31 protein-coding genes and 12 pseudogenes are annotated in these 52,241 nt (G+C 58.0%); 10 read left to right on the top strand and 33 right to left on the bottom strand.

Annotation, left to right across the window (positions count from 1 at the left end; translation table 11 throughout):
- Positions 1–119 precede the first annotated feature (119 nt).
- Positions 120–398 carry a hypothetical protein gene (locus QQL28_RS42025; protein ID WP_284275235.1) on the top strand — a complete coding sequence of 93 codons (279 nt, stop codon included), beginning with the start codon at positions 120–122 and terminating at the stop codon, positions 396–398.
- Between the two features lie 1,081 nt (positions 399–1,479).
- Here QQL28_RS42025 and QQL28_RS42020 read toward each other — a convergent pair.
- Entirely contained in the window at positions 1,480–2,205 is a 726-nt protein-coding gene (locus tag QQL28_RS42020; RefSeq protein WP_284275234.1) for a hypothetical protein, read from the bottom strand.
- 984 nt (positions 2,206–3,189) lie between these two features.
- Here QQL28_RS42020 and QQL28_RS42015 point away from each other — a divergent pair.
- Both QQL28_RS42015 and QQL28_RS42010 read left to right on the top strand, forming a co-directional pair.
- The gene (locus QQL28_RS42015; RefSeq protein ID WP_284275232.1) at positions 3,190–4,626 is read left to right on the top strand and encodes a M20/M25/M40 family metallo-hydrolase; all 1,437 of its coding nucleotides are present in this window, start codon (positions 3,190–3,192) and stop codon (positions 4,624–4,626) included.
- 131 nt (positions 4,627–4,757) lie between these two features.
- Positions 4,758–5,796: pseudogene (locus tag QQL28_RS42010) on the top strand (IS256 family transposase); the annotation flags it as partial.
- Between the two features lie 488 nt (positions 5,797–6,284).
- Here the strand turns inward: QQL28_RS42010 and QQL28_RS42005 are convergent.
- The 8 genes and pseudogenes from QQL28_RS42005 to QQL28_RS41970 form a co-directional block, all read right to left on the bottom strand.
- Complete coding sequence (locus QQL28_RS42005) at positions 6,285–7,892, bottom strand: AMP-binding protein (RefSeq protein WP_284275230.1); 1,608 nt, start codon at positions 7,890–7,892, stop codon at positions 6,285–6,287.
- 802 nt (positions 7,893–8,694) lie between these two features.
- Positions 8,695–8,892: a hypothetical protein gene (locus QQL28_RS42000; protein WP_284275228.1), complete on the bottom strand. Its 198-nt coding sequence runs from the start codon at positions 8,890–8,892 to the stop codon at positions 8,695–8,697.
- Between the two features lie 244 nt (positions 8,893–9,136).
- Complete coding sequence (gene tnpB, locus QQL28_RS41995) at positions 9,137–9,811, bottom strand: IS66 family insertion sequence element accessory protein TnpB (RefSeq protein ID WP_284275227.1); 675 nt, start codon at positions 9,809–9,811, stop codon at positions 9,137–9,139.
- A 171-nt stretch (positions 9,812–9,982) separates the two neighbouring features.
- Entirely contained in the window at positions 9,983–10,993 is a 1,011-nt protein-coding gene (locus QQL28_RS41990; RefSeq protein WP_284275226.1) for a succinylglutamate desuccinylase/aspartoacylase family protein, read from the bottom strand.
- A gap of 1,110 nt (positions 10,994–12,103) precedes the next feature.
- On the bottom strand, positions 12,104–12,499 hold the full coding sequence (locus tag QQL28_RS41985) for a hypothetical protein (protein ID WP_284275220.1): 396 nt from the start codon (positions 12,497–12,499) through the stop codon (positions 12,104–12,106).
- A gap of 32 nt (positions 12,500–12,531) precedes the next feature.
- Positions 12,532–13,413, bottom strand: a pseudogene (gene panC, locus QQL28_RS41980) (pantoate--beta-alanine ligase).
- A gap of 13 nt (positions 13,414–13,426) precedes the next feature.
- On the bottom strand, positions 13,427–14,290 hold the full coding sequence (panB, locus tag QQL28_RS41975; RefSeq protein WP_284275239.1) for a 3-methyl-2-oxobutanoate hydroxymethyltransferase: 864 nt from the start codon (positions 14,288–14,290) through the stop codon (positions 13,427–13,429).
- Positions 14,291–14,458: 168 nt separating this feature from the next.
- Entirely contained in the window at positions 14,459–15,277 is an 819-nt protein-coding gene (locus QQL28_RS41970; protein WP_284275218.1) for an HpcH/HpaI aldolase/citrate lyase family protein, read from the bottom strand.
- Positions 15,278–16,460: 1,183 nt separating this feature from the next.
- Here QQL28_RS41970 and QQL28_RS41965 point away from each other — a divergent pair.
- Positions 16,461–18,143: an MFS transporter gene (locus QQL28_RS41965; protein WP_284275217.1), complete on the top strand. Its 1,683-nt coding sequence runs from the start codon at positions 16,461–16,463 to the stop codon at positions 18,141–18,143.
- Between the two features lie 663 nt (positions 18,144–18,806).
- Here the strand turns inward: QQL28_RS41965 and QQL28_RS41960 are convergent.
- The 5 genes and pseudogenes from QQL28_RS41960 to bioB form a co-directional block, all read right to left on the bottom strand.
- Positions 18,807–20,089: pseudogene (locus tag QQL28_RS41960) on the bottom strand (adenosylmethionine--8-amino-7-oxononanoate transaminase).
- Positions 20,087–20,718, bottom strand: a pseudogene (gene bioD, locus QQL28_RS41955) (dethiobiotin synthase); the annotation flags it as partial. The pseudogenes QQL28_RS41960 and bioD, both read right to left, overlap by 3 nt.
- Entirely contained in the window at positions 20,715–21,869 is a 1,155-nt protein-coding gene (locus QQL28_RS41950) for an 8-amino-7-oxononanoate synthase (protein WP_284275216.1), read from the bottom strand. The gene QQL28_RS41950 and the pseudogene bioD, both read right to left, overlap by 4 nt.
- An 18-nt stretch (positions 21,870–21,887) precedes the next feature.
- Positions 21,888–22,300: pseudogene (gene panD / locus QQL28_RS41945) on the bottom strand (aspartate 1-decarboxylase).
- 52 nt (positions 22,301–22,352) lie between these two features.
- Positions 22,353–23,211, bottom strand: a pseudogene (bioB, locus tag QQL28_RS41940) (biotin synthase BioB); the annotation flags it as partial.
- Positions 23,212–23,355: 144 nt separating this feature from the next.
- Between bioB and QQL28_RS41935 the strand changes: the two are divergent.
- The 4 genes and pseudogenes from QQL28_RS41935 to QQL28_RS46400 all read left to right on the top strand — a co-directional run.
- Positions 23,356–23,661 carry a Dabb family protein gene (locus QQL28_RS41935; protein ID WP_284275213.1) on the top strand — a complete coding sequence of 102 codons (306 nt, stop codon included), beginning with the start codon at positions 23,356–23,358 and terminating at the stop codon, positions 23,659–23,661.
- A gap of 101 nt (positions 23,662–23,762) precedes the next feature.
- A pseudogene (pabB, locus tag QQL28_RS41930) lies at positions 23,763–25,156 on the top strand (aminodeoxychorismate synthase component I).
- Positions 25,153–25,730 (top strand): annotated as a pseudogene (locus QQL28_RS41925) (anthranilate synthase component II); the annotation flags it as partial. The pseudogenes pabB and QQL28_RS41925, both read left to right, overlap by 4 nt.
- Before the next feature lie 338 nt (positions 25,731–26,068).
- A pseudogene (locus QQL28_RS46400) lies at positions 26,069–26,333 on the top strand (IS256 family transposase); the annotation flags it as partial.
- 22 nt (positions 26,334–26,355) lie between these two features.
- On the opposite strand, the pseudogene QQL28_RS41915 reads toward QQL28_RS46400, so the two are convergent.
- Positions 26,356–26,576, bottom strand: a pseudogene (locus QQL28_RS41915) (IS256 family transposase); the annotation flags it as partial.
- Between the two features lie 264 nt (positions 26,577–26,840).
- On the opposite strand from QQL28_RS41915, the pseudogene QQL28_RS41910 reads away from it, so the two are divergent.
- Positions 26,841–27,945, top strand: a pseudogene (locus QQL28_RS41910) (ISNCY family transposase).
- A 626-nt stretch (positions 27,946–28,571) separates the two neighbouring features.
- Here QQL28_RS41910 and QQL28_RS41905 read toward each other — a convergent pair.
- From QQL28_RS41905 to QQL28_RS41865, 9 genes are all read right to left on the bottom strand, one after another.
- On the bottom strand, positions 28,572–30,689 hold the full coding sequence (locus QQL28_RS41905; RefSeq protein ID WP_284275209.1) for a prolyl oligopeptidase family serine peptidase: 2,118 nt from the start codon (positions 30,687–30,689) through the stop codon (positions 28,572–28,574).
- Positions 30,690–31,051: 362 nt separating this feature from the next.
- Positions 31,052–32,161, bottom strand: coding sequence for an ABC transporter ATP-binding protein (locus QQL28_RS41900; RefSeq protein WP_284275206.1), 1,110 nt, complete (start codon positions 32,159–32,161; stop codon positions 31,052–31,054).
- 12 nt (positions 32,162–32,173) lie between these two features.
- Positions 32,174–32,974: an ABC transporter permease gene (locus QQL28_RS41895; RefSeq protein WP_284275204.1), complete on the bottom strand. Its 801-nt coding sequence runs from the start codon at positions 32,972–32,974 to the stop codon at positions 32,174–32,176.
- On the bottom strand, positions 32,964–33,887 hold the full coding sequence (locus QQL28_RS41890) for an ABC transporter permease (protein WP_284275202.1): 924 nt from the start codon (positions 33,885–33,887) through the stop codon (positions 32,964–32,966). The genes QQL28_RS41895 and QQL28_RS41890 overlap by 11 nt, the downstream gene beginning before the upstream one ends.
- Positions 33,888–33,938: 51 nt before the next feature.
- Positions 33,939–34,991 (bottom strand): extracellular solute-binding protein, encoded by a 1,053-nt coding sequence (locus QQL28_RS41885; RefSeq protein ID WP_284275200.1) that lies wholly within the window; start codon positions 34,989–34,991, stop codon positions 33,939–33,941.
- Positions 34,992–36,792: 1,801 nt separating this feature from the next.
- Positions 36,793–37,971: a M24 family metallopeptidase gene (locus tag QQL28_RS41880; protein ID WP_284275199.1), complete on the bottom strand. Its 1,179-nt coding sequence runs from the start codon at positions 37,969–37,971 to the stop codon at positions 36,793–36,795.
- Between the two features lie 852 nt (positions 37,972–38,823).
- A complete protein-coding gene (locus QQL28_RS41875; protein WP_284275197.1) occupies positions 38,824–39,645 on the bottom strand; it encodes an ABC transporter substrate-binding protein in 822 nt (273 codons plus the stop codon).
- Between the two features lie 264 nt (positions 39,646–39,909).
- On the bottom strand, positions 39,910–40,119 hold the full coding sequence (locus tag QQL28_RS41870; RefSeq protein WP_284275196.1) for a hypothetical protein: 210 nt from the start codon (positions 40,117–40,119) through the stop codon (positions 39,910–39,912).
- 75 nt (positions 40,120–40,194) lie between these two features.
- Positions 40,195–41,361 (bottom strand): M20 aminoacylase family protein, encoded by a 1,167-nt coding sequence (locus QQL28_RS41865; RefSeq protein WP_284275194.1) that lies wholly within the window; start codon positions 41,359–41,361, stop codon positions 40,195–40,197.
- 757 nt (positions 41,362–42,118) lie between these two features.
- Between QQL28_RS41865 and QQL28_RS41860 the strand changes: the two genes are divergently transcribed.
- On the top strand, positions 42,119–43,036 hold the full coding sequence (locus tag QQL28_RS41860) for a DMT family transporter (RefSeq protein ID WP_284275237.1): 918 nt from the start codon (positions 42,119–42,121) through the stop codon (positions 43,034–43,036).
- Here QQL28_RS41860 and QQL28_RS46395 read toward each other — a convergent pair.
- The 9 genes and pseudogenes from QQL28_RS46395 to QQL28_RS41820 form a co-directional block, all read right to left on the bottom strand.
- Positions 42,973–43,248, bottom strand: a complete 276-nt coding sequence (locus QQL28_RS46395) for a cupin domain-containing protein (protein WP_431309724.1) — start codon at positions 43,246–43,248, stop codon at positions 42,973–42,975. The two genes, QQL28_RS41860 and QQL28_RS46395, sit on opposite strands and share 64 nt — an antisense overlap.
- Positions 43,249–43,280: 32 nt before the next feature.
- Positions 43,281–43,427: a hypothetical protein gene (locus QQL28_RS41855; RefSeq protein WP_284275191.1), complete on the bottom strand. Its 147-nt coding sequence runs from the start codon at positions 43,425–43,427 to the stop codon at positions 43,281–43,283.
- A 72-nt stretch (positions 43,428–43,499) separates the two neighbouring features.
- Positions 43,500–44,435, bottom strand: a complete 936-nt coding sequence (locus QQL28_RS41850; protein ID WP_284275189.1) for an electron transfer flavoprotein subunit alpha/FixB family protein — start codon at positions 44,433–44,435, stop codon at positions 43,500–43,502.
- Entirely contained in the window at positions 44,435–45,184 is a 750-nt protein-coding gene (locus QQL28_RS41845; protein ID WP_284275186.1) for an electron transfer flavoprotein subunit beta/FixA family protein, read from the bottom strand. Before QQL28_RS41845 ends, QQL28_RS41850 begins: the two co-directional genes overlap by 1 nt.
- A 128-nt stretch (positions 45,185–45,312) precedes the next feature.
- Complete coding sequence (gene purU / locus QQL28_RS41840; protein WP_284275184.1) at positions 45,313–46,176, bottom strand: formyltetrahydrofolate deformylase; 864 nt, start codon at positions 46,174–46,176, stop codon at positions 45,313–45,315.
- A 57-nt stretch (positions 46,177–46,233) separates the two neighbouring features.
- Positions 46,234–48,741: a GcvT family protein gene (locus QQL28_RS41835; RefSeq protein WP_284275182.1), complete on the bottom strand. Its 2,508-nt coding sequence runs from the start codon at positions 48,739–48,741 to the stop codon at positions 46,234–46,236.
- A 636-nt stretch (positions 48,742–49,377) separates the two neighbouring features.
- A pseudogene (locus tag QQL28_RS41830) lies at positions 49,378–49,816 on the bottom strand (isocitrate/isopropylmalate family dehydrogenase); the annotation flags it as partial.
- A 324-nt stretch (positions 49,817–50,140) separates the two neighbouring features.
- Positions 50,141–51,097 (bottom strand): bifunctional methylenetetrahydrofolate dehydrogenase/methenyltetrahydrofolate cyclohydrolase FolD, encoded by a 957-nt coding sequence (folD, locus tag QQL28_RS41825; RefSeq protein WP_284275180.1) that lies wholly within the window; start codon positions 51,095–51,097, stop codon positions 50,141–50,143.
- A gap of 585 nt (positions 51,098–51,682) precedes the next feature.
- Entirely contained in the window at positions 51,683–51,856 is a 174-nt protein-coding gene (locus QQL28_RS41820; RefSeq protein WP_284275179.1) for a biotin/lipoyl-containing protein, read from the bottom strand.
- Positions 51,857–52,241: the final 385 nt, after the last annotated feature.

Here is a 52,241-nt window from a genome sequence, read left to right as displayed (position 1 = left end):
CGGGTGGCTGTCAAGGATGACAAAGGTGATCCGGATGAAGCGCTTCTTGAAATTTGCTTCCGTAAGCTTCGAATTCTGCCGCCGATCGGCAAGCAGATGTGAGCTGGCGCGTCTTCTGGATGACGATGCTCAATCGCTCCACGCCGAATGCGCCGCCGCAAACGGCGCTGACGGATCCCGAAATAAAGCTTCTCGATCATTTGGTGAAGGATCGGGGCGCCAACCGCGCTCAACGAACCACGATCTCCCACTACGTCGTCAAGATCGCGCGGCTCGGGGGATACCTGGCACGGGCCAACGATCCACCTCCAGGAAATATCGTGATCTGGCGCGGACTATCGCGGCTCACCGACCTCGAATCGGGGGCCGCGCTCGGGGCTAAAATTATGGGTAATTGAAAGTCTCCTCGGAGGCTTACCAATGCGCGAGGGGCGTGTCTTATTGTTCAACAGGCCGTCGCGGCTCTCCTGCAAGAAATCTTTCTGCGAGCGCCGCGCTCAACAAGACGATCACCACGCGCCAGACTTCGTAATACCCGCGTTGCGATCCCGCATGAGCGCCTCCAGCCCGAGGCGCATGTGTAACAGTTATGGAAAGCGGGTGCGCATGCACAAGACTCGCATGCAATCGGCTTCCAAGGAATTCCGAGCTGCAGATGGCTATGCCTGCCTGCTACCCTGTTCGAGCCGAAAATTGGCGGGACTTTTTGTCGTTCGCCGGTCAACCCAAAGTCGCCGATGAACCTCGCTTTAGGACTCTCGCCGACCGCGCCCAGCATATGGACGAGCTGTACCAGTACGTGGAACGCTGTACCGGAGGACAACGGCTGAATGCTGGCGCAATCGCGTCAGATGTTCTTGATATGCCACTCTGCGAAGCGCAGAAACCACGCGCAGCTTCAAAGCAGCATCTCCGAAGATACCTTTCGCCAAGAACGTGGCGTTGCGCCCCATGACCGCGACTACTAGCCAGATTTCCGGTGCGGACTTGTCCAGGGGCTCCGAGTATCGACCTAAGGATGGCCCGTCGGCCGTTTGCTCGATTACTTGAGAGATGCCTGCCCCCTCAACGTCTAAGGCGAAGTGGCGATTAATGCGGCTGGCAAACGTACGATTCGGCGCGGACAAGCGGGAAATGACTTAAAAGACAATCTTTCGAACGAGCTATCATGCCTGCGATTTGATAAAATTTCGAGCTGGAAAAGTCGGCATGCCGACGGCGCTGAAACTCTCGCCGTGGGTTGCGCCTGTTCACATTGACCCGCTCATCCGTTTCGAACGTTGCGCAAATCGAAGGACTTGCCTCCGCAAAGCCGGCGAAGTCGAGATGGCGGTAAACAAGCGCTGACTGCATAGACATTCTCGGAGTACGCAAGCAACTGCAGGCCGAATAGATAGGGTCTCCCGACGCGTTGGCGCCACCGAACGTCGCGCATTAGTGGAACGTTGCCGTGGGCCGGTTGCATCTGACCGACTCTGGCTACTTAAGCGCAGCTTTGGCGAAATGGATGAGGTCCAGAACCGGGAGGGAAGTGATGCTTCGGATCGTCTCCCGAAAGTCAGGCACGATCATGCATTCGATCACCAGAATGCCGACATCCTTAAGAACGCCACGGTCGGCGAACGCCTCAGCTAGCCGGTCGGCGAACTGCTGTGCCATCCGCTCTTTGGTCCAACCGCCCGGCTTTTGGTAAGCGGATAGGCAGGTCCACGACTTACTCCATTCCGTGAGGTCGCCCACATTCAGGAAGCGGAAGCGCTCCGAACCGGGATGATCTTCCAGTAGTGACACGAGCGGCTCCGCGTCCCAGGTGATAATGCCGACTGGCTTATTGGTCATCCGCAGAGCAAGGCTCAGGAACTCAAGTCCGCTGGTCAGCGTGGCAGTCGATGTTCGACCATACAGATGTTTTCGGGATGCCCACATGTAGCCGCAGCCGCCAATGATCAGCTGAACCTGTGCATCTAGTCGGGCGGCCGCGTCGAGGATGCCGCTAACGGCTTCGGGTGTCGGCACCTTATTTGCCCCGCTGTCGGCGCCTTTCGCGATCACGCTCTGGAGCGGCAGATGCCGCCAGAGCGATGGATCTCCGATCGAGAACGGCATTAGGTCGTTTCGCTCGATGAGTTCCGCTGACGACCCCTCCATCGCGTGCGCGGAATCTAGTTGAATGATTCCTAGCACCGGCTCCTTATTCGTTCCCATGTCTGTCCCTCTTCTTCAGCGTCAAGGCGCGCGAGAGCATAACTGTATATCCACACTAGCATCTAGAAAAGATCATTCTCGCCGCCGAGTCCGGTCACCGTCGAAAAGATCTTTTCTTTAAGCGTAGCGACGCTTCCCTCATTCAGCAGCGATACGGGTGCCGTGGATGCTCGCTGCACTTAAACTCCGCACCAAATCCACTTCTGTTGCTCGTTGAATTCCGATTGAGCTTAGATTTACTTCGTTAGAGGCAAGCTGACCTTAGATCGCATAATGGTGGAGGTTATCATCTCCAGCAAGAACTCGGCGATGTTCTAGATCCCGCTGGATTCGTGCGATGCAAGCGAGAACATTTGCCTCAACCTCCTAACTCTCAGCGGCTCTTGGCGAGGCATTACATTTCGCCACAAACGTACCGCCTTCGACACCGCCCTAACCATCCTAGCCAATCTGTTCGTCCAAGCACGTCTGGGGGCTAACTCACGGTGAAGCTTTCAAATGCTGCTCGCAGTCAACTGTGTGCCGGAACGGGCAGAAGTGATCTGAGTCTCGACGGTTAATATAGCTTCGTCGCGCGGATTCTCGGCGTAAAATCCGGATCCGCGAGTTTCCGTGCACATGCGCTCATGACTTTCGCCGGAAAACTGAGCGTTTTGTCCTTCGCGAGCCAAATGCGTGGCGTCGGCAAAAAGCTCATCGCTAGAGCGGAACGGCGGTGGGAGGAACGCCTAGCCCCGCCGAGTTGCGTATATTCCTCGGAAGCACCGCCGGTATGTGATCCACTCCCCCGGAAAGCTTTGTGCTTCGGCTTGGGCGCGCGATAATAGGGCGCAGTTCGTCAAAAAACATCGTTTTCCACCTGGCAGGCGCAGAGTTTCGACGAACAACGGCTTCGAATGTGTGCTTTCGGCTCGTGATCGACCTATTATGCACGAAACTCACCAAAGTTTCTGAATATTGTTCCGGGAAGTGGAGTCGCTGCCCATGAGTGCGAATACCGCCCAGTTCGGGGGTGCGGAATTGTCTCGGGTGTTCGAGCATATCGAGTCGAACAAAGGTCAGTTCGTCAGCCGTTTGCTCGATTACCTCAGGCACCCCAGTATCAGCGCCGAGAACATCGGCATGAACGAGGTCTCCGAACTTCTCGTGAGTATGCTGACAGGCTTGGGGTTCGAAGCACGCAGGATCCCGACGTCCGGATATCCAGTGGTGATGGGCCGTTGGGAGCGCACTCCTGGAGCACCGACGGTCTTGCTCTACGGCCACTATGACGTCCAGCCTGCGGATCCCCTGGAAGGTTGGATAAGCCCGCCATTTGACCCGACGATCCGAGATGGCCGCGTTTACGCACGGGGCGCCGGAGACAACAAGGGTCAACACTTTGCGCAGATCTTAGCCATCGAGTCACATCTGGCGGTATATGGTAGATTGCCGTGCAACGTGCTGATCCTACTGGAGGGCGAAGAAGAGATCGGAAGTCCCCACATTGCGGATTTCATTATGGCTAACCGCAATCAGCTCAATGCAGACTTGGTCGTAACAGCCGATGGCCCGCTGCACGAGTCGGGTAGTCCAATCATTACATATGGTGTTCGTGGTATCGTTTCCTTCGAGTTGTGGGCCCGGGCCGCCAATCGCGACGTTCATTCCGGCAACTTTGGCGGCATCGTCCCAAACCCTATCTGGACGCTGGTTCACTTACTGGCAACGATGAAGAATGCAGATGGGGAGATTACAATCAACGGATTCTACGACAACGTGGTCGCGCCAACAAATCTCGAGCGCATCGCCGCAGCACGGTTGCCGCAAGATGCTGAAGAAGTTAAGCGGGCTCTCGGCCTCGCAAAACTCGACAGTCCCGCCGATAGACCTTTAGCTGACAGACTAATGTTCTATCCGACACTGACGATTAACGGAATCCACGGAGGCTATGGCGGCCCCGGACCGAAGACGGTCTTACCGCACGAGGCCTTCGTCAAATGCGATGCCCGCCTTGTGGACCAGCAGAGCCCTGATGAGATCCTTAGCAAGATCGAGCTTCACGTAAAGAAACATGCTCCAGAGGTCGAGGTAGTCCGTACCGAGTCCACGCCACCGTCAAAGACGCCACTAGATGCGCCATTTTCAGAAGTTGTTCAGGCTGCAGTGCGTACTGCGCACGGCGTAGAGCCTCTCATCTTTCCAGCACTCGGAGGAACCTTGCCGGATTACGTCTTCACGAAGATCCTTGGCCGCCCCTCCTTTGTGGTGCCCTATGCCAACGCCGATGAAGCCAATCACGCGCCGAACGAGAATATCAAAATCGACTGCTTCATTAATGGAGTTCGCACTGGAGCGGCTCTCCTGGACGCCTTGGGCAGGTTTGGCTCAAGTGGACCTCCTCACTCTAGCCGTGAATTGGGAAAGCGTACCCAAACGTGATCAGCCAACGCCCACGCGGCCCCCACAAGTCACAGGGCGAGGTACTCGCCTTCCTGGAGACGCGCCTAATCGCGGGCTTTCGCACTCAGGAACTGGCTCGATCTGCGCCGAGTTCGGCATCGAGGTTCATCCCGGGACGGCTTGGCTATCGCTCCGGGTACTATCCCCGCTCGCTGATTACCCGGGTCGGCAAGATCGAGCTGAAAGTGCCGCAGGACCGGCAGGGGCGGTTCTCGACCGAGCTGTTCGAGCGCTGCCAGCGCTCAGAGAAGGCGCTGGTTGCGGCCTTTGCCGAGATGTACGTGCAAGGCGTCTCGACGCGGAAGGTCAAGCAGGTCACCGAGGAACTGGTGGGCCATGCCTTCTCGGCTTCGGCGATCAGCGCGATCAACAAACGGCTGGATGGGTCGCTGAAAGCGCTCTGCGAGCGCAAACTCAAGGAACCGTTCCCCTATCTGATCCTGGATGCGCGCTATGAGCGGGTGCGCGAGGACGGTATCATCGCGAGCCAGGCGGTGCTGATCGCGATCGGCGTCGACTGGGAAGGCCGGCGCCAGGTGCTCGCGGTCGAGCTCGCGAACCGGGAGAGCCGGTCGAGCTGGAAGGAGTTTTTGGAAGCCCTGAAGGCCCGCGGCCTGCATGGTGTCGAGTTTGTCGTCTCCGACAATCATCCCGGCTTGAAGAAGGCGATCGCCGAAGTCCTCGCCGGCGTGTTCTGGCAGCGCTGTTATGTGCACTTCCTGCGCAACGCGCCCGACTATGTGCCACGCAAGGTCGATGACAATTGCCTGCGAGCTGCGCTGGATGTACGACCGGCGCGATCTTGGCGAGGTGCGGCGCGATCTGGCGGCGTGGCTTGCCAAATGGGGCGGCAAATACCCCAAACTCACCGGCTGGGTCGAGGACAACATCGAGGAGACCTTGACCTACCTCCGTCTGCCGCTGGTGCACCGCAAGCACATGAAGTCGACCAACATGCTGGAGCGCCTCAACGAGGAGATCAGACGGCGCACCTACGTGGTGCGAATCTTCCCTAACGCCGAGAGCTGCCTAAGGCTGGTGCGGGCGCTGACCGTCGAGCGCCACGAGGCCTGGCTCGAGGACCATCGCTATCTGAACATGGATCTATTGAAGGAGCACAAGAAGGAGACGCTGCGTCAGGCGGCCTGACGGTGCTCAGGTCCACCAAAGGGATGGACGCCACCCCTCGCCGCCGCCGTCGCTCGCCAGCGCAGCGCTTGGGGCGAGCAAGCGACGGCGGCTCCGAGGGGATGGCTTGGCCGGACCCCATGATCAATTTTGCTGAACTTGACGCACAGAACTCGCCAAGCGAGTGTACCAGCTGATAAGAAGAGCGGCTTGTTGCTGGTCGGGCAGACAGGACGCCGCATCCGGCGAGCTCATGACGAAACGATCATGACAAGCCGCTTCAACGAGCGTAGGTGCTCAGATGCTCTTACCTGCTGGAATGGCAAGATCGTTCGGGTTGCCTTTGCCCCGGACGTTATGACCGCGAGATCACCAGCTGGGTGGGCGCTTCGTCGCAAAGTCACGATGGCACTGGCGCTCTCTGTTGGCCAGAAAACGGCTGCTGCAAACACGTGGGACACATCTCCTATGTCGATCTTATTGATCTGCCATCGCGTCTTCAAATCGCTCTAATTCGGAACCGCACAACTTTCACTGGAGAACGCGGATGAAAACGCCTCTTTGAGCTCGTTCTTCTGAATTTTTCCCATTGCATTTCTCGGAAGCGACGGCACAACAACAATCTTTTTTGGAATTTTGTACTTAGCAAGGCGCGAACTCAGATCCGCGATGACAGACTTCGCTTCGAATACTTCCTTTTCCTTAAGCTCGACAACCGCAATTACGCCTTCGCCAAAATCAGGGTGAGGCACTCCAATCACTGCGCAATCTCGCACTGCACTGAAGCTGACGAGACAGGCTTCCACTTCTCGCGGATAGACGTTGTATCCGCCTGTGATGATCAAGTCCTTATTGCGGCCGACGATCCAAATGCGGTCATGGCTGTCGATTCGCACTAAATCGCCTGATTTGAAGTATCCTTCGCGCGTGAATTCCGCAGCCGTTTTCTCAGGCAAATTCCAGTAGCCTTTAAAGACGTTAGGCCCTTTCACAACCAGCTCGCCCACTTCATCGACAGGAGCGAGCCCACCATCCTTGCGGAGAGCCACGATTGAGACGCCCGGCAATGCATACCCGACTGAGCCAGCAACTCTCTCCCCAGAAAGCGGATTGGACGTGATGACGGTCGTCTCTGTCATGCCGTATCTTTCTAAGATAGAGTGACCCGTTCGCGCCCTGAACTCCTCGAATGTCTCGGCCGACAGCGGAGCTGACCCGGAGATAAAAACACGAACGTTCTCGCAGAGCGCTTTGCTGAGCCGCTCGCTGGCAAGTAAGCGGCTGTAGAGTGTGGGGACACCCATAAAGATAGTTGCCCGCGGCAGGAGCGAAAGGACTTGCTCCGGGTCGAAGCGCGATAAGAACACCATGCTAGCCCGCGCGGCCAGCATAGTGTTGGCTGCGATGAAGAGGCCGTGCGCATGGAATGTAGGTAATGCATGCAACAAAGTGTCTCGTCGCGTCACGCCCCAGAAATCAGCCAAGGTCTCGGCACAGAACTCAAGGTTGCCATGAGTAATCATGGCGCCCTTCGGCCGTCCGGTCGTGCCAGACGTGTACAATATCGCGGCGAGGTCGTCGGAATCCCGATACACGAGTTGAACATTTCGAGTATTATTGGCGGCTTGCATCAAAGTGCCCGAGCCATCGCTTGCCATCGTGAAGCATGCGACGTTCGGCACTTCCATCGGCTCCGACGACACCAGCACTAGAGGGCTCGCGTCAGATAGAATGAGCTCGACTTCCGCTTGCGTGTAGGCTGTATTCATTGGAAGCCAAACTGCGCCTACTCTTAAGGTAGCTAGATATAGGCAAAACGAGTGAACAGATTTGTCGATCTTCGCACCCACACGATCTCCAGGCTGAACGCCGATATTAAGTAATGCGCTGGCAATATTGCTGATAAGAGTATCCAGCTTCGGTCGAGTCCAGGAGAAACCACGTTCATCGATGATGACGGGCGTGTTAGCATCGAAATCTTCGGGCAGGAGCCGCCGATAAACGTTCTCTCGCATGATCTTCAAATGATCCTTCTGTTCGGGATTCAGGCGGTGATGCTTTGCGCGCATGCCGTTTTCGATGGAGAGACACACACCGATAGGCCATCTCAGTTTCATCAGCTGTCCTCGCGCTGGATTGGGACAAGTGATAACGCCTTAGTACCGTTGCACGGACCCACTGCTTGCAAAGCGACGATGGGTGTACCGTCGACTGCGGATCATCGAGCAGATCCTCCAACTCTTCTGTCGAGGGTCGGAGCAGAGGGTCAGCGGCTCGATGAGCGAGCCCCGACTACTAACAAGCAAAATAGTCCTGAAAACATCGAAATGTCAGACTTTGCGCCGCTTCGCGGCATCTTTGGTCAATCCTGGGTCGAACTACGGCACACACATTCGTATTGAGCAATCCGCCGTGTCACGCGCAATCCCTCAAATGGCTATCAACGACCGCTTGAGCGATGCACTCAACTTTGAGCCGCCTCGCTGCTGACGCACAGGTTATTTGACCGCCGGTATTGGTTAAAGAGCGCAGCTGGAGCGTCGGCGGACTCGAATGTTTGCGCAGGTACCATAGGACTTCGTTATTGAGAGCCACCACTCACCACCAATCCCGGGGCTTGCAAATGAACATTGAGGCCCTGCCTGGCTTCCCCGTGCTTGACCTAAGCCGCATCCGCGGCTGCCCCTTTGCGTACGCCAGCCTGCCGATTTGGATACTAACGTGATTAGGCTCGATGCGTTGGCGGCCCACCGCCAGGTGCTGACTTTCCGAACCCGCATCGCCAAGGTATGAGCCTCAACCTCAAGGACGCGAGAGGGTTGATGTATTGATCTATTCAAGCGGTAAGCGAGGAAGGCCCACGTGATCGTGGAGACGTCTGGCGTCCGGCCAAACTCGGCATCGCCTATGCGCCCACAGTCAATCCACACTTGGCAAAAGGCGCAGCGCGCCTAGATATAACCTCGGCTCGTAACCAGCGTAAGCGTGGTTTTGCTCTACCTTCTCGCGACGCGTGAGATAGGCGAGGCTCACGGTTTCTTTAAGGCGATCTGCTTGTCGCTGCGTGAGCGTGCCGTAACGCGTGTCCAACATCTTCACGATCTTCGTCAGCTCCACGGTCCGCGCGTCCGGACCGCGTCGAGATCGGCATTCGCCGCCGTCAGTGTTGTGATCTCAGAGGCGATGCGGCTGTTCTCGGCGTCGAGTGCCGCCCGCTCTTCACCAAGGCGAACATCAGCGAATGGGCTTCGGCAGGATCGCCGAAAGCTCTGTAACGCGCATCGTCATCGCCGGCATTACAGCAGAGTCGCCGCCAATCCCCAAACTTTTTAGCCGCGCTGATTCAATTCGCCGCAGGTCGTCAGCCCGCCGGTTCCGGGCGCTTCACAGCGACTGACGCACCTTCGTCCAGTCCAGCCCGTCGATCAGCGCGAGCAACTGCGCCTGGTTTAGCTGCACCCGGGTCGGCGCAGTCTTCGGCCAGCACACACACCCAGTTGCCGTCCCACCAAACCGCCTTAATCCGATCCGCTCTTTTCGAACTGAACACGGACAGCGCGCCGCTGAATGGATCGGGCTCACCATCTCGCACCAGCGCCATCAAGCCGGTCGCTCTCTTGCGGAAGTCGACCGGCGCGCTAGCTACGTAAATCTGAGCGCCCGCCGGGATCAGCCTCCGAACCGCCCGGATTACGGCAGCAAGCCGCTCAGGCTCCACATCGCTGCTGCCGACAGGGACCACAACATCGCCGATCAAGATTTCCACCATGTCGCCCGTTACTGCATCAAATTGCGCGAGCCGCTTGGCCTCGCGCTGCAAAAACCGGCGCGACGAGTCCGAGGCCAGCGCCTTGCGTCGCCATGCAAACAAATGCGATGGATCGAGCCCGTGAGACCGCGCGATCACCGACGCGTTCGCCCTGGCAAGAACGTTCCCTTCGATCCGTTCCTTCGCCTCCAGCCACCAGGTACGGTAGCTCCGCCTCGGACTGCCCCTAAGCCGCTCGGGCGTGGCCGTGTCCTTGGAATCACTCATTACCATTCGGACCGCGCGTGCTGCGGCAATTGCTGTCTGCGCACGCAAGATCAATGGGATCGAGAAAGTCTTTCAACCGAGGCCTAGCTGATAAGATCACGTCAATAGATTTATCATGTTCCATTTCCTCCTTTTGATTACTGGAAAGAGCGGTCCGCAATCGCAAGGAGATTAACCGCCATAGATTTTCAGAGATTGCGGTCGCGCAAGGAGCGCCACCACTTCGTTGACGTCGACATGCGCTCCTGATCGAATGGCGCAGACGATGGATGTGGTAGACGCGCGGAGATCAATGGAATTAGCCGACAAAGAATCCATTGGATGCAGGATACCTATGAGGTCTCCCTGCTTCACTTCATCCAACACCGAGCAGCGAGGTTCGAAGATGCCCCGAGCAGGCGATTTCAGCTCGTCGGACGACCGCGTTTCAAGCGTCTGGTTTGACTTATGTTGACGGAAGGCCGGACGTTCGGCTTTTCCCTCGACGAGTCCAAGCGCGATGAGTGCGTTGTGTACTCCAACTTCGTAGATCGCGAGAGCTTCTGAGCCGACGGTGCCGCCGCCGAGTTCAGCGCAAACGAATACCTTGCCCTGGCTGTGGGCCAACATATCGAACATCCCAGATGTATCGTGGTGTTCCCAGACCAATGTCATGGGAAATTTGAATGCTTCAGCCATTCTGACGGTCTTGGCCATGAGATCGGCATCAGCGATGGGATGCGTCGTGCTCGACGGTGGCAAATCCCAGTTTGGTCCGAAGCTGTGCAGATCAAATACTATATCTGCCATTGGCAACAATAGGCGGGAAACAGCATCGGCAATGCGTTCGGTTACCGAACCGTCGGCGCGGCCCGGAAACACTCGGTTGAGATTTAACCCGTCGACCACAGTATTGCGACTCCATGCTTGCACGGCCGGTGGATTGAGCACCGGTACGACGATGACCCTTCCACAAGTCTGCGCTTCGGGCAGCCAGTCAATGAGCCGCCGGGCTACGATTGGCCCTTCCAGTTCATTGCCATGACAGCCTCCAGTGATAAGAAGACGGGGTCCCTCCCCCTTATTGAGGCTGAAGACCGGGAGCGGAAGAGCTTCGCAGTCAGCACCTTTTGGGACAACAAGGTGCCCCTTGCTCATGCCAGGCTGGTCGATATCAAACGTAAGGTGTGGTGTTTCGCTCACTGGTCGGCCTCCATTAGTACAGTGTTTACGAGAGTAGTCGCCGGCCTGCGCCTGTTTCCGCTTGCGGCGGCGCATGCCCGACGTTGTTTAGCTTCAATCCCTTGGCTAGCGTCGTTCCAAGGAAAGGCCCTTAATGAAAGACCTGCGTGCGAAGCTTCCTAAGCTCTCCTTCAAAGTGTGCTCGGAACTTTGTGTGAGGTGTCGAGCCAGTTGCAACCTGCGAACCATTTGTGGTCGGCCTTCCCGGCGAGCCGTGAAGCGGTCTACGCATTTCTTGGAGCAAAGGGCAGTCCGCCACGAGTAGTGGCGGATCAGCCCGAACCTTCCGCCGCAGACGGCACAGCACTTTCCTGTACCATGGAGGGAATTATGAGAGCTGTTTCGCATTCTCGCCTCCTGTTGATGCCATGCGGATAGCCGCCGCGTATCTTCGCGGCGCCGCACCTTGCGCGCACGTCGGTGCGGCGTCGACAGTCTAAGTCCCACTGCATGAACGAACCGGCGCAATAGTTGATTCTGATGTGCGCCTGCTGGTCGAAGCGGCGCGCTCTATCGCGTGCCTCGCTTGCCAGATCTTGATGATTACTTGTGCCGATATTGCAATGCTAGTTAATGCAATGATTCGCGCTTTATCGCTGTAATCCTGCGCCCATCTCGGATCAGTCAATGAAATTCGACCCATCAGGCCGCGGCTGCGCATAGCTCCGATCGCCAGTAGTAATCTATGAGACCGTCTTCTCGCTCGGATGGGCGGGATGGACGGGGTAGGGCCAAAATATTTAGAGAGCGGGCGAGAATGTTGACGTGCCTTTCTAAGCTGCTTGAATCCCGCGCAGGAAGCGGTCTCGCTGACACTTTAGCTGTAGCTGTGAGCTTGCGTTGCCAGCAGTTCGGCAGACATCACCATCTACATCAATCTCGCGTCGCGACAGGAGCAGCACATGAAATATGCGATTGGACTACTCCTTGCCGGGTTACTCGTCGGTCCAGCACTGGCTCAAAAAACTCACCGAGAACCTATGCTGATTGAGCAGATACGGCCCGGCGTGACCTACGAGGATTGTGTCACCCGGTGCCAAAGGTGTGGATGCGGCAAGAATCCGCACTGCATCAAGAATTTCTGCACCGGTTATCCCCATCGAAAGCCCGGCGCGGCACCGTTGCCAGTGGTCGGTCCACAGTACTCATAGGCCCGTCAAGGCTGGGAGCCTCGTTCATCGGCGAATGCCGCCTCTTGGCCCGCCGAGATTGATCGATGGGCTGTTCGTAATGCCCCTGTGAACCGGCAAGACTGATCGCAGCCTCTTGCATTGAAGCAATGGTGTCCAATTCTATCGCAGCCAGATCTATGTCGTCGTTTTGATGACTGTTGCCATGCTGGTCATGCGTCTCGCCGACGATATGCTCGTCCTTCTTGCCGCCGAGGATCGCCTCGATGCCAATCTCATTGGACCATTCGACTCGGCTGCCTCTACGGTGGAGGAGTGCGCCGGCATCCGCTCGCACGTCAGTATCTCTGCCCGGTCGTCGAGCCAACTTTATTCCGCTACGGCCTTCAACGACGCCGGAGCGTCCGCTTCCGGGCTAAGGATCACATTGTCGATCAGCCGAGTCCCGCCGACGTAGCCCGCCACGCAAAGAGCCGCGGGACGCCTGAGGGGATTCGCGGCGTGCTTCAGAGTGTCAACATCGACGAGTTCCAAATACTGCAGCAGATCGAGCTGATCCAAATGACGCCTGGCAATTGCTACCAGAGTGTCGACGTCGCGCTCGCCTGCTCGGAATTCGCCTTCTGCAGCGAACAGAGCGCGGCTAATGGCAACAGCGTGCTGGCGCTGTTCGCCGTTTAGATATCGATTGCGACTGCTCATCGCGAGACCGTCCGGTTCTCGAACAGTTGGCATCGTGACGATCTCGACCGGAAAGTTAAGATCCGTCGCCATGCGACGCACGACAGCGCGTTGCTGAAAGTCCTTCTGTCCGAAGAACACGACATCTGGCTGTACCATGTTGAACAGCTTGCACACGACCGTCGCCACACCGCGAAAGTGCCCCGGCCTGAAGGCTCCGCACAACGGCTTTGCGAGTTCGCCTGGTTCGACAAAGGTCTCAAAGCCTTCCGGATAAACCTCCCGGGGATCCGGAGCAAAGACGATCGAGACACCCGCATCTCGGCACAGCCTTTCATCGCGAAGAAAATCGCGCGGATACGTGCTGAGATCCTCATTCGGCCCAAACTGAGTGGGATTCACAAATATACTTACGACCGTAGCGTCGCTTTGCGCCCGGCTTGCCTCGACCAGCGCCACATGACCGTCGTGCAGGTCACCCATCTTCGGGACGAACCCGATGCGCTTGCCAGCCTTGCGAGCTTTTGCGAGAGCCTAACGAAGCCCGGCGACCGTTGAAGTCGATTCCATGTAGAGTCCCACGTCAGGCTGAATTCGAACGCGTCCAGTTTGAGATCTGTTCTTCCAGGCTTTTGGGAAGCCGATATGATTCTTGTTGTGTCGGGAAGGTACCCTTGCGAACGTCCTCGGCCCAGCGTGACAGCGCATCCTGCAATAACTTAAAACCCTCCACATAGGCGCGAACGAATCTGGGACGACGACCTTCTGTCGACCCAAGCACGTCATGGAATACCAGGACTAGACCCGAGCACTCCGGTCCCGCACCGATCCCAATTGTCGGTATCGTCAGGGACTCGGTCGCTTGTGCACCGAGTTCTGCGGGGATGCCCTCCAAGACCAGCGCGAAGCATCCTGCGTCCTGGAGTCTGTGCGCATCATCGAGCAGGCGTAACGCGGTGTCGGCTCTCTGGCCCTGTACCTTGAATCCACCCATGACATTGACGCTCTGCGGAGTCAGGCCGAGATGGCCCATGACCGGAATTTCGCAGTCGACCAAGGCCCGGACTGTCTCGACACGATTGGCACGACCCTCCAGTTTCACGGCGGCGGCGCCACGTTGCAGGAAATCGCCCGCGTTGCGTATCGTCTCCTTGATACCGAGCTGAAAGCTAAGAAAGGGCATATCGGCAACGAGCAAGGCCCGGGGTCGTGTGCGCACGACAGCCTCGAGGTGATGTTTCATCATCGCCATGCTCACCGGCAAAGTGTCTTCGAATCCGAGGCAGACGTTTCCGACGCTATCACCGATGAGTATGATGTCCACTGTGGGATTGGCGATACGTGCTGTAACGGCATCGTAAGCGGTGGTCATTACGATACAACGCCCTTCCTCCTTCCATCGCTGCAGAACCGGAATCGTGACGCGTTCGATGGGGGGGCTCCGCAGTGTGGCTCATGCAAGATTCCGATCTATCCAGTATGGCGCGATGACACAAATGAGGAAGCTGGCACAATGTGCCGGGTTCGAGCTAGCTGCCCGCGCAGGGCCCCTCGGGAGAACCTCTGAAACTGCGCTGATCTCATTAACTGGCGCCGCCATCAAACGCCTCAGTTTTCAGCGGAGCGGCGTAGCTTGCGCTCTGGCAAGAATGGAGCGAGCACGAATTCGGACCGGGGCATCGACCATGGCGCCATCGACTGCAACTGCGCCCTCACCCGTTCTAAGCACCTTCTGTGCCCAGGCGATTTCTCTTTCGTTGGGTCGGAAACCTGCGAAAATCGACCCAATCTGGCGCGGATGGATCGCGAGTTTTCCGCCAAATCCGAGATCGCGGGCATAGCGGGCGTCTTCCCTCGCAAGGTCATCGTTATCGACCGAGGTCGTGACACCATCAAGTGGAGGCACTTTTCCTGCGAGCCGGGAGGCAAGAACCAGACTGCATCGCGCCGAAAGCAAGGCTTCACGGGTGTGGCAGCAACCCAGTTCAGCGCAGAAATCGATGGAGCCGAAAGCTAGCCGCACTATTCCCGGGAACGCGGCAATTTCGAAGGCGTCTCTGAGCCCGCGAGCTGTCTCGATGAGCCCAATTATCGGTAAGCGCCGCCGTAAATCGGCAGCCAACCGCAACAGCGGTTTACCTATTTCAGCCTTGGGCAGAACAACTCCGTTAATGGGAAGCGAAGAGACAAGCGCCACGTCGTCGCTATGCCACGGGGTACCCGTGGCATTGATACGCACGAGCACAGGATGATCCGACAGACCGAGGAAAAGGTGAAGCGATCTACGCGCTTCTTGTTTTGCCTCCGGCGCAACGGCATCCTCCAGGTCCAGAATGACGGCGTCCGCGCCCGAAGCAGCGGCTTTCTTGAACCGCTCAGGCCGGTTTGCCGGGACAAAGAGCGGCGCAATAAAATCGAGCTCGGAAGTCTGCATCAATCCACTTTCGCTCTCGGGAACTCAAGTTGCCGGACGAACCACAGACCAGTGGTCCATGGTCAAAAACGCGGGCACCAGCCATGAACCTTACCAGTCCCCTGAGGGACCGCCCCGCCCGCCATCGGCAACGCCGACTCTTCGGCGCGATCCCTCTGAGTGGAGGCCGGTCCGCCTGAAGGCCACAACGCTCCTGGATCGTTGCGCCAGCACCCTCAATTTTTGATCGGGAAAAGGCGCTTGCGGCTTATCGGGGGCTAGATTTCGCGATGGCTCACAGCTGAATAAGCGTCCGATGATCATTTGAGTGGGCCTGCATAGAAGCCCTTGTAATCGGAGAAGCGCCTCGATTGTCCTCGAACCACGCCAAGGTGGCGCAGGAGTTCAGCGATTTTAGGCGTTTTACGCAAGATTCCAGCCAAACTGGCAACGAGCTTGGCCCCGAGAACTCAGTCGGCTTCCCTCGACAGCCGAGGAACCGAAGAACCTCGCGGCGTCCGCTTCGAGATATTCGTGTTCAGGCCTGCCAAACCTTTCAGAGAACAGAGAGGCGGCGGCTTGCCCAGCATACCTGCGCAGAGTGCGTTTTTTCATCGCTCATTTCGTGTAAAGCGTTAAAAACCGCAGTGAGGATGCTGTAGTCTGAGCGGCTGTCGAACCTTGAATGTCGTTTTCAGATCGTTTCGAGGTAGCCGTCCACGAATATGCATTCAATTAAATACGTACCCTCCCAGTCTGACGAAACCATGCAAATCACAAGAACTCGGCGGAGCTTCATCCGCGTCCGGTTGACTCATCAGCTCGCTTGCCGCAGCCGAGCGTAGCAAGATGCATTTTCACCCGATACCGCGCACGGCATCAAATTCGAGGTCAAGATTCGGCGAGAAGAATATTCCGCAGTTGCCGCGGTCGAGCGCGTGCCACATCGGGGTGAAGCTGCTGGTATGTCGCAGGAACTGACGAGGCAACGGGCCCGGTCGTTGACGCTCATGCTTAAAGCACGAAAGTCGGATCCCCTCGCACGAGGTTACAAAGATAACCCCACAGCGATACGTCACAGCGAGGGCGGATCTCGTAAGGTTTTCACTCTGGAGCGGCACAAATCAGATGGGGCGTACCCATTCACCAGCAGGCGGTTCTCGGATCAACTCTTCAATCTGTCGGAGGTAGGGCAGTAACCGAGATGACCGATTCTCCCAAGTCCTCGACGTTCAGTGCTGAAGGCATCACCGCGCCGCTCCGCCACCTCATCTTCCGGCGCATCTGGCTCGCGAGCCTGCTTTCGAATTTGGGCGCCCTAATTCGGAGCGTCGGCGCGGCGTGGGCGATGACTCAGATGACGTCGTCGGCCGACAAAGTCGCGCTAGTCCAGACCGCGTTGATGCTGCCCGTCATGCTGATCTCTATGCCGGCCGGCGCAATCGCCGACATGTTTGACCGGCGCGTTGTGATGCTCGTCTCCCTCGGCATCTCGCTCGCTGGCGCGACCGCGCTGACGGCGCTTGTCTGGCTCAGGCTGGTCACGCCGGACTTGTTGCTGATGCTGTGTTTCGTGATCGGCAGCGGCGTCGCCTTGATAGATCCTGCCTGGCAATCCTCTGTGAGTGAGCAGGTGCCGGCTGAAACACTGCCAGCAGCCGTCGCGCTGAACAGCATCAGCTACAATATCGCGCGCAGTGTGGGACCGGCAATCGGAGGCATTGTGGTTGCGACCGCAGGCGCAGTAGCTTCGTTCGCCTTGAACGCGTTGCTATACCTGCCACTCATTATTGCGCTATCCTTGTGGAAGCGAATTTCCGAACCTTCGCATCTGCCCCCTGAAAAGCTAAATCGTGCTATCATTTCGGGGGTCCGCTACATCGCTAATTCGCCCTCGATCAAAATCGTTCTGATCCGCTCCGTGATTACTGGCGTTATCGGTGGCGCCATCATTGCACTGATGCCGCTAGTCGCACGCGATCTCCTCCGCGGCGACGCGCAAACGTATGGAATTACGCTCAGCGCGTTTGGTCTAGGCGCGGTGATCGGGGCGCTCAATATACCCGAAGTGCGGAAGCGCATGAGCGGCGAGGCAGCAATCCGCGCCTGCGCACTGTCGATGGGTGGGGCGCTTGCCGCGGTGGCTTTGAGCCGCGATCTGATTTTGACATCGGCTGCTCTTGTCCTCGCGGGGGCCGTGTGGATGACGGCGTGGGCCCTGTTCAACATTGGCGTGCAGCTGTCGGCGCCGCGATGGGTGGCGGGACGCTCGCTCGCGGCCTACCAAGCGGCGAGCTCAGGCGGGATTGCTGTCGGTAGCTGGGGCTGGGGTCGTCTGACCGATGCCGCCGGCGTCGACTCGGCACTTTTGGTATCGGCCGTCCTGATGTTGATTTCTCCGCTATTGGGTCTCTGGCTTCGTATGCCGCGCATCAACGCGCGAAATGAGGACGCCCAGGCGCTCGCGCGTCCTGACGTTCGGCTTGCGCTAACTGATCGCAGTGGACCACTTGTGCTAGAAATCGAATATCGCGTGCCACAAGAGAATGCGCGCGCCTTTCACAATGTCATGCAAGATGTGCAGCTGTTCCGGAAAAGGAACGGCGCGTATGGCTGGTCGATCGCACGCGATATCGCCGATCCTGAACTGTGGACCGAGCGCTACCATTGCCCGACATGGCTTGATTATCTACGTCAGCGCAACCGCTCGACCCACTCCGAGCGCGCGCTGGATCGGCATGCGGCGTCCTTCCACGTCGGTCCGGAGCCCGTGCGTGTCCGTCGCATGCTAGAGCGCCCGTTCGGATCCGTGCGGTGGAAGGATGAAGTGCCCGACCGAGCCGCCAACGAAGTTTTGCTCGGTGACCATACGGGGACTCGAACATAGTAGCAGTTGTCGCTGAGATCCGCGCCAATCGCGATCCGGTGACTGGCAATCGCGCGGCAAGAGTCTGCTTGACACCGCGCGCGATCCTGATTGGCAATGCGCTCCAAGCCAGCCGAGCGCGACATCAGCCGCACGGCCGATCGAAACCATTCGTCTGCAATCCAGCGACCAGCGCGTGTTGGACCTCGCCTCGACCAAGATCGGCACGGGCGCCCCCACGGTGGAAGCGACCCAGCTCGGCGCAGAATCGACATTCGGCATCGGGCCGGCAGCGATTTTCCTCTGGCTTAAGAGTCTGTTCTCATGTGCTTGCCAACGATTTCGATGCCTCGGACGAGGCCGCCCCCCGGATGTCGCCGTATCCCCAGTATTTGGGTAGACACAGGGACGAGAATTTACGCGATCATATCGCACGAAGGTGGGATGCCGGCGATACAGGTGTGCCTAACACTTGTAGTGGATTATCCCTGATTGTGCTTATATCGGTCACCCGATCGTGGCGACGGCCGCAAACAAGGTGATCGAGATTCTGGCAGATCCAGAGTAATGGGAGGTGCGGGCGAGCACCTCCAACTCGGTCTCGTCGAGGGGCTAGGCCGCCCGCCATTTTCGAAGAGAACCATCGCGTTAGCCACCTGAATGACCAAAGTTCAGTCCCAGCTGCTAAGCTGCGGAACCGCAGAATCCGCCGAAGGCATCGGCAGCATCTCGGATGCCGGCATAGATTTCATCAATGTCTGCTGCCATTACGCAATAAGGCGGCATCACGTAGATCGTATTCCCGAGTGGTCGTAACAGCAGATTTCGATCTTTAAAGAACGACTGAAGCTTTGGACCTATGCCAGCGAGATAGCCTGCATCGCTCGCTTTGAGGTCGAGCGCCGTGACAGTGCCGGTCCGACGGACGTTTTCAAAACGCGCGTCCGCGCGGAATGGCTCAATTGCATTCTCTTGCATAGCTGCGACCGACATCATGCGGCAACGCGTTTCCGGATCCTTCCAGAGCTCCAGGTTCGCCTTTGCGGCGGCACAGGCCACCGGGTTTGCCGTATATGAGCTGGAATGAAAGAAAGTACGCGTTCGATCACTTGAATAGTGAGCCTCAAAAATGTCTGCACGGCAAAGTGTCACAGCGAGCGGAAGCGCTCCTCCTGTGATTCCCTTGGAATAGCAGACGATATCGGGCGTGATGTTCGCCTGCTCGCTCGCGAACAAGGTTCCGGTGCGGCCCCAGCCCGTCATGATTTCATCAGCAATGAAAAGGACATCAGCGACCTCGCAGATCCGCTTCATCTCTCTGAGCACCCAAGTTGGGTACATCAGCATGCCACCGGCCCCCAATATCAGGGGTTCCACGATAAAGGCCGCCGGACGCTCGTTCCGACATGCAGATGCGAGCGCATTGAGCGTTCCCGCTCTCGACCTTTTACGGGGAACGGGATGGAGGTAACGAACAGCAATGGACCGTACGCTGCGTTGAAGACGCCGCGGGCACCAACCGACATCGCTCCAACAGTGTCGCCGTGATAAGAATGTTGCATCACCACAATGTGCGTTCGTTCTTTGCCGTTGTGATGCCAATAACCGAGCGCCATCTTTATGGCGACTTCCACGCTAGCTGAGCCGCTGTCGGAAAAAAATACATGATCAAGGCCGCGCGGTGCGAGTCTGAGAAGGCGTGCTGCAACGTCCTCAGCGGGATCGTGGGTATAGCCGGCAAAAATGATCTGGTCGAGCTTGCCTGCCTGTTCCTGAATGGCGCATACAATCGGCGGATGGCAATGCCCGTGGGTCACGACCCACCAGGATGAGATTGCGTCGATGATACGGCGACCATCTGCTGTGTGGAGATACGCGCCATCGCCACGCACGACCTTGCTCATTTTGCCTTCAGGCGCGTGCCGTGTAAATGGATGCCAGATCGGCGAGGTCTTTCGTTGCGTCATGGTTTGAAATCGTGCTGGAGGGAATGCGGATTTGAACGCAGCCCTGAGCGTTCTCGATGTGAGCGGAGAGAGCAATGGCAATCGCCCCAACCAGCGCACCCCTCCCATCTCGCAAACTGCATTCTCAGTTTCGGCATATTGATCGCCGATGAATGCAACTCCGAGGATGGGAATCTGGCGCCTGCGCAGCGCTTCTATCGACAACAGCGAATGATTGATCGTGCCCAACTCCGTGCTCGCGCAAAGCACGACTGGAAGCCGCCATCGCTCGAAGATGTCTACGTAGAGTGTGCTGCCATCTAGCGGCACCATGAGCCCACCGGCGCCCTCGATCACGAGCGGCCGGTCCCCGAGGTCCGGGACGTTGAGCGAATCGACGTCGATGCGAATTCCGTCAAGCTCGGCGGCATGATGGGGCGAAGCGGGCGTTCGAAGGCGATATATCTCCGGCACGATGCGATCAGGCGAGAGACGCCGAGCTTTGCGACTAGCTGGCTATCAGTCTCTTCATCAAGCCCAGCCTGAATCGGTTTCCAATAATTGGCTCCGATAAGATCGGCGAGCCCTGCGGAGAACACCGTTTTCCCGATGCCCGTACCTGTGCCGGTTACTACTATCCGCAGGCTCACCGAGACCAGCCCCTGGTCTGCTCAATCAGAGCATCAAGCATCGCACGCACGTCCTCCTCTCCAACGTTGAGCGTCAATGATATTCGCAAACGGGCTGTGCCTGCCGGTACGGTTGGCGGTCGGATTCCGCGAATATCGAAGCCACGCGCCTGCATCGCCGAGGCGAGCTGCATCGCTTGCGCATTGTCTCCGACGATATACGGCACAATATGCGACTCCGAAGGACATCGCAGACCGCGGGCCTTCATCTCGCGATGTGTGAACGCGACCAACCTTGCCAAGCCCTGCTGGCGTTCAGGCTCCTGCTGCAAGATCAACAACGCGTCGCGAACGCCAACTGCCATCAAGGGCGATGGCGCAGTCGCGAAGATGAACGGACGACAGCGATTGATCATGAAATCGCGTATGGCCGTGGAAGCCGTCACAAGTGCGCCGGCCGCGCCCAGCGCTTTGCCGCAGGTGTGGATGACCACCAGATTTTCGCTTCTCTCATAAGGCGCGGTCAGTCCTCGTCCCTGCTCTCCATAAACCCCGGTGGCCTGCGCCTCGTCCACCATCAGGAATGCGTCATGCCTGCTCGCGATCTCGACCAGGTCTTTGAGCGGCGCGAAATCGCCATCCATGCTGTAGACACTTTCAACGACGATCCAGACGCGACCCACTCCTCCCTGCGACCGCCAGTCACGAATGGTGTTTTCGACTGATCGGGGATCGTTATGATCGCTTATCCGAAACTCCGCCCGCCCGGCTCGCGCGCCTTCATGGATACTCGCGTGCACAAAAGAATCGAGAACGAGTAGATCGTCCCGCTGCGGCAGCGTTGTCAGGACGGCGAAGTTTGCGACATATCCGCCTCCAAAGAAAAGCACCGTCTCCGCACCAAAGAACTTCGCAGCTTCCGCTTCGAGATATTCGTGTTCCTCGCAATTTCCGCGGAGAAGCCGCGACCCGCCGGCTCCAATCGGTGTGCCCGCCTCGAGCGCAGCCAGGAGAGCGCGTTTCATACGCGGCGCGCTCGCGAGCGCCAAGTAGTCGTTCGAGGTAAAATCAATCCCCAGGCGGGACTTCAGAGTTCGCAAGCGGTTGTCATCTTTCAGGGCATGCAATACCCTAGCATAGGTGTCAGCTCTGCCGATTCCGGCGGGGTTCATTGTTCACTCCGGGGACAGCTACGAGCCAGCTTTGATGGCCGCAAGGAGACTAAAATTGAGGAGCCCGCCGAGCAGCTCCAAGCCTGACAGAATGCGGTTTTCCCGGCCGACCCGCACGACGCGTGGCTTGAACGCCTTTGCTTCCGCCTCATCAAACAACGCATATGCAGCAATGATAATTTTGTCTCCAGGCATTGCCAGTCGCGCGGCCGCACTATTCAAGCCGATTATGCCCGACCCTGGCGGCGCTTCGATCACGTAGGTGGCAAAGCGCGCTCCAGTGTCGATGTTGAAAATTTCAACACGTTCGTTGGTCAGGAATCCCGCCGCTTCCGATAGGGTGCGATCAATGGAAATCGAACCTCATAGTGCAAATCGGCTTCGGTCACTGAGGCCCCATCGATTTTGCCTTTCATCAATGTGATCTTCATTGTTACACCTGACTTTTTTTGCGTATGGCGCACCCGCAGAGCCGCTTTCAAGCAAGATTGACTTGACGCCGAGTCGAGCTAACAAATTCGCGTCACGGTCGCGCTGCGGGTTTTTGGTGGTCAGCAGCACATCACCAATGAAGATCGAATTTGCTCCGGCCAGGAAGCACAGCGCCTGCAGTTCATCGGTCATATATTGGCGTCCAGCGGACATCCGGACGACGCTCTTCGGCATCATGATCCGGGCGGTCGCGACCAGGCGAACCAACGCGATCGGATCGGGTCGCTCGGCCCTGTCACTGACCGGCACACCCGAGACTTCATTCCATAGGTTGATCGGAACGCTTTCCGGATGGCTCGGCAGATTGGCCAGTAGCACCAGCATGCCGAGCCGGTCTTCGACCCCCTCGCCCATTCCGATAATGCCACCTTGATTCCGGCCTCACGGACATGTAGCAGGGTGTCAATGCGATCCTGCAAAGTGCGGGTGGTGACGATCTTGCTGTAGAACTCCGGCGAGGTGTCAACGTTATGATTGTAGAAATCGAGCCCAGCCCCGGCGAGTCGAGTAGCCTGCGTGGGCGTTAGCATGCCAAGCGTGACGCATGTCTCCATGTCAAGATCCTTGACTGCGCTAATCATCTCGCAGCCTCATCGAGATCTCGATCTTTTGGACTGCGCCAGGCCGCCGCCATGCAGAAGCGGGTGGCGCCGGCGTTCTTGGCACGCCGCGCGGCCGCTACCACGGCGTCGGGATGCATCAGACGGGTGGCTTTCAACCCCGTGTCGTAGTGCGCACTCTGTGAGCACTAGCAGCAATCTTCTGGGCAGCCGCCTGTTTTTATGCGGAGTAGGCTTGCCGCCTCGATGTGATTTGGATCGAAGTTCTCGCGATGAATGCTTTGGGCCTGATGCACCGATGGCGACGTTTCGATCGGGCTGCCTCAGGTCGGGAACGCTGGGAGACCTCGTCGACGGCGGCAGAACTGGCTGCGGCCGTTGCGGTGGAGCCGATCCCAAGTTAATTGGATCGCCCAGTCACAGGACCATTATCCATGATTCGTCACATCGTCTTCTTTACCGCAAAGGATAAAGCCCACATCAATCGAATGATGGAGGGCCTGTCGATTCTGACCACAATTCCGCATGCGCGCCGGGCCGAGGTTGCTCGCAACCACAAGAGTGATCAGCTCGGAAACGAAATTGATGTTGTGGTCTATGGTGAGTTCGACAACGAGACGGAACTCGTAGCCTACAAAGCGCATGAGCTATACCAGGAATCGATCAGGCGGGTACGACCGCTCCGAGAGCTACGGTTAGCGGCCGATTACTATGTATCAACAGAGCCGGCGACGCCCTGAATGGACCTGGTAACCCGAGTTGCCCTGCGCAAGGCAGCTGCAGATCGCGGGATGCCCCCGATTAGTCGATTTCATGACCTTGCGGTAGGCGGCTGATAGAGATGCATGTCCGCGAGTTGCAGTGGATTGAGCCTGTCACGGCGATGCGACGTCTCGCGCATCGCCCGCACCTCACGTTCCTGGATAGCGCGACCCGGCATGAGTTGCTCGGACGCTACTCGTATCTGACCTGCGACCCGTTCAGCACCCATAGGGTCGATGACGGACAAGCGAGTTGCAACGGAGCGGCTCTCGACGGAGATCCATGGATAGCTCTTCGCGACCTGCTCGCTAAGTATCCCCAAGAGCATCACGACGATCTGCCGCCATTCCAAGGAGGTGCGGCCGGCTTTCTTGCTTACGATCTGAATAGGACATTGGAGAGATTGCCGCTGCCGGCAATTCCCGGTCAGGGTTTACCGCAATCCGTGCTGCATTTCTATGATGTGGTGCTCAGCTTCGATCATCGCGACGACAGATGCTGGATTGTTTCTACTGGATGGCCGGAGCCGGATCCCGCGCGTCGAAGATCGCGTGCACGCCGACGAGCGGACGAATTTATGGGACTGCTTGCCGGCTCAGAAACACCCCGAGATCTCTTCCCGGGCGAAGCGGGCGCGTGGCATTCAAACTTCAGTCGGCAACGCTACACTGCGGCGGTAAACCGGGTTATCGAGCTCATCCTCGCCGGAGACGTGTTCCAAGCTAACATCTCGCAGCGCTTCAGCGCCGAGCTACCGGCCTCGTTTGATCCGCTTGATTTCTATTCCCAACTGCGGACATTCAATCCGGCGCCGTTTGCAGCTCTCCTACGGTATGGCGAACTCACCATCGCATCGAGCTCCCCGGAACGCTTCCTAAAGCTTGATGGGCGGCGTGTCGAAACGCGCCCCATCAAAGGCACAATCGCGCGGTCTTGTGAGTCTAGGGAAGACAAGCGTCGGGCCGAAATGCTCGCTGCTTCCGAAAAGGATCGGGCCGAGAACACGATGATCGTCGACCTTCTGCGCAATGATCTATCGCGCGTTTGCACCGCGGATTCAGTCGATGTTCCCTCGCTTTGCCAGCTCGAATCCTATGCCTCAGTCCACCACCTCGTCTCGGTAGTTGAGGGTGAGCTTGCACCAGATCGAGATGCTGTCTCGCTTCTTTGCGCTTCCTTCCCGGCGGCTCAATTACTGGGGCCCCAAAGGTACGATCGATGGAAATTATCACGGAGATCGAGGGTGTGACACGTGAGGTCTATTGCGGGTCGATCGGTTTCATCGGCTTCAATGGGCGCATGGATACGAATATCGCGATACGGACGGTAACGATAGAGAACGGCCGGGCTGTTTTTCATGCAGGAAGCGGTATAACGGCGATGTCCAACGCGGAGGCCGAATACGAGGAGACGCTGGCCAAAGCGCAGCGAATCTTTGACGCGTTTGGCGCTGTCACATCCGGTGTATCTTGATTGTCATCATCGACAACTACGACTCTTTTGTCTTCAATATTGCGCGCTACTTCCACACACTTGGTGAAGCAACGGAGGTGCTCCGCAATGACGCCGTCAGCGTCAGCGATATTATTCGCCTGAAACCACGCGCTATCGTTATCTCGCCGGGCCCCTGCACGCCGATTGAGGCTGGATCATCCACAACCCTCGTCCGCGAATTTTCAGGGCGTATTCCAATTCTCAGCATCTGTCTCGGGCACCAGTGTATTGGCAGCATTTTTGGGGACGGGTTGTCCGTGCAAAACGTCCTATGCACGGCCGGTCTTCGTACGTGACGCAGGACCGGCGAGGGCTTTTCCGCGAACTTCCTTCCCCACTTTGTGTTGGGCGCTATCATTCTCTTGTTGTTGAAATCGATGGGTCATCCGATCGGCACCTCGTAGTCACAGCTCGTTCGGAGGAAGGGGAGATTATGGCGCTTGCGCATCGCCATCATCTAACGTTTGGCGTGCAATTCCACCCAGAATCGATACTTACGCAGCAGGGGTACACGCTGCTCATGAACTTCTTGTACCTAGCAGGGAATTTTCGCCGCGTCAGGATAGAGATGGGCGTACGCTGCAACGTTTATGGGCGAACGCGAATATCAGCCATTCAGCCAAGTTTGCGTTTCGTTGGGGCAAGCGCCTCTATCATTTGTATGTGTTCGACCGCCCTTTTTTCCTTGCTGCCGTCTCACTCGCTTACTCGTCTATGACCGGAACTAGGCCTTTCAACGTCGGCAGTGCCGAGAGAGAACGAGAGCTATGCGGGAAGTGGGTGATGACGGCAATGGATAGGCGGCGTATCGAGCCTGCTAGAACCTCTCAAGGAGAGCGATACACTATGAACGAGGCTAGCAACATTGTCCCGCTTCGTTAGCCCGACGAGATCGATGATCCGCTGACCAATGTCCTGCGCGCCGGTGCACGGCAGCTTGTGGCGCAGGCTGTCGAGGCCGAAGTCGAGACATTTCTTGCCATGGTGAAGGACTTGAAGCTTGCCGACGGACGCGCCGGTGTCGTGCGGCATAGTTCCGGCCCGGCGCGGACGATTGCGACCGGCATCGGCCCGGTCGAGGTGGGGCGGGGCAGCGATTCGCGACCGCGCGTCCAGCGATGGCGAGCGGATCTGGTTCAGCTTGGCGATCCTGCCGCCGTAACACGGCGACCAGCTTACTTGCGCAGTTTGGGGATGCGCAGCTCGACCGCACCGGCGCGGTACCCATCGCGCTGGACAACCGCTCGTGACTCTTCTCGCCGTAAGCGGCCCGGCGTCAGGCGCTCGACCTCCATCAGCCGGTGGGCGGCAAAGCCGATCATCTCGCAACAGATCGGCATCAGGGTCTTCTCCACGTCTTCTCCACGAGCCCGCGCAAGTTCATCATGTCGTCGGTCATCAGTTGTTCCTCGAATCAGGTTGGTATCGCAATCCAAACCTTCCGGACGAAATTGGCTTTGATCACGATCCCATCCGTTGCTGCGGTACTATTGCAGGGCGCGCGTGCGGACTCTACCAAGCCGAGCGCCGGGGACACGACCACGTATTTGGCAATCGCACTGCATCGCCAGAAATGCTCCTGAAGGCTGAGTTGTTGCCTCACGCAGATTGCCCCCCAATGGCGAGGAAGCGCAGGGCAACGATGAGGCGATTGAGCATGGCGATGCGCAAGGAACCGAGGTCCGCTTTGGCGCGGCGCTGCAGCATGTCGGGCCGCATCGAGAAGGGCCGCATCCTCAACGACTTCGTCCGGGCTTTCATCGGAAGCATGCGATGCGGTTGCTGCGCTGCGATCCTGACGACGAGAAAGCAGGTCGCCGCAATCGTCCGCGGATCTACCAAGACACCGAGAGAAATGCGCTCATACTGCTCTGGGAGGCTGCAGCCCGGTGTGCGGCAAGCGTCTGAAGGCCCTGCTGCTAATCTTGATTGAATCGGTGGAGCGGCACGGCCATATCGACCTGGCGGCGGAGATGTGCGTTAAATTGTTGTCGATGAGTGCGGCGACGATCGATCGGGCGCTTCGGTGCGTTCGTGAGCGAAGCCGCCGGCAGCGCAGTCGCTCTCTAGCAAGTGCTCTGCGACGCAGCGCCCCTGTTCGGGCGTGTGGTCCGACGAATGGTCGGCTATCGATTCGAGGGGCTCGAAGCGACTGGACTGCTGGCTCGGCTGTATCGTTCGGCCCGCTTGTTCGTGAATTTTTTCCGGCCGTCGCTCAAATTGATACGAAAGGAGCGCGACGGAACGCGTGTCCACAAAATGTACAGCGCCCCCGCGACCTCATCAGCGGCTGTTTGCCGAAACAAGAGCACCTGATGCAGTCCTCGCCCGCGCCAATGGAATGTATGCCGGCCTGGATCCGGTCGCCTTACTGCGCGATATCCAGCCCGTGCAGAAGCAGTTGGCCAGTCTCGTCGACGCGCCCCAGCGAACCATCCAACTGCGACGCCGCTGGTGAACAGTTCTTGTCGAGCTTGCGTAGCATGGAAAGAAGGAGCGGGACGCCCGACCGAAAGGCCAATTGCGAAGCCGAAGCGAGAGCGACGACTCCCCGATCCGCTCGTCAAAGCCACGCCACAGCTGCGCGAATAGTTCGAGGCCGAGCCGTGGCGGACCAGTAGCGAACTCGTGTCCACGTTTCAGGCAGAAAACTCCGGGGTCTGCCCGAACAAAGCACTCCGAACTCTTCAACGTCCTCCAAGTTTTTGCGCAGCGAGCAAGCGCACCGGTGTTTGGCTCCGGGGAAAACGCGGCACAAATCGACGTGATCGTCACATCACAGGAAAGTCCCCCACTGCTCGACAGAAAAACGGTAATCTAAGGTAGACCGAATTGACCGTGCTCAAGGCTGGCGCGATGCGCCACCGCCTTCGGCGGCTGGTGGTCTTGATCACGCCTGATCACCGGTCGGTCAAGGACGAGCCCGAAATCGGCGCCCTCGCAAAGCCGGCCAGTTGTGCGACCGGCCTCCTCGTTCGCCTCGCTAGCGAGCGAAAATAAATGAGGCAACAAGAGGTCTCTCGGGAGCACCGCTACATGCGGCAACATACGCGTCCATCTTGATTGCCTTCTTACCGGACAAAAGAAGCGCTTGTCCGCACCACCACTATGCGATCTCCTCCTTCGCAAGCCGATTGCGATTGACTAGCCGAATGCCGGTTATGTGCAAGTGCTCAGGACCGATCTGATATCATTCGGAAAGTTTGGGCGGCGTCAAAAACAACCTCAAGCTCAGCCGTTCCAGAATAGCAATGGTTCACATGATTTGCCGCCGACAGGCTAGGTTGCCTACAATCCACGTCCTTCAATCGCCGAGCAGTCTGAGGTCTTTTGCCACCTGAGCCATACTTTTCCGTTCTGATCAAGTCTGTCATGATCTGGGACAGAAGTCCGCTCAGCTGCCCGACGAGCGTCTGAGCCGATCGAGCACCCAGGCCATACGAAATGCTGCTTCCTCGGCTACGCCAGGCCCATGTGAAGCGCCGCTGTGCCCGCCTACGGTCCGCATGCGGAAAACAAGCTCCGGGTCGCGATCGGCCGCGCAGAACCGACGCTGCGCCACGTAGCGAGCGGGCTGATAGTAGAGCACCTGGCCGTCGTCGAGCGCGGCGTCCACATACGTCGGCGGAAGTGGACGATCGGCGCTGAGGTTGTAGTACGGGTCGTAGCTGCGCAGGTACCGATACTCATGGGCGATGTGGGGATCGCCGTACTCCGCCGATTCCATTGGCGCGTACGGCATCGAGGTGTCCATCGTGGTATCGAGGATGTCGGCGACTGGAACTTCGGCGATCACCGCGCGGAACAGGTCGGCCCGCAAGGCGGCTGTGGCAAGCACGGTACCTCCGCCAGCGCTGGTTCCTTCGATCACGATTCCGTCGCGGGAGGCGAACCCCTGCTCGATCAGGCCCTCGGCAGCGGCGATCAGATCCGTGTAGGTAATGCGCTTCCGATCGCGGATTGCCTCTTCGTGCCATGGGCGCCCGAACTCGCCGCCTCCTCGAACGTGCGCTATGCCGAAAGCAACTCCGCGATCAAGCAGGCTCAAGCGCGCGGTCATGAACGAGGGCCACGCGAAGAACGAGGGCCATCTCGATGTTCCGTGACAGCCGTACACATTCAGTAACACTGGCCCAGGGCTCGTTCGATCGCGGCGCATGACCAACGAGATTGGGACCCGCACCCCGTCTTCCGCCTCTACCATGACGACCGTCGCCACGTACTGAGCCGGGTCATATCCCGGAATGCGGGCGCGGTACAGGACCGTCGACCGGTCGTCTGCTAGATCATGCTCGACGACGGTGTCAGGCCTCACATACGAGCTAACTGAGTAAGTCAACTTCGAGCTGCGGAACAAATGCCGTGCGACCGAGTAGCGTCCACCTGCCGACAGGCCGACTCTTAGTGTGCAGCTCGGCTCGTCGGGAACGATCGTGACCCCAACCTTTCCGCTTCTGTTGCGCGAGACCAGGCGACGACGGAGGCCTTCACGTTCCAGGAGAACCAGGTGCTGCTCGAGCACGTGGACTTCCTCGAGCGTCACGCCCACTCGGTGCGAAATGACCTCCTCCCAGCACGACGGTGACGGATCATCTATTGCCGCAGACACGAGCCGCCAGCACGGTCCAGCATCGTCTACCCGAAACAGAAACCTGTCGCCCCAATGCTCGGCGTAAATCTCGTGCCCGAGTTCACGCTCTACGATCCGGCGCCACTCGCCTCTCGGTTGGCCCGCCGGAAGACACCATACCTCCGCAGCACCGCGTTGAACCTGTGCGGAGTTGTCCCAGTTGGTATTCACGTCGAGAAACAACCAGGCGCCGCTGTTAGAACGTCGGACGCTCAACTGCAGCCGCTCGTTGACCTCCTCGAACACCACCACGGAGTCCCGGGCCAGGATGTCCACCCGTACAATCTGATCGTGTCGCCGGTCAGTCCGGTCCCGTGTGAAAAAGAGCGTGTGATTGTCGGCGGCCCAAACAACCCGGCCGGCGCGTCCCGAGTCGCGCCAGACCTCACGGCCCTCCGCCATATCCCGCACCGTCAACTCGTAGCGCTCGTTACCGACGAGATCAAAACTGAACGCCACGTATCGCCCGTCGTCACTCGGCTCGAAGGCTCCGAGCGAATAGAACGCCTCGGAACCGGATATAGCGTTCGGGTCGTGAACAAGTTCGGCCGAGCCTCCGCTCAGCGGCCGGCGCCACCACGCCGGGTGATACAGTCCCTGCCGGTGTTCTTGGAAATACTCGTAAGGCCCAACCTGCAACGCAGGTGCGGCTCCCTTACAAGGCTGACGCCCCTCGATCTCAGCAACGAGTTCCGCCCTAAGCCTCTTCAGGTGAACTGTCGCTTGCTCCGCGAAGCTGTTCTCGGCTTCAAGATACGCGCGGACATCGGGATGCTGCCGATCGCGAAGCCAACGATACCGGTCTATCGTGACGTCGTCATGAAGCACCCTGATCCGCGGCTCAGCACGGGGAAGGGGTGGCTGAACGCATTCGTCTCCCATTACACTTCCCTCACACTAAACCAAAGGATTGCCGTAAACTTGTGCATCGATGTTTCTCTCGGACTGTAATATGCAAGCTGTTTAGCGAGCCTTGCTTCACGAGATTGCCAAACGCTTTTCTCTTTCGAATTTTGGCAGCTTCGCGTTCGGCGCGTAGTATTTCTTGCGGTGGCACCGCAGACATGACAAGCATAGATTCCATATTCCAGCCATAGAGAAGCGAGATGTGAAGCGGAACGGGGTTGCGGCCCGAGCAACCGATCGACAGGCGCGGTTCTTAAGCTGGCGAACGATTTGAAGCTGAGGCGGATAGCTGCTGGCCGAAAAACACCGTGCCTGCTGGTCTAGTCGAACGGCGTAGTTCAAGATTTGGCCGGAGTGGATGGAAGAATGCGGATCTCGTTCGTGTTGATCGTAATGCTGAGGAGATCGCCGTGCGTCGGATGGCGCCCGAATGGAAACCGTTCCTGCATCGTCAGTCGTTCACCATCGACGTCAAGCACGAGCCGCGTTGCTGCGCCATAATAATGAGATTGGACCACGCGGGCTGACAACGATTGCCCAGCAGCTCCATCCGTTGCCAGCTTAATCTGCTCCGGCCGGATCACCGCGGTCCCAGGTCCAACGCCCCATTTGCCCGCGAGGCGTAGGCCGGCTATTGACGCAAAGGTGCCATCAGCTCCAACCGTTCCTTGCAGCAGAGAACACCAGCCGATGAATTTCGCAACGAAAGGCGTCGCCGGTGCCTCATAGATCTCGCCAGGCGTTCCAACCTGCTCGACCTGACCCGAGTTCATGACCACGATGCGATCTGACATTGTCAGGGCCTCTTCCTGGTCATGTGTAACAAACAAGGTGGTAACATTGACCCCCCGGATCACCTCGCGCAGTTCTTCCCGCATACGAACTCGCAGTTGCGCGTCCAGATTTGAGAACGGCTCATCAAGAAGCAGTACTGCTGGTCGCATGGCCAGCGCGCGAGCCAGAGCGATTCGCTGTTGCTGCCCGCCCGAGAGCTGGCTCGGAACTCGCTGTGCGAGATGTGAAAGTTCGACCAGCTTGAGCATCTCTTTGACGCGGCTTTCCCGTTCCGCGCGAGGCCATTTCAAGTTTTCCAGGCCAAAAGCGATGTTTTCAGCGACCGTCATATGCGGAAACAGCGCGTAACTTTGAAAAACCATTCCGGTATCCCGCCGATAAGGCGGTTGATGTGTCATGTTGATGCTATTGATGCTTATTGTACCCGAGGTCGGCTCTACGAAGCCGGCGACCATGCGCAAGGTCGTTGTCTTTCCGCAGCCCGACGGACCAAGGAGGCACACCAGTTCGCCACGACGCGCATCCAACGAAACGTTCGCTACAGCGACGGTTTCACCGTAGTGCCTCGAGACGGACTGCAATTGCACGACCAGATCGCCGACATCTTGCGCAGTATCTTCCATGTTCTCATACTCTTTAGATGAAGCCAGCATAGTTTTTCCTCACTACGCCACTCGTTCCGCTCCGATCAGGCGCTCGATCGCCCAGATGACAACTAGTGTCACCACGATCATGATGCTCGATACGGCCGCGACAAGCGGATCATAGCTGGTATCGACATACGCAAAGATCTGTACCGGCAGAGTCACGTTGCCGCCATACGTGAGAAACACCGAAACCGTCGCGTTCCCAAACGACGTCACAAAGGCGAAGATCGCCGCCGACAGCAAGCCAGGCAGAATGAGCGGCAGGGTGATACGCCGAATGACTTGCAATGGTGTGGCCCGGAGATTCATTGCCGCCTCTTCGAGCACTCGGTCGTGCAGAGTAAGACTCGCGAGAATTGTCCGCACGACGTACGGAATCGCTAGGACCAGATGCCCCAGGAGCAACGGATAGATCGTCTGTGTCAGATCTAGCCACGCGAAGAGCTGCAACAGACCAATTCCGAGTACGACCGCGGGGACGATCAGTGGGGAGAAGGCCAGTCCCTGGACGAATGTTTTTCCTGGAAAGGAGAACCGGTTGATCGCGAATGCGCCGGCAAAACCAGTCACCAGGGCGATGATGGCGACGAGCACGGCAACGTACGTGCTGGTCCAGAGCGCACTCATGAACAGTTCATTCTCGACCGCCTTCTGATACCAGCGCAGCGAAAAGCCCCTAGGCGGAAACTTCATCGTGTCCCCACTCGTGAACGACGACACAATCACCAAAATCGCTGGCAGTGCGAGCATCGCGTACACGCTCGCGCGAATGAATGCGCCGGACACTGCCATTGCAGAGTCAGTGAAATCAGAGCGCATAGCGTCGACCTCCTACGATGAGACGTGACGCAGCCAAGGCGTTGAACGCCGCGGTGAAGCCTAGACCGCTCACGAAAAGGACAAAAGCCATCGCTGCGCCGGAGGGCCAGTTCAGTTCCGACATCATGCGCTCATAGATAAGGCTTCCAAGCATCGCAACGCGACTTCCGCCGATCAGCCTGGGCGTGATGAATGCTGAAATCGAGAGTACGAAGACGAGATTGAAGCCGACGAGAATGCCAGGCACCGCGAGTGGAACGATGACCTTCCGAAAAGTGACGAAACGATTGGCACGCAGATTTGCAGCCGCTTGCTCAAGTACAGGATTTATCTGGGTGACCACGCTCATGATGGACAAGATCATGAATGGAAGGAATTGCTGCACCAGGACGACTAATACGGCAGGCCGGGTGAAGAGAAGCTGTTTCGGCGAAGAAACAATGTAAAGGCTTGTAAGCACTGAATTGAGGAGTCCGTTCCGGCCAAGAATGATCAACCAGCCGAATACAATAACGACAAGACTGAGCGTCAGCGGCATGATCACGATAATCGTTCGCCATCGCCGCGCCAGAGGCGGAAGACGAGCGAGAGAGTATCCCATAGGGAAGCCGAGGACTAAACAGATCAGGCTGACGATAAGCCCGTCAACGAACGTCTCCAATAGTACGGAGGAATAATAAGGGTCGGAGAAGAAGCGGACGTACTGAACTAGGCTGAATCCGGTGCCGTCGAGCAGGTGGCTAGAGGGCAGAAAGCTCGATCGCAGCAATTGTAACACCGGCACCACCATAAAACCGACGAGAAGCAAAACCATCGGAGCCAGCAAGAGTGCCGCAGTTACAATACGATGTCTAAGAAGAGGCTCCCTCACGTATCGGTCTTTCACAGTTGCAGGGGCGTATTGGGTGAGCATGGCATTGCTTCCTTATGGGATGCGTAGCTCAGGCGCGATTAGGCGAGTCAACTAGCTTCGAATGATTTTATTGACCCGTTCGATTCGGGCGCCGTGGTCAGCGATCCACTTTTCCCAATCAATCTTCTTTTTCAGAGCATTGCGCTCCGGCGAGTTGAACAGAAGGTCCTTGCGGATGTCTTCTGGCAAACGGACGTCCGTCGTCCCGCCGTACCGAATTGCCCTCGGTATTCCGAGCATACCTTCATCCGATAGCAGCTGCTCGGAAAATGCGTACGCGGCTTCCGGATACTTCATGCCCTTTACGACGTTGATGTAGCTGGTGATCGCGTAAACGCCTTTAGACGGCACAACGGTCTCGATGGGAGCGCCTTTGCTACGCAGTTCATAGGCGCGGCCATCCGTAAAGATGCCTGCATAAGCCTCCTCGTTTTGGAACATCTGCAGCTCGGAGACAGTGGTCTGCGCGAGCGCGACGATATTTGGCTTCGCCGCCTCTAAAAGCTTATACGCTGGCTCCATATCCGAGATCGAGCCGCCGTTTTCCTCGGCGAGACCCAGAAGATACAAACTGTTGGCGTCGAGGGTCGGGGCCGGAATGACCGCGCGCCCCGCAAGATCAGCCCGGGCGATATCCGAGTACGAGGTAAGAGGCCGCTTGATGTATTTGGAGTTGTACACCGGAATGATCGATGCGACATTGAATGGCACACCGTAGTCACCGTATTCTCGGAACCCGGGAAGGATGCGCTTGATGTTGGGAACGTCTGGTGCCTTGATCTCTTCGATGATGCCCGCCTTAACGAGCTCGACCATCCAGGCGCTATCAGCCATGAACAAGTCGTACGGAGGATTATTCCTATTGGCGACCAGCTTGACGAAATCAGCTGATTCAGTGCCAGCTATGAACTGAGTCTTTAGGCCGTACTTCTCTTCGAGCGGTACGGCGACACTCTTGACCAGGGCCTCGTCCCAAGCACCTCCAAATCCATTTACGCGCAGCGTGATGCCGGAAAACTTTTTCGACTGAGCCTCGACGTATGGCGCGGCCACAGCGCTGGTGCCAGCTGCTGCTACGAATTTGAGAAACGCTCGTCTCTTCATTCCCAATCTCCTCTCCTTGTTTCGCTCAGCAAAGACGATAGTGACTTGCGCAACGAGCTTCCCATCAAGAGATTAACCCCACTCTCTTTATGGTCAGAGAACCGACCCACTCTCGAGCCGCTAGATCGAAGCGTCAGCCTAATGAGGCCCCGCGGCGCACGCGCCCACAACCAGTCCACCGGCGCCGCAAGCCCTCGGCATCGAGATCTGCCCCCAGGACGGCGCCTCGCCCTATGCCGCGCAACTGGAGTGTAAAAGGGTCGCCACGCACTGAGCTCGGAAACAGGGCATAGCCTTCTTCTAAAGCGAGATCCGTTTGCGTCGCCCGAACGGCCACGAGCTTTCCAGCATCAGAAATCGCCTCGATCAGACGACACGAAGCCGGCAAGGAGCCACAGCGCTGCAGCTCAGCCCGAATCCGCTCACACCAAAAACAGGAGGAACGCGCCGCGGTAGACGTTCAGCCAAGAGACCTGAGCGCAGCGACGTATCCGTACCTGCTGGTGACTTGCAAGATCTGCTCTTCTCCCCTCGTTTCGCGCCCCCCTGTCAACCGGACAGTTCTATTTCGCGCAAACAGTATCGAACCCGAGATGGTAATTTCACCAATATAGCGCCAAGAACAGCAGAAATCCTGCGCCAGGTAGGCAAATTATGGCGCTTTCAATAGCAAACCTCTTGTCGAAAGCGCTGAGCCACTCCGGACTTCGGCCAAGTACGTGGCATCGCACTCATGTCCAGTCCATGGCGCTGGGGCAACCGAGTCTGCTCCCGATTGGAAAGCGCCAAAAGCTGGATCGTTTTTCCAAGCCCATGGCGGACGTGATGCGCCCCCTTGCCACAGGTGTACCCTACAGGTTCGGGGTGATTTTGCGGCTGGTATCATGTTTCGCAAGACCAACGCTCCGACTGATCGGCACGGTAAGCCGCAATGCAGTGACCCAATTCGGGTTCTCCTCAGTCCGGTTGCATTTCATTGCGACCACACCGGAGCACCATATCCCGCTTAGCGGATGCCGCATCACCCTACTCTCAGGAAACTGCCGATTGTTCACGCATCGGAAGCGGGACTCAAATCTCGGGGCAGAGGTGCACGCGTGAGGGCGCGTTACACTGGCGATCAACTGTTTGCGTCGACATCTAATATTAGAAGCTGTCAAAGCCGAGCTTCAGCTTCTTCCCTCGGCTCGCGCTCAAAGGCGCGGGCGCCACCATATTCCAAGTCCATCAGGGCGCCCCCCGGCGCTCGCTAGCCTTGCTCAACTTGATTGACTGTCTCGGCATCATTTCTTTGACGCATGCGCGCGGACAGCTCGAGAATTTTGCCGATGACAAATGACAGACCCGTTGACAAGTTCGCGCGTTCTTCCGGCATGCTCAAGCCTAGCCGAGTGCCTATCGCTCGTCATACGTGGCTGACGCAAGGCTCGCCTTCATAACCGACTGCGTTACCAGCAGGCATGGCAAACACGACGATTCTATACACTCGCGCAACGAGCAATGGCCCTTCAGAGTGGCGCGCGGGGCCACTCTAATGCCGATCCGACTCTGCCTTTCAGCAGAGCCGCATTCGGCAGCCGATTAGCGAGGTGAGCAGCACGGCGCTCAGCCTGACAGGAAATCAGTGAGCGCAATAGTCCTTGCTCCCTGAAAACATTCACCCCCTGAAAGATACGAGCTGGTTAACGACAGGATCTCGGCTCATTTACTCGCCGAAAACGCGGAGGCGACCCAAGCCACCGCTGCGGCACCGGCAGCAGGATCGCTGCCGGTGCCACGAGCAGTCTCAAACCTTTTTCGACTATTTGACGAACAGCTTGCGCGGCGTCGTTGTCAGGTCTTCATGACCGCTTTCAGTGACGGCAAAAGGTTGCGTGATGGTGATGCTCTTATCGTCTAACCAAAGGCCCGTCATCATATGGAAGCACATGCCCGGCTGAAGCACCGTTTCGTCTCCCTTGCGCAGACTCGCCGTGCGCTCTGCTACTGATGGCGGATAACCGATTCCGGTGGGATAGCCGATCCTCTCGTTCTTATCGATTCCGTGGCGGGCAAGTACTTTTGCAAAAGCTCCGAAAACTTGCGAACAAGTGCGTCCGGGCCGGACGCTCTCAAGGCCGGCATTCAGAGCTTCAACGGCAATCTCTGAGAATTCCTGGTATGCTGATGATGGCTTGCCGATGGAAATCGTACGGCTAAGATTGACCTGATAGCGGTGCCGAAGCCCGTGGACTTCGAAATTGATTGTCGTTGAAGCCTGCAGCGGCTTATCCGACCACGTGGAGTGGGGCGCGAGAGCGCGTTCGCCGACGCAGAAATGCAAGCATGAGGAGTCATAACTTCCTCCGAATTCAGGCGTGCCGGAAATCTGCTGGTGATAGATAGCCGCAGCCAGGTCGCATTCACGCACACCGGGCTCTGCGATATCTACGGCACGCTTCACCATTGCGTCGGCGACACGACCAGCTTGACGCATGAAAGACAGCTCGGCAGGACTCTTTACAAGTCGGATCCAATTGACCAGGAGGTCAGCATCTACAAAGCTCGCCAGCGGTAGTGCTCGAACGAGATCAGCATGAGCGCGCGCCGAATAATAATGGCCGCCCATCTCAACGCCGATTTTCGCCTTTTCGCCGCCGAGCTCCTTAACAACGCTCGCCATGAAATCGTAGGCGGACAAGGAGGTCGAGTTCATATACTCATCCGGAATGCCTCTGATGTTTTCATCTGCCAGATAAGTAGTTAGTTTCGCTGATGTAGTGTCTATGCCCCGCGTGATGAAAATGGGTTCAGCGTGCTTAAGCGCCACGACCGCCATCTGTGGAGTATAGAAGGAATAGGCGTTGTAGCCGGTTAGGTAATTCTGGTTCGGGGGCTCAGAAACGAGCAGAATGTCGATTCCGCGCTTGGTCATCTCCCTTTTCACGGCACCAAGCCGCGTATCGAATTCAGCCCGCTCAAAGTTCAGCATTTTTTCCATACGATGTATCTCCGGATATCCACCACATTGATTCCAAGCCGCATCATCCCCGAGCGACGTTGGGCCGAAAGACCTCACCAACGAATGGCCGCTGAAGCGTCGGCAGCGCTTACGATCTCGTCGGGTATCTCGTCACGTGAGAACGGCGGAAAGCTCCTGCGCTGTACGAAGATGTTATCGCGCTGCGTCGCACCTTACCCGCACATACGCAACAAAGCGCGCTGGATTTCGGCGATATCGCAGTTAAACCCGCAGAAAACCGTGTGCGGCTGGAAGCTTTCATTGTCGAGTTCCGGCACCCTGGGCTTAGAAGCGATGACGGCCTGACTCCAGCCATCATTAATGTTGTCGGTTTTCCCGCACACCCCTCACTTGCTGAGGCGTAACTCTCTGCGATCACACACTGGGTGTCGATGATGTTGCAGGCCGAGCCCGCTAAGTGTCCAAGCGCTGCCAGGTCTCCGAGGAGCGATTGATCCCCTCCTTCGAACGACATAAGGACGAATCCGGCTGAGGCGGACACCGTCACCGAGCAACCCCTTCTCACGGGTCAATTAAGTCTGACGAGCTCTCAATGGCTAGTGAGGCCCCCTGCGCCCGCCGTGCTGAGATACCAGAACTGGCGAACAAGCAGCGTTGCCGGCCTCTCGTCGTGGTAGCTGGAAGCCGCCGGCTTACGCGGACGTCATCTTCCGCGTTAGCAATGGTTTTCACTTCGAAGCTACCGACCTCCACAAAGAATGGAGACTCGATAGTTGATAGTTACCTCTCGGATCTCGGGAGACTTCAACGATGCGCAAATTTAGACTTCCCACGCGCCGGCTGTGGGCCGTGTCGGGTGGAAAGAACCAACTAGGTTCGATTTATTTTATTGACCCGCTCAATCCGAGCACCTCGGTCTGCCATCCACTTTTGCCAATCAACCTTCTTTTTAAGGGCAATGCGCTCCGGCGAGTTGTATACTAGATTCTTTTGAATTTCCTCGGGCAACTTAATGTCAGTGGTCACTCCAATTCCGAGGGACTGCGGTAGACCGCTCATGCCCTCATCGGAGAGCAACTGCTCCGCAAACGCGTGTGCGGCTTCCGGATACTTCATGCCCTTGACAACATTGAAGTAGGTGCAAATGGAGTAGAGGCCCTTAGGTGGAATAACAGTGACAATGGGAAAGCCCTTGGCGCGCAATTCGTGCGCGCGGCTATCCCAGAAGATGCCCGCGTAGACCTCTTCAGATTCAAACATCTGCAACTCGGCTACAGTCGTCTGCGCGAGCGCGACTATATTCGGCTTTGCGGCCGCCATCACCTGGTACGGCGGCTCCATGTTTGAGATCGAGCCGCCATTTTCGTCGGCGATGCCCAGAAGATAGAGACTGATACTGTCCTGTACAGGGGTCGGAATGACCACATGACCCGCAAGGTTGGGACGAGCGATATCAGAGTACGAGGTAAGCGGCTGCTTGATGTATTTTGAATTGTAGACGGGGACAGAGCTCGCGACGCTATACGGCACACCGTGATCACCGTATTCGCGGAACTCGGGAAGGATTCGCTTGATGCTAGGAACGTCCGATGACTTAATTTCTTCGATGACGCCGGCTTCGAGGAGCTCGACCATGTAAGCAGTATCGGCTTGAAAGAGGTCGTAGGGAGGATTGTCCTTGTTAGCAATCAATTTGACAGGTCCGCCGATTGACTGCCGGCGATAAATTGGACTTTCAGCCCGTATTTCTCCTCGAGCGGCGCGCCAACGCACTTTCTGAGAGTTTCGTCTAAAGCCCGCCGAATCCGTTTACTCGCAACGTAATGCCAGCAAAACTTCTTCGATTGGGCGCGCACGTAAGGTGCTGCCAGGGCACTGGCCACAGCCGTTGTCGTAAGCCTTAGAAATCTTCCTTTTCATTTCTCGATGTTGTCCGTTATGTCCTTCCAGTGATGATTACGGTTCGCTTACTTCTCGCGTTGCAGAATAGCAATGTCCTATTTTGCAGCCGAAGGAACCGAGCAGCTTGCCTGCTAAGAGCAATTCTTTCGGGCCCCTCAAACGCACTTCACAAAAATGGTCTGCAGAACTTTCTGCATCAGAGCGACGGAGCTTGAAGCTTCCATTGTTGCTGCCTCCGCGCTGGCGCAGAAGCAGTTCGATCATCGAGCGCACTCCACAGCCGAGTAATTAGACCTGACAGCTTCCCGAATGGCTTCGCTATCAAGGCTCACCCTGATTTCAGGGAGCCAGCACCGTCTCTACCAAGTTTACCCAATAGCCGATGCCGTAAGGCAGAGCTTCGTCGTTGAAATCATATGCGGGATTGTGCAGGGCGGCCGTCGATCCGTTGCCAATGTAAATGATGGCCCCGGGCCGTGCCTCAAGCATGTAGGCGAAGTCCTCCGATGAGATTCGCGGCGTCATCTTGTCATTGACGGAGGTGAGCCCAACCAGATTGCGAGCCGCCCTAATCGCGAGATCGGTCTCATCTGAGTGGTTAAATGTGACCGGGCAGTCTCGCCGGTACTGGAATTCGATATCGCCACCAAATGCTCGCGCGATTCCTTGGGCAGACGCCAAAATCTGTCGTTCGGCGAAATCTCGCAGAGCGGGTGAAAACGTCCTGACAGTCCCTCCCATTCCAGCATGACCGGGAATAATGTTATAGGACGTGCCCGCGTTTAACTTGGTGATAGAAACAACAAGCGACTCAAGCGGGTTCGTATTGCGCGAGACCAAAGTTTGTAAACCGACTATGATTTGTCCCGCAATGACAATTGGATCGACTGTCTCGTGCGGCCTGGCCGCATGGCCGCCCTTGCCAGTCACGACCATGTCGAAATCGTCAAGCGATGCCAGAATCGGCCCATGGCAAATGCCGAACTTGCCGACCTCGATGCCGGGAGTATTGTGCATGCCAAAAACTTGGGAAATGCCGAAACGGTCCATGATTCCCTCTTGGACCATCCTGAGGGCGCCCGATGGCAGCACTTCCTCCGCCGGCTGAAAAATCAAGGCAACGGAGCCCTTGAACTTGCGCGTAGAGGCAAGGTATTTTGCGGCGCCAAGCAGCATGGCTGTGTGACCGTCATGGCCGCATGCGTGCATTTTGCCGCGAGTTTTCGACGACCAGGGCTTGTTTGACTCTTCGAGGATCGGCAGAGCGTCCATGTCCGCTCTCAAGCCGATAGTCGGGCCTTCTCCGCCCTCGCCCTGTATCAACGCTACGATACCAGTCTCAGCTATGCCGGTTTCGATGTGATTGATACCAAATGATGCCAGCCTTTCGGCCACGAATCCCGCCGTGTTGTGTAGCTGGTAGTCGAGTTCGGGGTTTTGATGGAGATGGCGCCGCCACGCAGTTGCCTCGCTCTGCAAATCCCGGAATACTTCAACGCTGCGCATAGACTGCCGACCTCCCAATCATTCCCAATAGAGCGCGCTTGCCCTGCCCATATCTAGCCAACAGGCACTCGCTTCGCATTAGATGCCTGAACAGCTTTCCATCGAGAGCAACTGGAACAGGCTAGCCATGAGCTACAGTCCACGCGACGGCAAGACGCCCGCGCTAACTCTGCTTGTCTTCCGCGCGTTTTTGTTGCTCGGTCACTGGAAAGTGGCAATCTCGTGTAAACTTTACCGAGCGTCAGATCCGAATTTGACCAATATGATGGGCAAGCCAGCAGTAATCCTGCGCTTGGCGCGCAGAGCACGAAGCTTCTATTAGCGTCGTTGACCAAGCACATGTGGCGATCGGAAATCGCCGTCGACGCCTTCGGCGTTACTTCGATCGCCCTCCCCTCTCTCGTTAGCTCGGGTACCCGGGTTCATATGCCAGTACCAACCGGATCGGCCAACTTCGGGTGCGTCACTCTGTCCGCCTAAGCCGAGGGCTTGGATTGCAGTAAAGCTTCGCAACCGCCGAAGGGGACGCAGCGCCCCTGCGAGCGGGGTTGCCAGATTAGTCGAATCCGACTCGATATGCTGGCTATTTTGAGCTTTGCGAGATGCCCTCGCGAGTCTCCCGCTGCTTTGCTCTTGGATCGGCTTGACCTCACCGCGGGGCTGGCCAGGCACCGAGCTAATGACCGATGGCCGGTCGCCGGACTGTAGGCGGGCTAAGCGCGGGCAAACAGAAAAAATTGAAGAACAGGCGCATCAAATGCTCACGGTTACAAGACTCTCGCCGCATAGCGACGAGCACTCCAGGCGTTTGGCTGGCATGGGTCTGATGCTCCTGGCAGTATTCGTGTTCTCCTGGAGCGATGCGATTGGAAAGCTAATCGTCTCAACCTATTCGGTTGGTCAATTGCTGTGGTTGCGAGCATGCGCCGCACTCCTGCTGCTCGCCCCCATGATCTGGCGCAATAAGGAGGCTTTCGCAAAGCTCGAGCGGCCACGCCTCCAGTTTCTTCGTGTTGCACTTTCATCGACCGAAGTCGCCTCGTTCTTGCTCGCCACGGTGTATCTGCCGTTAGCCGACGTCGTGACCTACTATCTTGCATGTCCGATTTTCGTCACTGCCTTATCGGCGATCGTATTGCGAGAGCAGGTCGGTTGGCGGCGCTGGAGTGCTATTTTAGTTGGCTTTGCCGGTGTCCTGATCGCACTCGCCCCCTCAGCAAAGAGCTTCAGCTGGCCAGGACTGATCGCTCTTTGCGGAAGCCTCTCTTTTGCCGGGTTGATGCTGATCACACGGCAGTTGCGGGGGACGCCCGATGTCGTGATCGTTACCCTGCAATTTGTCGGGACGTTCCTACTGGGCGCGGTGCTCGCACCAATCGGCTGGATCATGCCGACGCCGCGAAGCCTCCTGCTATTCGCCGCGGCAGGGATGATCTCAGTCTGCGCGCTCTTGTGCGTGAGTCGCTCGCTGAAGCTCGCGCCGGCAAGCGCTGTGGTGCCTTATCAGTATTCCCAGATCTTCTGGGCCGTGATCTTCGGCTTTGCCATTTTCGGCGATGTGCCCTCGCTGGCGACGCTTGCGGGCGCTGCCATCATCACCGCCGCAGGGCTCTACATTTTTCTACGTGAGCGAAAGCTTGGCCGCGAGGAGCCGGCCATGGGTACGCCGGGATGAGGAGCGGCTCCTCTCTCAGGTAGCTGAGGTGCTTCCAGCCCTTGGGCGGCCGTCGAATAGCCGCCTTGAGGGCCGAAAAAGATGACCCAAGTCTTGAAGTCAGCGCTAAACGTCTCGAATGCGTGCGGCACGCGTGCCGGTACGAACAGGAAGTCGCCCGGGCCAAACGGCACGCGGTCCACACCGCGGCGGAACACGCCGGCGCCGGCCACGACATATAGATCTCGTCCTGTTCGTATGGTTGCTAGGTGTCGATCCCGCGTAGTGCGAACAGTTCGACCGAGAGATCACCGCGCCTGAATAGAACGGTGAACAGGTCCGGTTGCCCGGTCAGGATCTCCGTTGTCTCCATCAAAGTGACGCGCAGCCGATCGTCGAGCTCAGGGCACATCCAGGACTACCTTTACGACTCCCGAGGAAAGGGCAAAAGACACAGAGGCGCCTTTCCCGTCCAATAATCTTCCTACCTCTCGAGTTCGGCCGTGAGCTCCGGAACCGCCTGGTAGAGGTCCACTACCAGGCCGTAGTCGGCGACCTGGAAGATCGGAGCGTCCTCGTCCTTGTTGATCGCGACGATCACCTTGGAGTCCTTCATGCCGGCGAGATGCTGGATCGCGCCGGAAATGCCGACCGCGACATAGAGCTCGGGGGCCACGACCTTGCCGGTCTGGCCGACCTGCCAGTCGTTCGGCGCATAGCCGGCGTCGACCGCCGCGCGCGAGGCACCGACACCGGCGCCCAGCTTGTCGGCGAGCGGCTCGATGTATTTTGCGAAGTTTTCCCGGCTCTGCATGGCGCGGCCACCGGAGACGATGATTTTCGCCGAGGTCAGCTCGGGGCGGTCGCTCTTGGCGACTTCCTCGCCGACGAAGGACGACAGGCCAGGATCGGCCGCCGCCGCGACGCTCTCGACGCTCGCGCCGCCACCGGCCGGCGCAGCGGCGAAGGTCGAGGTGCGCACCGTGATGACCTTCTTGGCGTCCTTCGACTTCACCGTCTGGATGGCGTTGCCGGCATAGATCGGCCGCTCGAAGGTGTCGGGAGCGACGACCTTGATGATCTCCGAGACCTGCATGACGTCGAGCAGGGCTGCGACGCGCGGCATCACGTTCTTGAAGCGCGAGGTCGCGGGCGCAACGATCGCGTCATAGCCGGACGCCAGCGAGACGATCAGCGCGGCCAGCGGCTCGGCGAGATCGTGCGCATAGGAGTCGCCGTCGGCGAGCAGCACCTTCTTCACGCCATTGAGCGTTGCGGCGGCATCCGCCGCGCCCTTGGCGTTCTGGCCGGCGACCAGCACGTCGACGTCGGCGCCGAGGGCGGCGGCCGCCGTCAGAGCCTTGTTGGTCGCATCCTTCAGCGACGCATTGTCGTGTTCAGCAATCAGAAGCGTCGTCATCAGAGCACCCCGGCTTCGTTCTTGAGTTTCGACACCAGCTCGGCGACGTCCTTGACCTTGACGCCGGCCTTGCGGCCCGGTGGCTCCGTCGTCTTGAGAACTTCAAGGCGCGCGGTGACGTCGACGCCGTAATCGGCGACGGTCTTCTCCGCGATCGGCTTCTTCTTCGCCTTCATGATGTTGGGCAGCGAGGCGTAGCGCGGCTCGTTGAGGCGGAGATCGGTGGTGACGATCGCCGGTCCCTTCAGCTTCACGGTCTGCAGGCCGCCATCGACCTCGCGGGTGACCTTGAAGTCAGATCCTTCGACCTCGAGCTTGGAGGCAAAGGTCGCCTGCGACCAGCCGAGCAGCGCGGCCAGCATCTGGCCGGTCTGGTTGCTGTCGTCGTCGATCGCCTGCTTGCCCAGAATGATCAGGCCCGGCTGCTCTTCGTCGGCGACCTTCTTCAGGATCTTGGCGACAGCCAGCGGCTCCACATTGCCGTCCGCCTTCACCAGGATGCCGCGGTCGGCGCCCATGGCGAGACCGGTGCGGATCGTCTCCGAGGCCTGCGCTGGTCCAATGGAGACTACCACGACCTCGGTGGCCTTGCCGCCTTCCTTCAGGCGCAGCGCTTCCTCGACCGCGATTTCGTCGAATGGGTTCATCGACATCTTGACGTTGGCGAGTTCAACGCCCGATCCATCGCCCTTGACGCGGACCTTGACGTTGTAATCGACCACCCGCTTCACCGGCACTAAGACCTTCATCGATCCTCTTTCACTTTAGGCCTGCTGATGACAAGGACTTGCTAGCTGCTCTCGTGCGATGAGCGCACATGCGCCTAGGGCTGCGCCGCATGCCCCCGTGGAATTCTGCTCCCTCGAGACGGTCCCGCTCAGGCACTGAAGACTACAGTTTTTCTTCCATTCAGCACCACGCGATCCTCGAGGTGATGTCGCACGGCGCGGGCGAGTACCCGGCGTTCGATGTCGCGACCTTTGCGGACGAGATCCCCCGGCGTGTCGCGATGTGAGATCCGCTCGACATCCTGCTCGATAATGGGGCCCTCGTCGAGATCGGAGGTCACATAATGTGCTGTCGCGCCGATCAACTTGACTCCTCGCTCGTGGGCCTGATGGTAGGGCTTGGCGCCCTTGAATCCTGGCAAGAAGGAGTGATGGATGTTAATGCAGCGACCGGACAACTTGGCGGAGAAGCCGTCCGACAAAATCTGCATATAGCGCGCAAGGACGACGACGTCCGTATGGGTTTCCTGCACTAGCTCCCAAATGCGGGTCTCTTGTTCCATCTTTGTCTGTTTGGTGACAGGTAAGTGGTAAAATGGCAGTTCGGCTAAATCGGTCGAAGACAGATACTCGCGGCCATGATTGGAAACGATAGCCGTTACCTCCATCGGCAGTTCGCCGATGCGCCAGCGATAAAGCAGATCGGCCAGGCAATGATCGAATTTTGAGACCAGCAGCATCACACGCTTTTTTGCGGAGCTCTGCCGCAACGTAAATCTCATCGCGAGATGGTCCGCCAGCTCCGCAATTGATGCACGGATTTCGGGCTCTGATTTCGCTTGCTCGCCGCGATCGAAGACGACGCGCATGAAAAATTGACCTGTCTCCGTATCGTCGAACTGCTGTGCGTCAAGGATGTTGCAGCCAGCCTCGAACAGACGACTTGAGACAGCCGAAACAATGCCTGGGCGGTCAGGGCAGGACAACACGAGGATCATCGAACGATCAGACATGACAAACACGCCAAGCGGCGGCCCTTCGCAAACGGAGTTAAGAAGCGGCGATAGTGATCATTCCTTGGAGCGTGCTAGCAGCAGCTCCGGGGCAATGAGGTCTTCTGCCTTCCGCCAGTCGCCCTTCACTCGCGTGCGGTTCAAATCGTAGAAGGGGCGAAGAGATGCGATCGCTGCGTGCCTTTCGCCCGCGATCTCGATCTCAAAGTTTCCCTGAGCCAGCCATTCGGCACTCACCCCGCTAGCGGAGTGCAGATAGCCCATGCCAACGCCGCAGCCCAGGGTATGGCCGAAGCCCGCGGACCGCAGATAGCCGACGAGCGATCCATTGCGCCAGACGGGCTCAGTTCCGAACATGAGCGGCACCGCCCTGGGGGCAGCTAGTTGAACAAGACGCCGGCGCGGAACCTGCGCGCGCTGGGACTCGAGGACGGACCGTCCGATGAAATCCTCGCCCTTTTTCCAGGCGATTGTGAACCCCAATCCCGACTCGAGCGGCGAGTCTTCATCACTGACGTCCGAGCCCCAATCTCGGTAACCCGCCTCCAGGCGCAACGTATTCAGGGCCACGTAGCCCGCGTGGCGCAGATCGAGATCGCGGCCCGCCCCGATCAGCGCATCGTAGATACCCAGCGCCTGCTCGACAGGAATGTGGAGCTCCCATCCGAGCTCTCCGACGAACGTCATGCGGAACGCAAAGGCCAGGCCATAGCCAATCTCGATTTCCCGGGCCGTCGCGAAAGGAAATGCAGCATCAGAAAAATCGGCAGGGCTCACACGCATGAGCAACTCGCGCGAGCGCGGCCCCATGACTGAGAGGCACGCGTATCCCGATGAGACGTCGGCAACGGAGACATGGCCTGAACCCTTGGCATGCGTTCGCAGCCATGCGAGATCTCGGATGCGCTGCACGGCCGCCGTAACCACCAGAAACTCGTCGTCGCCCGTTCGTGCGATTGTGACGTCGGACTCCATGCCGCCTCGCTCGTTGAGCCATGGCGTGTACACGATGCGGCCTACGGCAACATCGACGTTGTTGGTCGACAGACTTTGAAGCAAGGCGAGGGCATCGCGCCCCTGCACCAGCAGATGCGCGAAGGAGGTCTGATCAAACAGCGTGACCCCGGACCGGGTGGCCTCGTGTTCCGCACGGCTTGCCTTAAACCAATCGTCGCGACCAAATGTGGCATGGGTGCTGGTCGGCGCCCCAGGCGCACCAAACCATTGCGCCCTTTCCCACCCCGCCACCTCGCCGAAGTTCGCGCCGGCCGCGGCAAGCCGATCGTGCAGCGGTGACACGCGCACGTTCCGCGCCGTCTTGGGAGACTTGTGAGGCCAATGCAGGCCCCAAAGATTGCCAACAGCCTCGCCGGTTCGATCGCGCAGATATCGACGATTGCGCTGGAACGGCATGGCTCGCCGCACGTCCATTTCCCAATAGTCACTGGCGGGGACACCCGTCGACATCCACTCGGCCATCACTTTTCCAGCGCCACCAGAAGATTCGATGCCGCACGAATTGAACCCGGCAGCAACATAGAGGTTCGCGATATCCGCCGCGGGTCCTAACAGGAATCGATTGTCGGGCGTAAAACTCTCCGGCCCATTGAAGTTTAGTTGCAGTCCGACATTCTCCAGCGCCGGCATGCGCCGCATTGCATTGATGAGATAAGGCTCGATGTGCTCAAAGTCATCTGGGAGGGAATCAAAGCTGAAATCATGCGGAATCCCATCCATGCCCCACGGTTTGCCACGGGTCTCGAAAAACCCGACCAGCAATTTGCCCGCGTCCGGCTTCGCGTAGAAATGCGCATCCATATCGCGAATGGTCGGAAGATCAGAAGGCAAATCGGCGATAGCTTCCGTCACGACGTAGAAATGCTCTGCCGCCTGCAGCGGCACCGTCCAATTGAGCTCGGCAGCCAAGGTCCGCGTCCACATTCCCGTGCAGATGACAACCTTCTCGGCACGCACGACGCCTTGCGCAGTCTCGACGCCGGCGACGCGCCCCTTTTCGACAATGATGCGGGTCACTGGAGTGCGCTCAAGGATTTTGGCCCCACCCTGCCGAGCTCCGACCGCGAAAGCGCGCGCCGTATCCACCGGGCTGGTCATGCCGTCGGAGGGGATCCACGCGGCGCCAATGACATCGGCCACATCGAGCAAAGGCACACGTCTTTTGGCTTCGGCAGCATCGATCATCTCGACCTCGAGGCCAAAGGAGCGCCCCATCGATGCACCTCGCCTCAACTCCTCAAGTCGCGCAGGTGTGGCTGCGATTGTGATAGACCCGGATTGCCGGAAGCCTGTGGACTGACCCGTCAGGCTTTCAAGCTCATGGAACAACCCCGCGGTGTACTGGGCCAACTTCGCCATGTTCTCGTTGGCTCGAAGCTGAGTCACCAATCCCGCCGCGTGCCATGTGGTCCCGCAGGTGAGCTGATCACGCTCAAGCAGGAGAACATCGCGATGCCCAAGGCGCGCAAGATGAAAAGCAGTCGATAGACCGATGATGCCACCGCCGACGATGACGTATTCCGCATGGGAGGGCAGTTTGCTTTGCATTCGAGGACTCAAAAATGACTGGCAGGAGGATAAGCTAGATGCAGACCTGGATCAGGTCATGAATGTCGTTGGATTCGGGGTTGGCGTCGACTTCGTTTGGCTGAGCACGTGCCCACCACCGGGCAGCGCGATGCAAGATAAGAGCAGCGCCTTGCCACCCTTGATCGGGATGTTAAGTAGCGAGATTGGCCGGTTGGCGCACCACTCCACACTCGAAATTGGCACCGTTTTCGCCGTGGATACGATGAGCTATTCGCGCAGGACGGAGCACCTTGGCGCCATTCTTGCCCGAGGTCACCGACCACCTCATCATGCGAGACGAAGAGCGCGACGTGCACGGAAGCATACAAATTTCGATCCCCTCCTGCACACCTCCGTAACGTCGTCAGCCAGAAGCTGCATGCCCTGGCATATTATCCGCGAGCGGATCTGAATTTGTTTAATATTGAGGCCGCCAACGCCGAAATACTGCGCTCAATCTCTGAAGCTTAAAGGTTTTAAGTGCTCAAATGTGATGCCGACGTGTAAATATAAAAATGGCCGGGCGTCGCCCGGCCGCGTGCATTTCCTGCATGGTCATTCCAGATGGCGCGAAGCATTAGGCTCTCAGGATTCCGGGTTAATTCGATGGACGCTTCACGCTGGGAAATGAGGGGTCAGCCCTAATGCGTGCAGCTTCTGCAATTCCTTCAGGATCGCCTCGCCCATCTGCGTCGTCGAGACTGCTGTAGTGCCTTCCGACTTGATATTGGCGGTGCGCAGGCCACTCGCAAGCACTGTGTCGATCGCGGCGTCGAGCTTGTCCGCGAGCGCGCCCATATCGAAGAAATGGCGCAGCGCCATGCCGAAGGACGAGATCATCGCGATCGGGTTGGCGAGGCCCCGCCGACGATATCCGGCACCGAGCCATGCACCGGCTCATACAACGCCTTGCGCTTCTTGTTCCTCACATCAACTTCGCCGAGCGAGGCCAACGGCAGATGCCGAGCGAGCCGGTCAACATCGCCGCGATGTCGGAGAGCATGTCCCCCAAACAGATCGTCGGAAGAGACGTGGTCTTGATCTTGTCAGGTTGAGACAACGGGCGCGGGAGGCCCGCGGCCGCAGCCATCGTAATCCGGCAATCTCAATAGAATGGGACCAAGCGTTCGTCACACACCTTGCCGACTTGCGGTTATTTGACCGCTGCGCGCGCGAGTGCTTTCGATTGAAAATGCGCAGCGTTGTTGGTGTCCAGCCACGGTGAAACCGTCGATAACGAACGATTGTCCACTTTCATGATTGTGAGGCGCCGACCACTACGCTTGCATTGCCGCATCGCCAATGACGGGCTGTTCAACACCAAGGCCATGGCCATTGCACTGGGGCCCGCCAGACGGCGGTAATCTGCAGACGGTTTCTAACACCCATGCTGTAGATCGACCTGAAGGATCCGGCTTGGCACGCGCGGTGGACAAACGTGGCGATCCTCGGGACCCATCGCCAGCGACAGATCCCGTCGGGAAATTGCGGCACTGAGGGTATTCGCAAGCAAGTAAGCGACAGTCATTGGTCCGACGCCGCCAGGGACCGGCGTGATATAGCTTGCACGCTTGCTCGCTTCAGCAAAAGCTACATCTCCAACTATCTTGGTAGTCCCGGTCGAGCCAACGGTGCGATTGATGCCGACATCAATGACAATTGCGCCTGGCTTGAGCCAGTCGCCTCGAACCAGCTCGGCACAACCGGCCGCAGCAACCACGATGTCGGCCCTTCGGCAAATCTCCGGCAGGTTTCTGGTCTGGAGCTGCGCACCTGTCACGGTGCATCCAGCGTCGCCGAGGAGAGTTGCGAGAGGTTTTCCGACGATGTTCGAGCGACCAATCACGACGACGTCGAGTCCGTTCAAGTCACTGACAACGGTATTGATGAGATGAACAACCCCAAGCGGAGTGCACGGCGCAAGAGCAGGTCGACCCGCTGCCAACCTTCCGACATTGTAGGGATGAAACCCGTCCACATCCTTCGCTGGATCGATGGCCTCAAGCACACGCCAACGGTCAATGTGCACCGGCAACGGAAGCTGCACTAGAATACCATCGATGGAGTGGTCCGCGTTAAGATCCTCAATCAATTTCAGTAGCTCAGCTTCACCGACATTGCTCGGCAACAAAAATTGCTTAGACCTGAAGCCTACGGCCTGCGCATGCTTGGCTTTTGTCTTCACGTAAACGGAACTGGCAGGATCCTTTCCGACGAGCACGACGGCCAAGCCGGGGGTCACATTGCAATTGGCTTGGAGCAGGGCCACGTCGCGCGCGACGCGAGCTCGAAGAGTTTCTGCGATGACCTTTCCATCAATTTGGACAGCATTCATGATAAATTCCTGAGGGAGATCGAGATAGCTTGGTAAGGCTAAGCCATCGGCCCCAATCGTTCTTACAGTCTCGCCAGTACCCGAAACAACGATTCAGCACACCCGGTGCGGGTCCCGTCCCAGCAACGAGCGCGCATACAGTGCTTCGCCGGATATGCAATATGTAATCTAAATTCTAGCTTGATTGGTGCAATGAGCGGCGAATGGACGATGAAATCCCGCGTTTCGGGCGCGTCTTCCAACGGATTCCCGCTGATTGGGGATGAACTGTGCACAGCATCAGGGCTTCGCCGCGTCACCGCTTGCAAAACGGCATCCTTGCCGCTGCGCGCGCGGCGAGTAATACTCAGCAGGATTGTGAAGCTGAGGGTACGGGTTCAGAAAAAGAGACCTAATCGGGCGGTCTTACCACTAGCGCAAGACCCCGTTAGGCGGCCGCAGAGTGCCCGCCGATCGTCGAACGTGCTTCTTCATGCGGTCTGGGCGCAGTGGCTCCAGCATCCCTATTCCTCTCTCAGGAGCAAGAGATCAACAATTGCCCCGAGAACTCAGAAAAGCGCCGGATTTAAGCAGACGGCCACGGCCTCACCTCGAGCAGCAGATCCTTCGAGTCAACCTGTGCACCGGGACCGCCAAGAGTTCGTCGTGAGGCGCGTGCAGCACCGCATCCATCTTCATGGCTTCAAGCGTAAGCAGGACATCTCCGGCGGTAACCTTCTGGTTCTTGACAATGTTGACAGTCGAAATGACGCCAGGCATCGGCGCGGCGATGCGGGCGGCATGTCGCTCTCCGCCTTCCGACGCGCTTGGCCACCGGCTGCCGCAGCCCGATCAGGAACTGTGATAACACGCGGCTGGCCATTCAATTCGAAAAAGAGCTCGACCTGGCCGTCATCGCGCGTCTCGCCGATCGCTGTGAGCTGCACCACGAGCGCCTTACCTCGCTCGATTTCTAGTGTCCCGAGTCACAAGTTCGCAATCATAGATTCGCAGTAGATTCGCGTCGCTGTGCCAAGGATGGAGGCAAACGGCGACGGAGTCTCCAAGGGCTGTCCAGCAACTTGCCCCCCTGATATTGAGCGATGATGAGCGGGCCGAACTGACGTCGTTGACGATGCGGCGGAAGACGGCGCAGGCGCTGGCT

This window comes from Bradyrhizobium iriomotense, assembly GCF_030160715.1.
GTDB lineage: Bacteria > Pseudomonadota > Alphaproteobacteria > Rhizobiales > Xanthobacteraceae > Bradyrhizobium > Bradyrhizobium iriomotense.
The sequence above is the reverse complement of the archived record's forward strand: the minus strand, read 5'-3'. Positions and strand labels throughout refer to the sequence as shown.

Bases quoted from the DNA above. Each gene is read 5' to 3' on its own strand.
- QQL28_RS41835 (WP_284275182.1), bottom strand. From the start codon at position 48,741: ATGCAAAGCAAACTGCCCTCCCATGCGGAATACGTCATCGTCGGCGGT.
- QQL28_RS42020 (WP_284275234.1), bottom strand. From the start codon at position 2,205: ATGGGAACGAATAAGGAGCCGGTGCTAGGAATCATTCAACTAGATTCC.
- QQL28_RS41880 (WP_284275199.1), bottom strand. From the start codon at position 37,971: ATGGAAAAAATGCTGAACTTTGAGCGGGCTGAATTCGATACGCGGCTT.
- QQL28_RS41865 (WP_284275194.1), bottom strand. From the start codon at position 41,361: ATGCGCAGCGTTGAAGTATTCCGGGATTTGCAGAGCGAGGCAACTGCG.
- QQL28_RS41905 (WP_284275209.1), bottom strand. From the start codon at position 30,689: ATGGGAGACGAATGCGTTCAGCCACCCCTTCCCCGTGCTGAGCCGCGG.
- QQL28_RS41935 (WP_284275213.1), top strand. From the start codon at position 23,356: ATGATTCGTCACATCGTCTTCTTTACCGCAAAGGATAAAGCCCACATC.
- folD (WP_284275180.1), bottom strand. From the start codon at position 51,097: ATGAATGCTGTCCAAATTGATGGAAAGGTCATCGCAGAAACTCTTCGA.
- QQL28_RS41820 (WP_284275179.1), bottom strand. From the start codon at position 51,856: ATGCCTGGCGTCATTTCGACTGTCAACATTGTCAAGAACCAGAAGGTT.
- QQL28_RS41890 (WP_284275202.1), bottom strand. From the start codon at position 33,887: ATGCTCACCCAATACGCCCCTGCAACTGTGAAAGACCGATACGTGAGG.
- QQL28_RS42005 (WP_284275230.1), bottom strand. From the start codon at position 7,892: ATGAAACTGAGATGGCCTATCGGTGTGTGTCTCTCCATCGAAAACGGC.
- QQL28_RS41850 (WP_284275189.1), bottom strand. From the start codon at position 44,435: ATGACGACGCTTCTGATTGCTGAACACGACAATGCGTCGCTGAAGGAT.
- QQL28_RS41950 (WP_284275216.1), bottom strand. From the start codon at position 21,869: ATGAACCCCGCCGGAATCGGCAGAGCTGACACCTATGCTAGGGTATTG.
- QQL28_RS41870 (WP_284275196.1), bottom strand. From the start codon at position 40,119: ATGATCGAACTGCTTCTGCGCCAGCGCGGAGGCAGCAACAATGGAAGC.
- QQL28_RS41860 (WP_284275237.1), top strand. From the start codon at position 42,119: ATGCTCACGGTTACAAGACTCTCGCCGCATAGCGACGAGCACTCCAGG.
- tnpB (WP_284275227.1), bottom strand. From the start codon at position 9,811: ATGAGTGATTCCAAGGACACGGCCACGCCCGAGCGGCTTAGGGGCAGT.
- QQL28_RS41895 (WP_284275204.1), bottom strand. From the start codon at position 32,974: ATGCGCTCTGATTTCACTGACTCTGCAATGGCAGTGTCCGGCGCATTC.
- QQL28_RS41885 (WP_284275200.1), bottom strand. From the start codon at position 34,991: ATGAAGAGACGAGCGTTTCTCAAATTCGTAGCAGCAGCTGGCACCAGC.
- purU (WP_284275184.1), bottom strand. From the start codon at position 46,176: ATGTCTGATCGTTCGATGATCCTCGTGTTGTCCTGCCCTGACCGCCCA.
- QQL28_RS41855 (WP_284275191.1), bottom strand. From the start codon at position 43,427: ATGTGCCCTGAGCTCGACGATCGGCTGCGCGTCACTTTGATGGAGACA.
- QQL28_RS41900 (WP_284275206.1), bottom strand. From the start codon at position 32,161: ATGCTGGCTTCATCTAAAGAGTATGAGAACATGGAAGATACTGCGCAA.
- QQL28_RS41970 (WP_284275218.1), bottom strand. From the start codon at position 15,277: ATGCAGACTTCCGAGCTCGATTTTATTGCGCCGCTCTTTGTCCCGGCA.
- QQL28_RS42015 (WP_284275232.1), top strand. From the start codon at position 3,190: ATGAGTGCGAATACCGCCCAGTTCGGGGGTGCGGAATTGTCTCGGGTG.
- QQL28_RS41845 (WP_284275186.1), bottom strand. From the start codon at position 45,184: ATGAAGGTCTTAGTGCCGGTGAAGCGGGTGGTCGATTACAACGTCAAG.
- QQL28_RS41965 (WP_284275217.1), top strand. From the start codon at position 16,461: ATGACCGATTCTCCCAAGTCCTCGACGTTCAGTGCTGAAGGCATCACC.
- QQL28_RS42025 (WP_284275235.1), top strand. From the start codon at position 120: ATGACGATGCTCAATCGCTCCACGCCGAATGCGCCGCCGCAAACGGCG.